Source organism: Amycolatopsis sp. Poz14 (assembly GCF_006704225.1).
Taxonomy (GTDB): Bacteria; Actinomycetota; Actinomycetes; order Mycobacteriales; family Pseudonocardiaceae; genus Amycolatopsis; species Amycolatopsis nivea.
On sequence record NZ_JACLHD010000001.1, the window covers coordinates 4241352 to 4298841 of the forward strand.

Below are 57490 nucleotides of genomic sequence, written 5' to 3' on the forward strand. Positions count from 1 at the left end.
CCTGACACGATGGAACCCAACGCCGGGGTCGGTACGTTGTGCGACTAGGGGAGCGACGCCCCGCCCCGAAGCAATCAGGGCCCGTGGGACGCAAGAAGGCAGGCGGAGGAGATGGCCAACCCGTTCGTGAAGTTCTGGAAGTACATGATGGCGGCGTTCTCGTCGAAGATCGACGAGCACGCCGACCCGAAGGTACAGATCCAGCAGGCCATCGAGGAGGCGCAGCGCAACCACCAGGCGCTGACGCAGCAGGCCGCCTCCGTGATCGGCAACCAGCGGCAGCTGGAGATGAAGCTCAACCGCCAGCTCGGCGAGGTCGAGAAGCTGCAGGCCTCGACGCGCCAGGCGCTGGTGCTGGCCGACGAGGCCCGCAGCAAGGGCGACGAGGCGAAGGCGACCCAGTTCGAGACCGCGGCGGAGAGCTTCGCCGCGCAGCTGGTCACCGCCGAGCAGAGCATCGAAGACCTCAAGACGCTGCACGACCAGTCGCTGCAGGCGGCGACGCAGGCCAAGCAGGCCGTCGAGCGCAACGCGACGATGCTGCAGCAGAAGCTGGCCGAGCGCACCAAGCTGCTCTCGCAGCTGGAGCAGGCGAAGATGCAGGAGCAGGTCTCCGCCTCGCTGAACCAGATGAGCCAGCTGGCCGCGCCGGGCAACACGCCGTCGCTGGAAGAGGTCCGGGACAAGATCGAGAAGCGCTACACCACCGCGCTGGGCTCGGCGGAGCTGGCGCAGAACTCGGTGCAGGGCCGCATGATGGAGGTCCAGGAGTCGGCCACCCAGATGGCGGGCCACTCGCGGCTCGAGCAGATCCGCGCGTCGATGCGCGGCGACTCGGTCGCCCAGGTCACCGACGGCGGCGCGTCCGCGGGCGCGGCCAAGCCGGCCGCCGCCTCCGGCGACATCCAGCGGGAGATCCAGGCCCGCGTGCAGGCGGAACAGGGCAAGAACCCGGCCTGACCGGCCGGGCACGAGCGGCGCGCAGGGGGTAGGGCCGGATGACCAAGCGACGGGACTTCAGCGAGTTCAACGCGAAGCTCGAGAAGCACATCGAGCGGTTGCCCGACTACGCCCAGCGCGCCCAGGAAAAGCTGCAGCGGTACTTCCCGCCCGCCGACGAGGCGGGCGGGAAGCCGCAGCAGAACGGCCGGACCCAGCGCGGTCCGGTCTCCCCGCAGCCGCCGGCTCCGCGCCGCCCGTCGGCCCCGGCCGCGTTTTCCGCGGTGGCCGGACAGGTGCCCGCGGTGGCCGAGGTCCGCGCGAAATGGCAGCGCTGGAACGAGCCGAGCGCGAAGCACCAGCGCCGGGTCCGCCGCACCTCGCGCGTGCTGACGCTGTGGGTGCTGGTCACGATCCTGTTCGGGGTCCTCACCGTGCTCACCGCCACCGGATTGCTCGGCGGGGCGGTGGCCGGTCCGGAGATCGGGCAGGCGGTGTTCTCCGGATTCGCGACGCTGGTGTTCGGCACGTTCAGCGTCCGCACCGGGATGCGGCTGCGAGAGCTCAAGAAGGTCGAACTGCCCGCCGCGCCCAGCGGCCCGCCGCCGCTGCCCGCCGCCGGTTCGGCCGCGCGCGAGCCGATGGAGCGGCTGGCCGAGTCGGAAGCTTCGCTGCGGGAACTCCTGAAGCAGCTTTCGGTCCCGACTTCGCTGGGCACCACGGCGGTTCCCGAGGTTTCCGTCGCCGACGCCCGCGCGACGGCCGACGAGGCAGCCCGTGCGCTGCGCGGCCTGGCCGACCGGATCCAGGCGATCGAACGGGGCCGCAATTCCGCGCCGGAGCGCGAACGTTCGGCGCTGCAGGCCGCGATCGCGAAACTGCGCGAACAACTCGACGACGGCATCGAGGGCTACGGCGGCTTGGTCGCCGCGGCCGGTCGTGCGGTGGCCGCGAGCAGTGACGGGATGGTCACGTCGCGGGAGGCGCTGACGGACGCGACGGACCGGCTCGCCGGGTTGGCGCTGGCGTTGAAGGATCTCGGCTGACCCTGGTTCCGTGGGGCGCCAGGGGGCTGACTTGCGACCGGGGAATCCGCTGCGAAACGCCCGATCCAGGGGTGAATGTGGTCCGGGCCTGCTGCTTCGCGACGACTCCGGGAATCGCAGCGATCGGGCGGAACCGCCGTCCTGATGGCCGAGTTTGGGATTCCGGTCGGCGCAACCGGACAGTCCGGCCGCGACGGTGCGTGAGTTTCCCCCGCACACCGCAACAATCGCGTAATCCGATCCTGCTGGTGACGGAAACGTCTGCGGTTTAACGTTTTTCTCATGAGGTCGGTGTTGGCACCCGCCAGGCCCGGCGTCGCGGGCTGAGGTTCGCGGCGCCGGACGTACACAGTGGACTCCTCCGATCCCGCCGAGGAAAGGACGCCCTCGTGACTACGCTCCCGCCGGAACCTGATCCTGTTCCCGTCCCTCCGCCCAGCTCGCACGAGCGGGTCCGCACCGCGTTCGAGCGGCTCGCGAAAGCCGACCGCCCCGGACTCTGGGCTTCGGTGCGGACCATGGAGGAAGTGCTCGTCGAGGCGAAAACCGTCGACGAACGCGTCCACGCCGGAGAAGACCTGCCGCTCGCCGGAATCGTCTGCGCGGCCGACGCCGACGGCCCGCCCGCGCTCGCGCGGCTGACCGACGCCGGCGCGGTGGTCCTCGGAACCACTGTCGCGGACCCGGAAAACGCGGTGGTGGGACTCGAGATCGTCGACCTGGCACTGAATTCCGCCGCCCGCGAGATCGCCGCCCCGCCCGGCGTGCTCACCCTCAAACCGACGCCCGGGCTCATTCCCGGCCCGACCGTTTCGGTGTCCGCGCACCGCCTCGCGTCCGCCCAGCGCGCGATCGCGGCGATGCTCGGCCCCGATGGTCTGGACCCGGCGGCCCGCGAATGGCCCGCCGACGTCCGGCTCGCCGCCGGGCAGCACCCGCGCCTCGGCATCCCCGCCGAAGCGAGCCTCCCGCTGCCCGCGAGGAGGGCGTTCGACGTCGCCGCGGCCTCTCTGGAGGCTTCGGGTGCGGTGCTGGTCCCCATGGACGTCAGCGCGCTTTACGGGGCCGGGAACGCCCCTGCGGCGCGTTCGCTGCTGGCGGAGCTGGACGCGGTTCTCCTGCCGACCGTCGGCGTCCTGGACGCGACGCTGAACGCCCTGGATCTCGCTGCGGCGACCGTGCCGGGGGACCGGCGGCCGTACGGGATCACAGTGGTGACGAGGGCGTTCGAGGACCAGATCGGGCTCGACCTGGCTTCGGTGCTGACCGGCGAGCAGTCGCCGGATCCGTATCCGTGCGAAAGCGTCGACGTCGTGGTGTTCGGCGCGCATCTGTGCGGCCAGCCGCTGCACGACGAACTGCACGGTGCCCGGTTCGGCGGTCTGGTCCGGACCGCCGAGCGCTACCGGATGGTGCTGCTCGACGGGGTCACGCCGCCGCAGCCCGGGGTGGTCTCCGGCTCGGCGGGCGTGGACGGCGAGCGCTGGCGGTTGTCTCCCGCGGCGTTCGGCCGGTTCGCGGCCGGCTTGGCCGCGCCGTTCGTGCTGGGCCGGGTCGAACTGGAAGACGGGAGCACGCCGCTGGCGGTGCTGTGCGAACCAGCGGCCGCGGCGGGCGGGGAAGGTCTGGACCGGTACGCGTCCTGGCGGGGGTACCTGCGGTTCGTCAGCACTGGCGGGCCGCGGTTCCCCGGCTGAGGCCGGGCGGTCGCTTTCGGCGCGGGGGCCCGAGTCTTCGTGGGCGGACTCGGGCTCGGCGCTGCGCTACCGGGCGGCGAGCCCCCGGCCGACGCGGCGGACGAGCCCTGGCCCGTGCAGGGCGAAGCCGGTGTAGAGCTGCACGAGGCTGGCCCCGGCGTCGAGCATGCGGCGGGCGTCGTCCGGGCCGAGGATGCCGCCGACGCCGATGATGGGCAGCTTGCCTTCGGTCTTCTCGTGGACGAAGCGGACGACCTCGGCCGAACGCCGGGTCAGCGGGCGGCCGGAGAGTCCGCCGGTTTCGGCGGCCAGCGCGGCTTCGGCGGGGTCGATGCCTTCGCGGGAGAGAGTCGTGTTGGTCGCGATGATTCCGGCGACGCCGTGCTCCAGGCAGACCTCGAGGAGTTCGGCGAGCGCGTCGTCGGTGAGGTCGGGGGCGACCTTGACCAGCAGCGGAGTGTTGCCGCCCAGTTCGGCGCCGGTCTTGCGGAGTTCGGCGAGCAGCTCGGCGAGCGCGGCTTTGTCTTGCAGCGCACGGAGACCCGGGGTGTTCGGGGAGCTGACGTTGATCGCGAAGTAGTCCGCGTAGGGGTGCAGGGCGCGCAGCGAGAAGCGGTAGTCCTCGACGGCCTCGTCCAGCGGCGTCACCTTGGACTTGCCGATGCTGATCCCCAGCGGGACGGCGGGTTTTCCGTCCGCGGCCAGGCGGTCGGCGAGGGCTTGGGCCCCGTCGTTGTTGAAGCCCATGCGGTTGATGACCGCGTCGGTGGCCGGGAGGCTGTAGAGGCGGGGTTTGGGGTTGCCCGGCTGGGGATGGCGGGTGACCGTGCCTACCTCGACGAACCCGAAGCCCAGGGCGGGCCAGGCGTGGAGGGCGCGGCCGTTTTTGTCCATGCCCGCGGCCAGGCCGATCTTGTTGGGGAAGGTCAGGCCGAGGACGGTGGTGGGGTCGGCGGTGCGGTACAGCTTCGAGATCGGGCGGAGGGATTTTCCGGCTCGGCTCAGCAAGGTGACGGTGCGTTCGTGGACTACCTCGGGGTCGTGGTAGGCGAGCCGGTACATCGCTGGGCGGACGATCCTGTCGAAGAGCACGTCGTCCATGCTGCCGTATGGGGGGTGGGCTGGTTGGGGTGGATCTCGGTTGGTGTGGTGGGGGTCGCGTTGCGGCTCGTCGCCTGGCGGCGACATCGCTTTGAGTGGTGGCGTGGGGCACCCCGAAGCTTGATTGTGCTGACGGTCTGGGGGTGCTTGTCAAGGCGGGAAAGATGCCTTGACAAGCACCCCCAGACCGCAGGGAGGCTTCGTATCGGGGTGCGGGGGAGGGGCTGGGTGCCTCGCTCGTTGGGTGCATCGGCTGCGGGTTGCTTCGTGGAATGGGGCTTCGCGGCTCGAGAGTTGGCGAATCTTCGGCGAGTTGCGGCTCAAACCGCGCCGCGTCGCCATCCGGCTCCGGGCGTTGCTCGTTCACCAGCCTGATCAGGGCAAACCAGGATGAAGGATCCCCAATGTGGCATTGGGTGCGTGCGATGCACCCAATGTGGCGTTCGGTGCGTCTGACGCACCCAATGCCGCATTGGGGGCGCGGGCGGGCGTGTGCGGCGGTGGTCCGTGAAGGAGCCCCTCACGACCAGAGCGGATCAGTTTCGCCTCGCGGCGCCGGCTTTCCACTCGTCTTCCAACATGGCGTAGACCAGTTCATCGGTCCATTCGCCCTTGACGATCTCGTTTTCCCGCAGGCGTGCTTCCTGGCGCATGCCCAGCCGTTCCATCAAGGTCGCCGACGCGGTGTTGCGGCCGTCGCAGCGGCCGATGATGCGGTGCAGGCCCAGGTCTTCGAAGCCGAGGCGCAGGACCTCGCGCGTTGCTTCCAGGGCCAGGCCTTTTCCGTGGTGGTCGGGGTGGAAGACGAAGCCGATCTCGCCCTGGCGGTGTTCGGCGCTGAGGTATTCGAGGTTGAGGTCGCCGATGAGCTGCCCGGTTTCGGCGAGTTCCACGGCGACGGCGAGGAACTGGCCTTCCTCCGACAGCGTCGCGCTGTGCACGCGCTTCGCCAGCGCGGCTGCGGATTCCGCGCGGCTGCGCGGTCCCCAGTACAGGTAGCGGACGACGTCCGCGCGGGACTGGAACGAGTTCAGGGCATCGAGATCGTCGTCCCGGAACGGGCGGAGGAGCAGGCGTTCGGTGCTGATCGGATAGTCCGGCCTGAGCATCCTCCCAGCCTAGCGACTTCCGCGTGCCCGCAGGAACCGCCGCGGTGATCGCCTGGCGCGGAAAAAACACGCGCGGCGCCGCGTGCGGACATGGAAATTCCCGGGGCGTCTCCTGGACGCCGTCAGCGTCCAGGCTCGAGCCGGACCGGTGCTCGAGAACCCCGGGAACCCGGTGACTGCCTGGTATTCGTCAGCAGGCAGCACGTGAAGCAGGCGATGAGCCGAAGGTGGCTCTTGTTGCATCGCTGCTCAAAGTCCCAACACGTGCCATCCGCTAGCGGACAGCCACCTCACGAGTCCTGTGTGAATACAACTTAGGACCACCTCCTCTCTCGTGTACTGCCACGCTAACCGCGAACCTCTCGGTACGGCAACATCATTTGCGCGGCGGTCCATCGGCCGGGACGGGGCCGGGCTGACAGCGCGGGCAGCACCAGGTCGGACGCTGGTACTGGCCGTCGCCCTGCTGGCGCACCAGCAGCGGCCCGCCGCAGCGGAAGCAGCCTTGGCGGGTGCGTTCGTAGACCCAGGTGCGGCGGCCGCGGCGGAGGTCGCCGGTGGTGGCCTGTTCGTGCCGCCAGGCGTTGGCGACCAGCAGCTTCCGGGCGAGCGCCACGGCCCGTGCGGGGTCCACTTCGGACACTGGGGTCCACGGGGAAACCCCTAGCAGGAAAGAGATCTCGCACTTGTAGAGATTGCCGACGCCGGCCATGATGCGCTGGTCGAGCAGTGCGTCGCCGAGTTCGCGGTCCGGTTTCGCGGCGAGGTTGGCGGCGGCCAGCGCGGCGTGCTCGTCCGTCCACTGTGGATCGAGCAGGTCCGGGCCGAGGTGGTCGACGAGAGTGTGTTCCTCGGCGGTGGGCAGCAGTTTCAGGTCGTGCAACCGGAAACCGATCGCCTGGACGTCGTCGGTCATCAGCACGGCACGCGCGTGATGGGCGGGCATCGGCCACTTCGCGCCCGCGGGCTGGATTTTCCACGAGCCGTCCATGCGCAGGTGGCTGTGCAGCGTCAGGTCGCCGGAGAAGCGCGTGAAGAGATGCTTCCCGACGGTGCCGACGCCGTGCACCTCCCGGCCCGCGAGGTCCACAGTGGCCAGTTCGGGATGCCGGAACTGACCGCGCACCAAGGTTTTCCCGGCGAGCGCGCGGTCGAGCAGTTTTCCGGCCAGGAATACGGTGTCGCCCTCGGGCACGGTTCAGCCCGCGGTTTCCGACACTTCCGCCTGCACCGCTTCCTCCTCGGCGCGCACGCGGTGCCGTCCGGCGCGGTTGGAGCGCAGGATCTTGGCGAGGACCATGTTGAAGGTCAGCGCGATCTCTTGTGCGCCAGGGGAATGCCATTCGTGGATCGGGCTGCACGCGCCCTGGGCCTGCTGCACCGCGAGCCGGTCCGGGATCGCGGTCGGCATCACCAGCGAACCGAAGTTCTCGCGCAGCTCCGAGACCCGGAACTGGTGCTCGTACGACCGCACGCGCAGCTTGTTCACGAGCACGCCGATCGGGCGCAGCGACGGATTGCTGTCCTCGCGGATCCGTTCGATCGCCTCGAGCGCGCGCTGCGCACCGGCGACGGCATACATTGTGGGTTCAGTCACAATGAGCGCGCTGTCGGCCGCGACGAGCGCCGATTTGGTGAGCCGGCCGAGCGACGGCGGGCAGTCGATGATCGCCAGCTCGTACGGATCCTCGCGCAGCGGGTGCTGGTGCAGCTCGTCGAGCGCGCGGGAGAGGTTTTCCAGGCGGCGGCCGTCGGAGTCGGGTTCGTTGAGCGACTCCAGCTCCTCGGCGCCGACCAGCACGTCGATGTCCTCGCTCCAGACGCTGGGCGCGATCGCGCGTTCGAGGACGGCCCGCGCGGGCGTCTCGAGCACGTCGGCGAGTGTCGCGTCGGTGAACGGCGGGTCGAGCGAGGTGGTGGCGTTGCCCTGCGGGTCGAGGTCGGCTACGAGCGTGCGGGTTCCCCTACGCAGCGCGGCCGACGCGATACCGAGCGCGACCGTCGTTTTGCCGACACCACCCTTGAGGCTGAGAACGGCGACCGTGTGCACTCGACACAGCCTACGGGCCGTGCGCCGGGGCGGTAGCCCGGAAGGTGGCGAACGCCGCTGCGGCGCCACGCGGGTCACGGCAAGTGACCGGCGGCCATTACCCTGTCGGCCATGAAGACCGACACCGTGGCCGCCCGGGGTTCGGGCGCTGTTCGCCGGGCGCTCGAGGCCGAACTGCGGGCCGCCCGCGCCCGCGGCGTGGAGCAGCCGGTCGTCGTCGACGTCGGCGGCGGGAGCGGCGGCTGGGCGGTGCCGTTCGCCTCGGCCGGATGCCTGGTCACCGTGGTCGAACCGAACCCGAACGCGCTCGCGACGCTGCGCCGCCGCGCCGAGGAGGAGGGCGTCTCCGGCCGGATCACGGTGATCGCGGACGACTCCGACGCACTCGCCGCGCACGTCGAGGCCGGATCGGCGGACCTGGTGCTGGCGCACGGCCTGCTGGAGGTCGTGGACGACCCGCGCGCCGTGCTCGACGCGCTCGCCGCGGCCGTGTCGCCGGGCGGCGCCGTGTCGGTGCTGGTGGCCAACCGCAACGCGGCCGTGCTGCATCGCGCGCTGGCCGGGCGGATCTCCGAGGCGCAGCAGCTGATGGAAGGCCCGGACGGCATCGTCGCGGGGGACACCGTACTGCGCAGGTACGACAGCGCCGGGCTGACCGATTCGCTCGTGGCGGCCGGCCTTGAGGTCACGCTGCTGCAGGGCGACCGGGTGATCTCGGACGTCGTGCCGGGCGGGGTCCGCGAGGACGAGCTGGCCGTATTCGAGCTGAGCGCCTCGGCGGTGCCCGCGCTGCGCGACGTCGCGGGCCGCTTGCACGCCATCGCCCGGCGGGGCTGATCCGCTCCGCTCTGCCGCGGCAGGCGTCCCGGACCACCCGTAAGCGTGGTCGCCGGTGCTCGCGCGCCGGGAATTGTCGGTGGCGGAAGGTAGCGTCCGGAGGCGTGGGGAGAAACGCCGAACTGCCGAGCGGGATGGCCCGCTACCGCGTCACCACGGGCGCGACCGAGCTGCCGGACGACACCGGCTGCTCGATTCTGCACGTGGACATGGACGCCTTCTTCGTGTCGTGCGAACTGCGCACCCGGCCGGAGCTGGCGGACCAGCCGGTCGTCGTGTCCGGCGGCGGCCCGCGCTCGGTCGTCGCCGCGGCGAGCTACCCGGCGCGGCGCTTCGGCGTGCGCTCGGCCATGCCGTTCGCCACCGCCAAACGGCTGTGCCCGCAGCTGGTCTGCATCCAGCCGACGCCCGGGCTGTACGGCGAGGTGTCGCGCGGCGTCATGGGGATTTTCCGGCAGCTGACGCCGCTGGTGGAGCCGCTGAGCCTGGACGAGGCGTTCCTGGACGTAGGAGGCGCATTGCGGCGGCTGGGGACCACTCCGGGTGCGCTGGGGGCGCGGATTCGGGAGCGGGTGGCGGCCGAGCACGGGATCACGTGCTCGGTCGGGGTCGCGAAGGTCAAATTCGTGGCGAAACTGGCGTCGGGGATGGCCAAACCGGACGGGATGGTGATCGTCCCCGCGGCCGAGACGCTGGAGTTCCTGCACCCGCTGCCGGTGTCGGCGCTGTGGGGCGTCGGCAAGCGGACGGAGGAACAACTGCGCCAGCACGGCTGGCACACGATCGCGGACATCGCCGCCACCCCGCCCGCCCGGCTGCGGCGCGCGGCGGGCCGAGCGGTCGGAGATCACCTGTGGGCGTTGGCGAACGGCCACGACGACCGGGCGGTGGAACCGGAGTCGGCGGAGAAGTCGATCGGAGCCGAGCACACCTTCGACGTCGACGTCCTGAACCGCGGCGAGCTGAGCCTGGAGCTGCTGCGCCTGTCCGAACGAGTCGGGGCGACGCTCCGATCGCGCGCGCTGCGCGGGAGGACGGTCTCGATCAAGGTGCGGTTCGCCGATTTCCGCACGATCACCCGAGCGCGCACCGTGCTCTCCCCGACGGACGTGGCCCGCGACATCCACCGCACGGCAGTCGAGCTGCTGACCGAACACGCACCGACGGGAGCGGTCCGGCTGATCGGAGTGCGAGTGGAAGGCCTGGACACCGGCGACGAGGGGGAGCAACTGTCGTTCGCGAACGACGAACCCCGATGGCGGGACGCGGAGGTGGCTGCGGACGTCGCAAGACTGAAGTTCGGCTCGGCGGCTATCCGGCCTGCTTCGCTGCTTTCTCCCCGGGAGGAGTGAGGGCGGCGAGTGCGGGAGTGAGGTCGGGGGAGGTGGTGGGCCCGGCTGGCCTGTTCGGATGGAAGCCCGAGGCTTGCTCCCTCGCCCGTGAACGCTCCGCAGTGGCGCTGCGGGGTGGAGAGCGGGGCTGGGGTTGGCCTGGTCGGTTGGGGAGGTCGAGCTTTGTTTCTTGTGTGGAGCCTTCGCTCGTGAGCGCTTTGCAGTGGCGTTGCCGGATGGAGAGCGGGGCTGGCCTGTCCTGCGGGACGCCGAGCTTTGCGTCCCGCAGGACAGCCGCTCCCATCAACGTCCCGCAGCGACGCTGCGAAACCTGTGTCCGCTCATCCGCGCGGCACCCGTCCTCGCCTTCCTCGAAATCCCGCCCTCCCGCTGCCTGGCATGGCGTCCCAGGCAAGACCGGCTTCGGGGCCGGGAGCTGAGCGCGCCGGGAGGTCTCGGCATCGCCGGGAAGCCCAGGCGACTGCTCGGCGTGGGGCCGACGCCGGTCTGGCACGGCGCACCTTCGGACGGCAGCGGCGGGACACGCCCGCACGCGTCCGGGCGCAGCCTTCTCTGTCCGGTCGTCCGCTGCTGGGTACAGAGTCCGGCCGGGCCGTCTAGCCGGATTCATCCGCCTCGACGGATTCGTGGGCGATTCACCGGAATGACCGCCCAATCGACAATCGATGCCCGGTTCGAGGCGACCGCGCAAGGCCCGGAACAGGGTTCCGTCGGTCGCGCTGAGTTAGCGGGAGCCGGGCTGTTCGAGCGGTGAGGAATTGCCGATCCCGGATACCTCCGGGTGAATGAATCGCGGACGGTATCGATCGGCGGAAGATCGGCCCGGCGGGGGCGTCGGCAGGGCGGGTGGTCGGCGCGGAGACGGTTTCTCTCCGTGACGAGGGACCCCGCCCGGGGGAGGCCGACGGGGCGGCGCAGGGCCCTGGACTGCGCCGATGGGGGTGACTTCCGTCGCGGTGACGCACTGTCAACCCGCATTGTGCGGGATTTCCCCCGATTCGATCATTTCCGGATCGGGGATCGGGTAGTCGGACGAGCGCGGGGCTCGTATCCTGGACAGTGCCACCCCGCCTGGGGTTGGCTGTTGGGTCCAGGACGTTGCGCGGCCCGGCGCCCGCGACAGCTGTGCCGGAGGAGGAAAGATGCCACTCTCCGAGCATGAGCAGCGGCTGCTCGACCAGATCGAGCGCGAGCTCTATGCCGAGGACCCCAAGTTCGCATCCACGGTGCGCGGCACCCGGTTGCGCCGACCCGCGCGCCGTCGGCGCATCCAGGGGATCGCCCTGTTCGTGGTGGGCGTTGCGCTGCTGGTGCTCGGTGTGGTGATCCCGGTATTGCGGGTCGCCGACGTGCCGGTGGTCAGCGTGCTCGGGTTCCTCGTGATGTTCTTCGGGGTCATGATGGCCGTGACGTCGCTGCGCCACAGCGACAGCGGCGGCAAGAACAGCCATGACGACGGAGGCGGCGGGGGGAAGCAATCCGGCCGCAAGAGCTCCTTCACGCAGCGCATGGAGGAACGTTTCCGCCAGCGCTTCGAAGGCCAATAGCACGACGGCGAATCCGCGCTTCTCCCCTCGGGGCGGAGCGCGGTTTCTCGTGCGCGGGCACGGATTGCACCGGCTAGCGGGACACCGGTTCTCGATCCCGCGTGGGGCGCGGCAAGTCTGACTCGCATGAGCCCGGTCGGGATGCGCGACGGGGAGCTGCGTCGAGCTCCTGGGCATGCGGTGCTGCCGGACGCGGCCGAATACGGCACCGGATTGGGGGAGGTGTCGCAGCGTGCCGCGGTGAGCGGATTCGCCGAGGTCGATCAGGGACAGCAGGCCGCGCGAAGTTCGGGGAAAACGGCCCCCGAGAGCGGCGAGGGCGCGGCAGTGCAAAGGCTGAGGCGGGACAGCGGTCTGGGATTTGCAGCGGCCGAACGCATCCGGATGGTTTGGCTCGTCCCACCGCACCCAACAAATGCACCCACCGCGATACACGCGCGCCGCTCAGGCAAGACCAGGCCGCGCTGGCTCAGGCTTCACACCCCGGCCAACGCGACCCCGTGAAGCTCACCGTCGTCGGCGAATGACCGATCGAGGGAACAACCGCCCCCGCATCGACAGCGGGGCAGTCCGGCGCAGGCTTTCCCGCAGCTGACCGAAAGCGGGCTCCAGCGTCGCATCCGGAGTCGCCTCGTCGCTGTACCAGCTGCGTTCCACCGCGCCCAGCACAGTGCGCAAAGCCTCCCGGCCTGAGTCGTCCAAACGGTGGCGTTCGGCGATCTTCCCGCCCGCCACGCGGACCGTGTCGCTGTCGGAGATCGGCAGGTCTCTGTCCGCGCACTCCGCCTTCAGCTCGCGCCAGGCCGCGTCGGCGGCGCCGGACGAGTGGGTTGCGATGGTCTGGAGGTGACGGCGGCGCGTCAGGTCGCGGAGCGCTGCTGGGCCGCCGGTCGCGGCGAGGATCAGGACCACCACCGCGGCGAACCACCACGACACCGTGCCCGCCAGCAGGCCGATCGCGGCGACTAGCAGGACCGCTCCGGTCAGCGGCAGCCACAACGCCGCCAGGTGCAACGGGGTCGGGGCGGCGACCGGGTTTCTGACCAGCACGTTCCCGTCCGGCGTGGCGCCCGGCGGGACACCGGACGGGGCCATGCCGGGACGCGGGCGGCGGCGCAGGAAGTACGACGTGGCCACGGCGGCGGCGCCCAAAACCGCGAGGGCGAGCGCCAGCCAGGTCATCCAGCTGTCGTCCGGGGTCGTGTCGGCGGGGGTGGCGGGCGCGGCCTGGTCGTGGGTCTTGTCGGCCGACGCGCCGGTCGACGGGGAGGCGGAGCGCGGGGCCGTCGGGAGGTCGTCGGTCGCGTTGGGCTGGTGCGGGTTCTGGGTGTTCTGCTGGAGATACGGCGGGACGATGCCGCGGCCGTCGGCGAGCGGCGTCGGGTCGAAGCTGACCCAGCCCTTGTCGCCGAAGTACGCCTCGACCCACGCGTGCGCGTCCTGCGAGCTGATCGACTGGTAGTCGCCCTTGGAAACGCCGGGAGTGAAGCCGATCGCGACGCGCGCGGGGATGTGCGCGACCCGCAGCATCACCGCCATCGCCGACGCGTATTGCTCGCAGTAGCCCCGTTTTCCCTTGAGGATGAAGTCGGCGAGCGCGTCGGCGTCGGTGGCGTCCGCGGTCTTCGTGTCGTACACGAAACCGTTCTGCGCGCTGAAGTACTGCCACAGCGCGGTCGCCCGGTCGAAGTTGTTCGACTTGCCCGCGGTGAGCTGGTCGGTCAGCGCCGTGACGCGCGGGTCGACCTGGCCGATCCGCGTGTACAGCGCGGGGACCTCGTCGGATTTCGGGGCGGCGTCGCGCAATTCGGCGGCGGTCGGCTCCTTCAGCGACGCGGTTTCCACGTACGCCGGGGCGGGTTCGCTCGTCGTGGTGAACACCGAGCCGCTGACCCGGTCGTACAGCCACTGCGGCGGCACGCCCCGGAGAGCGCGCGGGGCGCCGTAGACCGGCAGCCAGTTGTCGACCCAGCGCGTCGGCTGGATCTGGATCTGCCGCGACACGCCGGTGCCGTCGTCGCCGGGCGCGGCGGGCAGCGTGCTGTTCGCGAGCACGCCGGTCTGCGCCTGGCCGTCGGCGCGCAGGCCCCAGCCCTTGTTCGGGGTGTAGGTGTCCAGGGTGAACGCGCGCATCAGTCGCCGGTCCGGGCCGAGGCCGCGGACCTGGAACAGTTCGGTGTTCTGGCCCTGGTCGAGCAGCCCGCGCAGCTGCGTGAACGGCGCGATGCCGAAGCCGCCCGTCCCGTCGCCGTCGCCGCCCGGGCCGGAGCCGAACGGGATCTTGCCGACGGTCCCGACCATGGTGATCCCGCCGCCCAGCAGGCCGAGCACGATCGCCGAGCTGACCACGGCCACCGGGGCTTGCGCGAGCCGCAGCATGCCGCCGGAGCCGGGCGCGTCGCGGTTGCGCCAGCGGCGGTGCCGGTGGTTTCCGTCGAGCGCGAGCAGGCACGCGAAGGCGCCGGCGCCGAGCACGAACGTCCACCACGGCATCAGGTCGTCCGACAGCGCCGCGGGCACCGCGTACACGCAGAGCAGCACGAGCCCGGTCGCCGCGGGTGCCGCGGCGGCGACGGCGAGCGTGTCGACCAGCACCGCGACCAGGCCGATCGCGATCGTGACCAGGCACAGGATCGGCTGGGTGCTGTCGACCGGCGGGAGGCCGGTCCGGATCTGCTCGGCCGCCGCGGTGAGCGTGGCCTGCAGTTCGCCGAACGCGGTGGGGCCGGGGAAAATCGTGAGCACGCCTTGGGTCGTGAACGCCCCGGTGATGAGGAACAGCAGCACGAACAGCTGCGCGAACCCGGCGACGACGGTCGGCGCGCGCAGCGACCGCAGCGCCAGCCCGGTCCCCGCGACCAGCACGACGGCGACGAAGATGTACCCGAACCACGCCCAACCGGAGACGACGCTGGTCAGCGACGTGGACGCGCACAGCGTCGCGAGCCCGGCCGCGATCGGCGGCAGCACGCTGCTCCGCCACGCGGGCGGCGGATCGGTGGGTTGCGGGGTGGGGGTGTGCGGGATCGGCGGCGCGCTGGACGGGCGGGGAGCGGTGGTGGTCATCGGATCCCCCTGAGTGCTCGTGCGCGGCGACGCCGGTGAGAACCGGCATCACCGCGCACGACGGTCTTCGTCAGTTTCATCGCGTCCCGCCGATCACCGTCGACCGGTGGGTCCCCGCGCGGCACAACAGCCCCCACACCTCGGGCATCGGCGTCCGCGGACCAGCCACCACGACGCCCCAGCCAGCTCCGCGCAGCAGCTCCGCCGATTCCTCGGTCGCCGCGGCGAGGTGGTCCGGCGAAGCCGAACCCGCCCACGCCGGAGTGTCCAGAAGGACGGCGAGACTGCGGACTCCGCGCGCCCGGTACCGCGTCAGCTCGTGCACCGATTCCGCGCTCACTGTGCCCAGGATCGCGATCAGTTCCTGTCCTTCGGCCGGGTCGTGGCCGAGCGTCACGTCTCGCTGGTGCGCGGGCTGGAGCGCGGCCAGCGCGTCGAGCACCAGGTTGTCGTACCCCTCGCCGCCGTCGGCGGGAGAGTCGGCCAGCGAGATGCCGTGTTCGGTCACCAGCCGGACCCGGTGGCCGGTCCGCCGCAGATGCAGCGACACCGAAGCGGCGAACGACACCGCCCACTCCAGGCTCGCCGCCGGCCCGCTCCCGTGGTGCGCCGCGGCGCGGTGGTCCAGCAATACTGTCGTGCCGCCACGCCAAGGGCGTTCCTCGATGCGGACCATGATCTCGTCGCGCCGCGCGGTCGACCGCCAGTGGACCTTCCGCATGTCGTCGCCGGTGCGGTAATGCCGCACGATCACGTCCGGCTCGCCCTGCCCGGAATGCAGCCGGACGCTTCCGTCGTCGCCCGCGCCGGCCCCGGCGCCGCCGGGCAGCCCCCACAGCGGCACCGCGCGCGGCACGACGACCAGCCGCGAATGGCCGATCAGCTCGCGTTCGAATTCGCACAGCCCGAACGGGTCGGTGATCGTCGCGCGCAACGGGCCCACCTGCTGGATCCCGCGCATGGCCGGGCGCAGCGGATACCGCAGCAGCACGCGCCGGTCGTGCGGCAGCCGTTCGACCACGAACCGCGGGCGGGCGCCCAGCGCGTACGGCACGCCGTCCTCCAGCAGCACCTCGCCGCCGGGCAGCCGTCCGCTGCGCCACAGTTCCAGGTCGACCTCGCCGGTCGCGCCCGCCGCGACCCGGTCCGGGCGCAAAGAGCGCGCGGCGCCGAGCCGCAGCCGGGTCGCCGAAATATAGGCGGCGACCAGCAGCGGCAGGGCGACGACGAACACCGCGACCCGCAGCAGGTCGCGTTCGTTGAGCACCAGCGAGCACACCGCGGCCGCGATCCCGGCGGCGAGGAGGCAGCGGCCTCGGGTGGTGAGGCCGGAAAGCGCGCGCAGCATGCGGATTCCCTACTCGGGTAGCGGGACGCGCCTCAGCGGGCCGAGCCCTGGGGGACGGGGACGCGGTGCAGCACCGCGCGGACCACGTCGGTCGCCGAACGGCGGGCGGCGTGCGCCTCGGTGGTGAGCACCAGCCGGTGCGCCAGCACGGGCACGGCGACCGTGTGCAGGTCGTCGGGCACCACGTAGTCGCGCCCGGACAGCGCGGCCTGCGCGCGTGCGGCCCGGACCAGGTGCAGCGTCGCCCGCGGCGAGGCGCCGAGCCGGATCTCCGGCACCTGCCGGGTCGCCGACACGACGTCGACGGCGTACCGGCGGACCTCCGGCGCGATGTGCACGCCGCGGACGGTCTCGATCAGCCGCAGCATCGTCTCGCCGTCGGACACCGGCTCCAGGTCCGCGAGCGGGTTGTGTCCGGAGTGCTCGTCGACCATGGCCAGTTCGGCCTGCTGGTCGGGGTAGCCGATGGACACCCGCGCGGTGAACCGGTCGCGCTGGGCCTCGGGCAGCGCGTAGGTGCCCTCCATCTCGATCGGGTTCTGCGTCGCGATGACCATGAACGGCGCGCCGAGCCGGTAGGTGCTCGTGTCGACCGTGACCTGGTGCTCCTCCATGCACTCCAGCAGCGCGGACTGCGTCTTCGGCGAGGCCCGGTTGATCTCGTCGCCGACCACGATGTTCGCGAACACCGGACCGGGCCGGAACTCGAACTCGCCGGTCTGCCGGTTGTAGATGGAGACGCCGGTGACGTCGCTGGGCAGCAGGTCGGGCGTGAACTGCACGCGGCTGACGGTGCAGTCGATCGAGCGCGCGAGCGCCTTCGCGAGCGAGGTCTTGCCGACGCCCGGCACGTCCTCGACGAGCAGGTGACCCTCGGCCAGGAGGGTCACCAGCGCGATCCGGATGACGTCCGGCTTGCCGACGAGGACGCGTTCCACGTTCGCGGCGATCCGGCGCGCGGCGTCGTGCAGTTCGCCGAGCCCGGCCGCCGGGACCGCTGCCAGCCCGTCCGGGGACTCGACCGCCGGGTACGGCGGCTGCCCGGACCCGTTGCCGTGACCTCCGGCGGGGGAAGCGGACTGGATTCTCGACGTCACTCGACCTCCTGGTGGCGCAATGGCTGGGCGGGAACCGGCGGGGATGCGCGCCTGCCCAGCGTGCTCCCCAGTGTGTCAAACCCGGGAGAACCGGGCGGCGGAACCCCGAGATCGTTTCATGGTGACGCCCAGCCACCTCAGCACTCCTTCTTACGGGTGATTATGAGGCATTTTCAGGTGATCCCGCTGACCGTATGCACTGTCGTATGCTCCGAAACGAAGTCGCCCGACCACGGTTCGACGTCGGAAGAGGTGCATCCGCGCATGAGCGAGGCCGAGGCGGAACGGAAAGCCGGGCTCCCGGGACTGTCCGGCGGCCGGTTCGCGGTCACGCCCGAACTGGCGACCGCGACGTACGCGAAGCTCGGCGAGCTGCAGGACGTCGTCGGCGAGATGGTCCGCGAGGCCGCGGTGCTCGGCCGGTCGGTGCCGCTGGGCGGCGGGTACGCCGGCGAGGTCGGCGCTTTCATGGCGAAGTACGGCCTCGGCCGCGACGGTTCGGCGGTCGACAGCCTCACCGCGTTCGGGAAGGAAATCGCCGGGCTGAAGAAACGCATCGGCGGCGCGCTCGAGAAATACCGCGACCAGGACAGCGAAGCCGCCGAAGGCGTGGACTGCACCGGTGGCTGACCGTTCCGCGGCGCGCGCCGCGCTCCTTTTTCTCCCGCTCGCCGGGCTGACGATGCTCGTTTCCTGCGGCCGGATGCCCGGCCTCTCGCACGCCGCGCCCGCCGACGGAGGCCCGCCCGCTCCGCCGCCGTCCTCCTCCGCTCCTTCGCTGGCCAAGCTCGACCCCTGCACGCTGCTCTCGCCGCAGGACCGGTCGTCGGCCGGGCTCACCGGGCAGGGCAAGCCGAAGACGATCGGCGAGGCGCGCGCCTGCGACTGGACGGTGCCCTCGACCTTCGGCGTCACCGTCACCCTCGACGAAACCAACGGGCTGGCCAACCTCGACCTCTCCGACGGCAAGCGCACCAAGAAGGAGGTCGGCTCGCACCAGGCGGTGCAGGTGTCCGGCCGCCGCGGCACGTGCGCGGTGCTGCTCGACGTCGGCGGCGCGCAGAGCGTGCAGGTCGACGTGAACAACGCGAACTTCGCCGACTCGGACCTCGCCTGCTCGCGGGCGGGCGACGTGGCCGGGCTGGTCGAGCCGAAGCTGCCGTGAACCCCGTGCGAGGAGGAAAGTCGTGACCGACACCCCGGCCCCCGAGCCGACGGCCCGGTACGAAGCGTTCAGCCACGCGGCGCTGGCCGCGCAGGCGGTCGACGGCAACGACCCGGCCGCGGCCGGCGAGTCGGGCACGCGGTGGGCCGGGCTGTCGCAGCGGCTCGAGGACTCGCTCGGCGGGCTGATCGCGCTGTCCGCGGGCAGCGAGGAAGCCTGGCAGGGCGACGCCGGCGACGCGATGCGGAAAGTGCTCGGCAAGGCGTCCGGCTGGCTGGCCGAAACCTCCGTGGTGTCGGCGAAGGTCGGGGAGGCCGTGCAGGGACAGGCCGAGGTCGCCGCCCGGGCGCGCGCGGACATGCCCGCGCCGGTGGACTTCGACCCGGCGGCGATGATCCGGTCCGCCGCGGCGAGCGGGGACCTGGTGCGGCTGGCCGGGCTGTCGTCCGCGATGGACGAGCGGCGCGCCGAAGCCGAAGCTGCCCGGCAGAAGGCGATCGACGTCCTGCGCACCCGTGACACGGCGTTGCGCGGACTCCTGCCCGAAGGCGAGTTCCCCGCGGTCCCGCCGCTCGGCGCGGGGCCGGCTTGATCAGCCTGTCGGCGTCCGCGTTCGACATCGTCTGGGCCGACCTCGGCCTCGACGCCCCGCCCGCGCCGCTGGCGGTGCGCAGCGTGGGGGAGACCGACGCCGACCGCTCCGCGATCCGCGCGGAGGTCTACCGGAACCTCGGCGACCGCGGCCTCTTCGACGGCCGTCTCGACGCCGCGCTGGAGAACAGCCTCCGCGTGCTGGCGTCCGCGGAACGGTATGTGGAGTGCGAGGCGCTCGCCGACATGACCGCCGACGAACCGTTCCGCGCGGTCGCCGCTCTTCGCGGACGGAACGCGGTGCTGGCGGTGCAGCCGGCGCGGACGATCGGCGTGCGCGGCATCGGGGAGAGCGAACTGGCCTCGGCGATCGTCGACGTGCTGCCCGAACTCTCGGCCGGACCCGGTTACGGCGTCCGGCTGCCCGCGGCGGGGGAGCCGCCGGGCGGCGCGCAGGGGGAGGAGCTGCGGGCGATCCAGTCCCGGCCGGTGTACGCGGCGGGCCAGTTCACCGTCCACGTCCGCGACCGGGCGGGCAAACTCGCCAGGACCGGCGGGCTGACGTGGTTCGACACGGACGCCGGGGCGTATTCGGCGGTGAGCTCGCCCGGACGCGGCGGGCAGGAGTGGGTGACGGTGTCCCCGGTCGACAGCGCGCGGCTGGCCGAGCGGGTCATGGAGCTGGTGCCGCGCTGACCCGGCGCGTCTGAAGTGGACGGTGGCGGCCGCGCCGGTGTCGCGAGTGGACGGTCGACCGGCTGGCGGCGGACTCGTGCGCGACGATGCCGGTTCTCAGCGGCATCGCCACGCACGACCGCGGTTGGCCGCCGCTTGCGCCGGACTCCCCGCTGAGCCCCACCCGGCTGGCCCCACCGCCAGGCCTCGCCGCGGCTCCCCACCCGCCCCCACGGCGGCCCCCACCAAGCCCCGCTCGCCGTGCGCCGCGCACTTGCCGGACCTCGCGCCGACTCCCCACGACGCCCCCCACCAGGCCCCACCGCGGCTCCCCACCCCGCTCCACCCGCGTCCCCACCAGCCCCCACCGGTTCCCCCACCCGTCCCCACCACGGGTCCCCACGCTGCCGAAACGCGGACGTTTCAGACCTTCCGAGGTTGCGGGAGACCCCGGTGCGGGGGATCTTCGCCACGGTCCCCCCACCGCGCCCCCACCTGGACCCACCTCCGTGACCTGCGCAAACGCGCCACCCGACGGAGTGGCACGCGCGCAAGACTCGTTGACTGTGGTGAAAAGTGGGGTACGGTGGTGGCCAGTGGGGCGGAAGGGAGCCCCCGAGCCGGGACCGGGTGGGGAGCCAACCGGATCCGGTAGGGAGGTGGAGGCCGGTGTTTCTCGGCACCCACACCCCGAAGCTGGACGACAAAGGGCGGCTCACGCTGCCCGCGAAGTTCCGCGAAGCCTTGGCAGGCGGGCTGATGGTCACCAAGGGGCAGGACCACTGTCTCTTCGTCTTCCCCCGAGCCGAGTTCGAGCAGATGGCCAGGAAGGTCGCCGAAGCCCCGTTCACCAACGAGGCGGTGCGGGCCTACCAGCGCTACCTGTTCGCCGGGACGGACGAGCAACGTCCGGACGGGCAAGGGCGCGTCGCCATCGCGCCGGAGCTGCGCCGGTATGCGGGGCTCAACAAGGAGTGCGTGGTGATCGGCGCGATCACCCGGCTCGAGATCTGGGACGCCCAGGCGTGGCAGGGCTACCTGGACGAACACGAGGACAGCTACGCACAGGCTCGGGAGGAAGTTCTGCCGGGCGTCTTCTAGGAGGCGCCCCGGGCGGACCTGCGTCGTCGGGGGACGCGGGTACGCCGTTCGACGCGGATGCCGTGAGGCCTCTGTCCGCTCTTTGACCCTGGCGCACCTTCCCCGGTGCCAGGTCAGCAAGCGGGCGGGCAGGGACCTGACGGCATCCGCCGCATCTTCCCCGGAAACACTCGCGGCAGAAAGGGGGAAGACATGGCGGACGAAGCCGAGCACGTGCCGGTGCTGCTGGACCGCATCGTCGAGCTGTTCGCCCCCGCGCTGGCGGATCGCGACGCCGTTCTCGTCGACGCGACCGTCGGCCTCGGCGGCCATTCCGACGCGCTGCTCGCCGCGTTCCCCCGGCTCCGGCTGATCGGTCTCGACCGCGATCCGGCCGCGCTCGAGCGCTCCGCGGAGCGGCTCGCGCGGCACGGCGACCGCGTCGACCTGGTCCACACCGTCTACGACGGACTGCCCGAAGCGGTGTCCGGACTCGGACTGTCCCAAGTGGACGGAATCCTGTTCGACCTCGGCGTCTCGTCGATGCAGCTCGACCGCACCGAACGCGGGTTCGCCTACTCGCAGGACGCGCCGCTCGACATGCGGATGGACCCGACCACCGGGTTCACCGCGGCCGACGTGCTCAACACCTACGCGCCCGGCGAGCTGATCCGGATCCTGCGCGACTACGGCGAGGAACGGTTCGCGCAGCGGATCGTCCGCGCCGTGGTGGCGGAACGGGAGAAGGAACCGTTCACCCGCAGCGGAAGGCTGGTCGAACTGCTCTACTCCGCGGTGCCCGCGGCGAGCAGGCGCACCGGCGGGCATCCGGCGAAGCGCACGTTCCAGGCGCTGCGGATCGAGGTCAACGGCGAGCTGGAAGTGCTGCGCCGGGCGATGCCCGCGGCGCTGGGCACGCTGGCGATGGACGGCCGGATCGTCGTCGAGTCCTATCAGTCCCTCGAGGACCGGCTGGTCAAGCAGGCGCTCGCGGAACTGGCGAAATCCCGGACGCCGGAAGGGCTTCCGGTCGAACTGCCCGGGCACGGGCCGGAACTGAAGCTCCTCACGCGGGGAGCGGAGAAGGCCGGCGAGCGCGAGATCGAGCACAACCCGCGGGCCGCCTCGGTACGGCTGCGTGCAGCACAACGGATCGGAGAGCCGCGATGACCGCACCTACGAAGTCCCGCCGCTCGTCGTCGACCGCTGCGGAGCGGGCACCGCGGAACACCGTCGCCGAGACCGACGCTCCGGCGCGGCGGCGCACGACGGCGGCCGAGCGCGCGTACGCCCGGCGGGCGCAGCGGGCCGACCTGCTGCGCCAGCGTGCGCCGAAAAAGCCCGTCGCGGAACCGGAACGGGTCGAAACGAAGACCGTGCGCACGCGGTTCCAGCTGCGCTGGCCGCGTTCGCGCGCGTCGTTCGTGCTCGTGATGATGGGGCTGCTGGCGGTCGGGGTCGCCGCGACGCTGTGGTTCACCACGCAGGCGATCGCCGATTCGTACCGGCTCGAAAAGCTGCGCACGGACAGCGCTTCGCTGATGGAGACGAAGGACCGGCTGGAGCGCGAGGTCGCGAAGGCCCAGTCCCCGGCGTCTCTCGCGCCCGCGGCCAAGCAGTTGGGCATGGTGCCCGGCGGCGACCCGGCGCGCATCGTCGTCGGCAAGGACGGCAAGACGACCGTCGTCGGCGAACCGAAGAAGGCCCAGCCGGACGAGCAGGACACGGCCGCGCCCCCGGCGCAGCCGGTCGCTCCGCCGGAGGGCGGCATCGAAGGCGACCTGTCGGGCACGCCCGCGGGGACCGCAGGAGGGCAGTGATGGCGGCAGGCGGCAACAGCCGTTCCCGGGCGGCGGGCAGCGCGCGGCGGACCTACGCCGCGGGCACCCGCCGCGCGGTCGCGAAACGGGGCAACGGCGGACAGCGCAGCCGGTTTTCCGCGGTGCGCATCATGCTCGTCGTGCTGATGGTGGTGGCGGGCGCGAAACTGGTGCAGGTGCAGTGGTTCGAGGCCCCCGCGCTGTCCGCGGCGGCCGAACGGCAGCGCACGCTCACCATCGACATCCCGGCGCAGCGCGGGTCCATTGTGGACCGCAACGGGGCGAAACTGGCGTTCAGCGTGGAAACCCGCACGCTGTCGGTGAACCTGCGCGCGCTGCACAAGACGATGGACGAGTACGCGAAGAAGTACCCGGACAAGGGCCGCACCTTCGAAACCGAGGTGGCCGGCGCGGCGAAGCTGATCGCGCAGAAAGTCCCGCACCTGACGACGGAGGCCGAACAGCTGGCACTGCTGCACAAACAGCAGTCCTTCACCTACCTCGTCGACAACGTCGAGCCTTCGGTGGCCGACCAGATCGTCAAGAAGTACGCGTGGATCAGCGTGGAGAAGCGCGCCAAACGCGAATACCCGGGCGACAACCTCGCGTCGAACATCGTCGGCCTGGCGAACTGGCGGATGGACGACCCCGACGTGTCGAAGCACAACCTGCACGGCGTGATCGGGCTGGAGAAATCGCGCGACGCGGACCTGGCGGGCACGCCCGGCCGCGAGATCGTGAACACCCAGAACGGCAACGACAACCTGTACCTGCCGGGCACCGAGCACGTGCTCACCGCCGCCGTCCCGGGCTCCGATCTGGAGCTGACCATAGATTCCGACCTGCAGTTCGAACTGCAGCGCCAGCTGGCCGACTACGTCGCGAAGGCGAACGCCAAGGGCGGCCAGGCGGTCATCATGGACGCGAAGACGTCCGAGGTGTACGCGCTGGCCGACGCGAGCACGTTCAACCCGAACGACCCGTCCACGATCAAGGACGACCTGCTCAACAACCGCCCGGTCACCACGCCGTACGAGCCCGGTTCGGTGAACAAGGTGGTCACCGCGACCGCGGCGATCGACGACAAGATCGCCACGCCCACCTCGACGCTGGAGGTGCCGGGCTCGATCAAGGTCGCCGACCGGACCGTCCACGACGCGTGGGTGCACGGCACGCAGACGTTCACCACCACCGGCGTGTTCGCGAAATCCTCCAACGTCGGCACGCTGGAACTCGCGCAGCAGGTCGGCCCGGACCGGTACCTCGCGCTGCTGAAGAAGTTCGGCATCGGGCAGAAGACCGGCATCGGCCTTCCCGGCGAGAGCTCCGGTTACGTGCCGCCGCGCAAGGACTGGTCGGCGTCCACGTTCGGCAACCTGCCGATCGGGCAGGGCCTTTCGATGACCGTCGTGCAGATGGCCGGGATGTACCAGGCGATCGCGAACGACGGCCTGCGCGTCGAGCCGCGGATCGTGAAGGCGAAGAAGAACCCGGACGGCACGGTCACGCCGGAAGCGCCGCCGAAGACCGAGCGCGTGGTCAGCCCGGAGACCGCGAAAACGGTGCGGGACATGCTGCGCGCGGTGGTGCAGAACGCGAAGAGCCCGAACGCGGGCACCGCGCCCTCGGCCGGGCTGGAGGGCTACCAGATCTCCGGCAAGACCGGCACCGGCCAGCAGATCGACCCGCGCACCAAGGCGTACAGCTCGAGCCTGGCGAACATCACCTTCGCCGGGATCCTGCCCGCCGACCACCCGCGGTTCGTCGTCGGCATCCGGCTCGACGCGCCGGACACCACGTTGCCCGCCGGGCATTCCGCGGGCCCGCTGTTCCACTCGATCGCGTCGTACCTGTCGCAGCGGTACCAGATTCCGCTGTCCGACGGCCCGTCGCCGGTGGTGCCGCTCGTCGTCGGCTGACCGCCCCGGCCGCTTCGGTTGTCCGTGAAGGGCTCCTTGAGGGAATCCGATTCCCACAAGGAGCCCTTCACGCATTTCCGCGGGGGCCGGGCGGTCGCGGCTGGTGTGCACCGCACGGCGCGTCGGGTGCGTTCACTGCGGCCGACATAGCGGCCAGGCGGCGAATGCGGACGCACCGCAGGCGGCGGATCCGGGCCGGAACGCGCGCCGATCGTCCACACGGGCCGGTGCGGCGCCGGGGAAAGGGTTGCGCCGCAACGATCTTGACCGCCCCGCCTACCACACCCGGGGCGGGGGCGCGCGTTCGCCGTACCGCGTTGGGTCACCCGGATCCGGCCTCGGTAACCTCTCCGGCGTGTCCGTGTCCTCGTCCCAGCCCCGAAGCGGGCCCGCTGCCGCGTCGCTGCCGGACAGCCCGGCCAAGGCGGCCGCCGCGCCGCCCCGCCCGGCCCGGATCGACCCGGTCCCGCTGGCCACTCTGCTCGCCCGTGCGGGAGCCCGGCTGATCGCCGACCGTCCCGAGGCCGCCGACCTCACCGTCACCGGCACCACGCTGCGTGCGCAGCACGTGCTCCCCGGTGACCTGTTCGCCGGCCTCCCCGGAGCCCGCGCGCACGGCGCCGACTTCAGCGACCAGGCCCTCGCCGCCGGAGCCGCGGCCGTCCTGACCGACCCGAGCGGAGCCGACCGGCCCGCGCTGCGCGACGCGCCGGTGCCGGTCCTCGTGCACCCGGACCCGCGCGCCGCGCTCGGCGAGATCGCCGCGTGGATCTACGGCGAGCCGTCGCTGAGCCTGTCCGTGCTCGGCGTCACCGGCACCTCCGGCAAGACCACCACCTCCTACCTGGTCGACTCGGGCCTGCGCGCCGCCGGGCGCACCACCGGCCTGATCGGCACGGTCGAGACCCGGATCGCGGGCGAGCGCCTCGCCAGCGGGTTCACCACGCCGGAGGCCCCGGACCTGCAGGCGCTGCTCGCGGTGATGCTGGAGCGCGGCGTCACGCACGTGCCGATGGAGGTGTCCAGCCACGCGCTGGCGCTCGGCCGGGTCAACGGCACCCGGTTCGCGGTGGGCGCGTTCACCAACCTGTCGCAGGACCACCTCGACTTCCACAAGGACATGGAGGAGTACTTCGCCGCCAAGTCCCTGCTGTTCGACGGCCGGTCGACCACCGAGGTCGTCGTGGTCGACAGCGCGTGGGGGCAGGCGCTGCTCACGCCGCAGACGGTGACCGTCTCGATCGAGGCCGGGACCGACGCCCTGTGGCGGGCCGCCGACATCGCGGCGACCCCGGCGGGGGAGCAGACCTTCACCCTGCTCGGGCCGGACGGGATCGGCCGCGCGGCGAAGATCCCGCTGCCGGGCACGTTCAACGTCGCCAACGCGGTGCTCGCCGCGGCGATCCTGGACAGCGCGGGCATCGACGCCGACGACATCGTCGCCGGGCTCGCCGCGGTGGAGGTGCCCGGCCGGATGGAGCGGGTGTACCTCGGCCAGGAGTTCACCGCGGTGGTCGACTACGCGCACAAACCGGCCGCCGTGGCGCAGGGCCTCGACGCCCTGCGCGCCCGCACCGACGGCCGGATCATCACCGTGCTCGGCTGCGGCGGCGACCGCGACACCGCGAAGCGCCCGATGATGGGCGAGGCCGCGGTGCGCCGCAGCGATCTGCTGATCGTCACCGACGACAACCCGCGTTCGGAGGACCCGGCCGCGATCCGCGCCGCGATGATGGCCGGCGCCCGCGCCGTCGGGCCCGCGGCCGGCGGCGAGGTCGTGGAGATCGGCGACCGGCGCGAGGCGATCGCGTCCGCGGTGTCGCTCGCCCGGCCGGGGGACATCGTCCTGATCGCAGGCAAGGGCCACGAGACCGGCCAGGAGATCCAGGGTGTGGTGCACCCGTTCTCCGACCGGGACGAACTGGAGGCCGCCATCCGCAAGCGTCTCGAGGTGACCGCGTGATCGAGCTGAGCCTGGCCGAGATCGCCGACGTCGTCGGCGGCAGGCTGCACCGCACCGACGGATCCGCTGTCGTGACCGGCAGCGTCGAATTCGACACCCGCGAGCTCGGCCCCGGCGGGCTGTTCCTCGCCCTGCCCGGCGAACGCGTCGACGGGCACGATTTCGCCGCGAAGGCGGTCCAGGCCGGCGCGGCCGGCGTGCTGGCCGCGCGCGAGGTCGACGCGCCCGCGATCGTCGTGCCGCCGCTGCCGCCGGGACAGGGCAACGCCGGGTCGGTCGCGCTGACCGGCGACAAAGACGGCTCCGGCGCCGCGGTGCTGGCCGCGCTGGCCAAGCTGGCCCGGCACGTCGTCGACCGGCTGGCGGCGGGCGGGCTGACCGTCATCGGCGTCACCGGCTCGTCCGGCAAGACCTCGACCAAGGACGTCATCGCGCAGCTGATCGAGCCGATGGGCCCGACGGTCGCGCCGCCCGGGTCGTTCAACAGCGAGCTGGGCCATCCGTGGACCGCGCTGCGCGCCGACGCGTCGACCAGGTTCCTCGTGCTGGAGATGTCCGCGCGCGGCGTCGGGCACATCGCCGCGGCCGCCGAGACGACGCCGCCGCGGATCGGCGCGGTGCTCAACGTCGGCAGCGCGCACGTCGGCGAGTTCGGCTCGCGCGAGGGCATCGCGAAGGCCAAGGGAGAGCTGGTCGAGGCGCTGCCGGAAGACGGCCTGGCGGTGCTGAACCTGGACGACCCGCTCGTCTCGGCCATGGCGAGCCGCACGAAGGCCCGCGTCGTCGGCGTGGGGGAGTCGGCCGGGGCGCAGGTCCGGGCCGCCGACATCACCGTCGACGACGAGGCCCGCCCGTCCTTCCGGTTGATCACGCCCGAGGGCGAGGCCCAGGTGACGCTGCCACTGCACGGCGAGCACCACGTCGGCAACGCGCTGTCGGCCGCCGCCATCGCGCGCGAGCTGGGCGCGACCACCGAGGAGATCGCGCAGCGGCTGTCGTCGCTGCAGCGGCGCTCGGAGCGCCGGATGGACGTCACCACCCGCGCGGACGGCGTCACCATCCTCAACGACTCGTACAACGCCAACCCGGAATCGGTCCGGGCCGGCCTGAAGGCGCTCGCCTCGATGAGCCGCTCCGGCCGCCGCGCGTGGGCGGTGCTCGGCGTGATGGGCGAGCTGGGCGAGGACTCGGTGACCGCGCACGACTCGATCGGGCGGCTCGTGGTCCGGCTCAACATCGAGAAGCTCGTCGTGGTCGGCCAGGACGCGGCCGCCATGCACCAGGGCGCGTTCCAGGAGGGTTCCTGGGGCGAGGAGTCGGTGCTGGTACCCGATGTCGAGGCCGCCGTCGCCGTGCTGCATGATCAGCTCCGTCCCGGGGACGTGGTGCTGGTCAAGGCGTCCAAGGCCGCCGGTCTGTGGCGGGTGGCCGAGGCGCTGCTGGCCGAACCCGGGAACCTCTCTTCCTCGTCTTCCGAACGCTCGAACGGTGGTCACGCGTGATCAACATCATGATCGCGGCCGCGGCGGGTCTGCTGGTCTCGATCCTGCTCACGCCTTACCTCATCCGGGTCTTCTCGCGGCAGGGCTTCGGCCAGGAGATCCGCGAGGAAGGCCCGCAGGGGCACAAGTCGAAGCGCGGCACGCCGACCATGGGCGGCGTCGCGATCATCATCGCGATGGTCGTCGGCTACTTCGTCGCGCACCTGATCACCTGGATCGGCAACTCGCGCTCGGCCGCGCCCTCGGCGTCCGGCCTGCTCGTGCTGATGCTCGCGGTCGGGCTCGGCGTGGTCGGTTTCCTCGACGACTTCATCAAGATCCGCAAGCAGCGCAACCTCGGGCTGAACAAGACCGCGAAGCTGGTCGGCCAGCTGGTGGTCACCATCCTGTTCGCGGTGCTGTCGCTGCAGTTCAAGGACGCGCAGGGGCTCACCCCGGCGTCGCAGAGCCTGTCCTACGTCCGCGACCTGGCGCTGATCACGTTCCCGTCGGTCGTGTTCGTGATCTTCTGCTACATCGTCATCTCCGGCTGGTCGAACGCGGTGAACTTCACCGACGGCCTCGACGGCCTGGCGGGCGGCGCGGCGGCGATGGTGCTCGCGACGTACGTGGTCATCTCGTTCTGGCAGGCCCGGCTCTCCTGCTCGACCCAGCCGCTCCCGGCCTGCTACGACGTGCGCGACCCGCTCGACCTCGCGGTCGTCGCGGCCGCCGCCACCGGGGCCTGCATCGGGTTCCTGTGGTGGAACGCGGCTCCGGCGAAGATCTTCATGGGCGACACCGGGTCGCTCGCCCTCGGCGGCCTGGTCGCCGGGCTGTCCATGACCACCCGCACCGAACTGCTCGCCATCGTCATCGGCGGCCTGTTCATGGTCGAGATGATCTCGGTGGTCACGCAGATCGCGGTCTTCCGCACGACGCGGCGGCGGCTGTTCCGGATGGCGCCCTTCCACCACCACTTCGAGCTCGCCGGGTGGGCGGAAACCACGGTGATCATCCGGTTCTGGCTGCTCTCGGCGATCTGCTGCATGTTCGGGCTCGGGCTGTTCTACAGCGAGCAGCTCAACTTCGGAGGCTGAGCCTTGCAGCTTGAGGGCAAACACGTTCTCGTCGCGGGCGCGGGCGTCACCGGGAAATCGGTCGTCCCCGTGCTGCGCGAACTGGGCGCGCGGGTCACGGTCACCGACGGCAACGCCGAGCGGCTCGCCGAACTGGAGGACCTGGACGCCGAGCTGGTCCCCGGCCTCACTGAACCGCCGGCGGACACCGCGCTCGTCGTGACCAGCCCCGGCTGGCGGCCGACGTCCCCGCTGCTGGTCGCGGCGGCCGAGGCGGGCGTCGAGGTGATCGGCGACGTCGAGCTGGCGTGGCGGATCGGGCAGCTGCGCGAGCATCCGCCCGCGTGGCTGGTCATCACCGGCACGAACGGCAAGACGACCACGGTCGGGATGCTGGAGTCGATCCTGCGCGCGGCCGGCGCGGACGCGGTGGCCTGCGGGAACGTCGGCTATCCGGTGCTGGACGCGGTCCGCGGCGGGCACCAGGTGCTGGCCGTCGAGCTGTCGAGCTTCCAGCTGCACTGGTCGTCCACGATCGCGCCGGACGCGTCGGTGGTGCTGAACCTCGCCGAGGACCACCTCGACTGGCACGGCTCGATGGAGGAGTACGCCGCCGCGAAGGGCCGCGCGCACGAGCGTTCGCGCGCCGTCGTGCACAACGTGGACGACCCGTGGTCCGCGCGGATCGCCGAGGAGCACGCGCCGGACGGCGCCCGGCGGATCGGGTTCGTGCTCGACACCCCGCGCGCCGGCGAACTGGGCCTGGTCGAAGACCTGCTGGTGGACCGTGCTTTCGGGGCCGACCCGGAGACGAGCGCGGAGGAACTGGCCGAGATCGCCGACGTCCGCCCGGCCGGACCGCACAACCTCGCGAACGCGCTCGCCGCGGCCGCGCTCGCCCGCGCGCACGGCGTGACTCCGGAGGCGGTGCGCGCGGGGCTTCGCGCTTACGAGCCCGCGCCGCACCGCGCGGTGGAGGTCGCCGAGGTCGGCGGAGTCCGCTACGTCAACGACTCGAAGGCCACCAACCCGCACGCCGCGCTCGGCTCGCTGCTCGCGCACGAAAGCGTGGTCTGGATCGCCGGCGGGCAGCTCAAGGGCGCGTCGGTGGACGAGCTGGTCGCCGCGGTCGGCGGACGGCTGCGCGCCGCCGTGCTGCTGGGCGCCGATTCACCCGTGATCGAGGCCGCTCTCGCGCGACACGCGCCGGATGTCCCGGTCAACCGCCTCCTTCCGGGTGACGATGAGCCCATGACTGCGGCGGTGAATGCGGCCAGCGCCCTGGCTCGTCCTGGTGACGTGGTGCTCCTCGCGCCCGCCGCCGCCTCGCTGGACATGTTCTCCGGCTACGGAGCGCGCGGCGACGCGTTCGAAGCCGCGGTGCGTGCTCTGGACGACGGCGCGGCGGGGGCGGCGGATGACGGTCGTTGACGGAGACAAGCCCCGGCCGCGGCGCGTCCGCAAGGAAAGCCCGTTCGTCGCGCTCCGGACCGCGCTGACCGCCTGGCTGTCGCGGCCGCTGGCGTCGTTCCACCTGGTCCTCGCGCTGACCGGCATCCTCACCGTGATCGGCGCGGTGATGGTGCTGTCCGCGTCGTCGGTGGCCTCCTACAACCCGAAGACCGGCAGCGGCGTGTACGCGCTGTTCTTCCGGCACCTGATGTTCGTCGCGATCGGCGGGATCGTGTTCTGGGTGGGCCTGCGGGTCCGGCTCGAGCGGGTCCGCCGGATGTCGGCGACGATGACGGTCGCCTGCCTCGGCCTGCTGCTGCTGGTGCTGACGCCGCTCGGGTCGACGGTGAACGGCTCGCAGGGCTGGTTCAAGCTCGGCGTGTTCACCTTCCAGCCGGTCGAGGCGGCGAAGGTGGCGCTGGCCTTCTGGGGCGCGCACATCCTGGTGATCAAGTACAACGTGCTGCACCAGTGGCGGCATCTGCTCGTCCCGGTCGTCCCGGTGGCGCTGCTGATGTTCGCGCTGGTGATGCTGCAGCCCGACCTCGGCGGCACGATCACCCTCGCGGTGGTGCTGCTGGGCCTGCTGTGGTTCGCCGGCGCGCCGAAACGGCTCTTCGGGGTGATCCTCGCCGGCGGCCTGAGCGGCGTGCTGGTGCTGGCGATCATCGCGCCCTACCGGCTCGCGCGGGTGATGTCGTTCCTGTCGCCGGACGCGGACACCTCGGCCGAGGGGTTCCAGGCGAACCAGGCCAAGCTGGCGCTCGCCGACGGCGGGCTGTTCGGCAAGGGTCTCGGGCAGGGCGCGTCGAACTGGGGCTACCTGCCGAACGTGCAGAACGACTTCATCTTCGCGCTGATCGGCGAGGAACTGGGCTTCGTGGGCTGCGCGGTCGTGCTGGCGCTGTTCGCCGGCGTGGCCGTCGTCGGCCTGCGCATCGCCACCCGCAACATCGACCCGTGGATCCGGATCGTCGCGGGCACCCTGACGGTGTTCCTCGTCGCGCAGGCGGCCATCAACATCGGCTACGTGGTCGGGCTGCTGCCGGTCACCGGCGTCACGCTGCCGCTGATCTCCTACGGCGGCACGTCGCTCGTGATCACCATGCTCATCATGGGCGTGCTGGCCAACGCCGCGCGGCACGAACCCGAGGCGGTGGCCGCACTGCGCTCGCACGGGCCGGGTAAATTCGGACGCCTGCTGCGGCTGCCCGCGCCCGATCCGTACCGCCCGCCGTCCACCCGCAAGGGAACGCGCGGAGCGGGGACCGGGACGAGGGCGGCCCGGCCGGCGCCGCGTGCGGCCCGGCCCGCACCGGCACAGGAACGCCGCCGGTCGGCGCGGCGGACTACAGCGAACCGCGGTGCCCGGAGCACCGCGAACCGGAGAGGTCATCGGTGAGCAAGCCCGTCAAGGGAACGCAGCGGTCGGCAGCGGGCCGGGCGCCGGTCGTCGTGGTCGCGGGCGGGGGCACCGCCGGGCACATCGAGCCCGCGCTCGCGCTGGCGGACGCAGTGAAGCGGCTGCGCCCGGACGCCGAGGTGATCGCCCTCGGCACGGAACGCGGACTGGAGAACAAGCTCGTGCCCGCGCGCGGGTACCCGCTGGAGCTGATCCCGCCGGTGCCGATGCCGCGCAAGCCGACGCCGGAGCTGCTCCGGCTGCCGCTGAAGGTGCGCGATTCGGTCCGCCGCACCCGCGAGGTGCTCGACCGGGTGCACGCGGACGTCGTGGTCGGCTTCGGCGGCTACGTCGCGCTGCCGGCGTACCTCGCCGCGCGCGGCCGCACGCCGATCGTGGTGCACGAGGCGAACAAGTCGGCCGGGCTGGCCAACAAGGTCGGCGCTCGGTTCGCGTCCCGCGTCGCGGTCGCGGTGCCGGGCACGCCGCTGCCGAAGGCCGAGGTGGTCGGCATTCCGCTGCGCCGCTCGATCACGTCGCTGGACCGGGCCGCGCTGCGCGCCGAGGCCCGCGCATTCTTCGGGCTGGACCCGGACGCGCCGACGCTGCTGGTGTTCGGCGGTTCGCAGGGCGCGGCGTCGATCAACTCGGCGGTTTCCGGTGCGGCGAAGGACTTCGCCGAGGCGGGCGTCGGCGTGCTGCACGCGCACGGGCCGAAGAATTCCCTTGTGGTGCAAGAGTTTCCCGGCCGCCCGCCGTACGTGCCGGTGCCGTACCTGGAGCGGATGGACCTGGCCTACGCCGCGGCGGACGCGGTGGTGTGCCGTTCCGGCGCGATGACCGCGGCCGAGGTGTCCGCGGTCGGGCTGCCCGCGGTGTTCGTCCCGCTGCCGCACGGCAACGGCGAACAGGCGGTCAACGCCCAGCCCGCGGTCGACGCCGGCGCCGCGCTGATGGTCGCCGACGCCGACCTCACCGCGGAGAAGGTCGCCGAACTGGTGATCCCGCTGGTGACCGACGCCGACCGGGTCGCCGCGATGAGCGCGGCCGCCGTCGGGCTCGGCCACCGCGAGGCCGACGAGACCCTCGCCCGCATCGTTTTGGAGGCCGCCGGTGCCTGACACGCCCGAACTGCCCGCGCAGCTGCGCCGGGCGCACCTGATCGGGATCGGCGGGGCCGGGATGTCCGGCATCGCGCGGATCCTGCTCGCCCGCGGCGCCGCCGTGTCCGGGTCGGACGCCAAGGAATCGCGCGCGCTGCTTTCGCTGCGCGCGCAGGGCGCGACGCTGTTCGTCGGCCAGACCGCGGAGAACCTCGCCGAGCTGGCCGAACCGCCGTCGGCCGTCGTGGTGTCGACCGCGATCAAGGAGACCAACCCGGAACTCGCCGCGGCCCGCGAGCAGGGCATCCCGGTGCTGCACCGCGCGCAGGCGCTGGCCGGGCTGATGGCCGGGCACCGCGTCGCGTGCATCGCGGGAACGCACGGCAAGACGTCGACCACGTCGATGCTCACCGTGGCGCTGCAGAACTGCCGGATGGACCCGTCGTTCGCGATCGGCGGCGACCTCAACGAATCCGGGGCCAACGCGCACCACGGCGAGGGCGGCGTGTTCGTCGCGGAAGCCGACGAGAGCGACGGTTCCTTCCTCACCTACACGCCGTCGGTGGCGGTGGTGACGAACGTCGAGCCCGATCACCTCGACCACCACGGCACCGCCGAGGCGTACGTGAAGGTGTTCAGCGACTTCGTCGGCCAGATCGAGCCGGGCGGGCTGCTGATCGTGTGCGCGGACGACGAGGGCGCGGCCCGGCTCGGCGACGAGGCTGCCGCCGCCGGGGTACGGGTGCGTCGCTACGGCCGTGCCGCTTCCGGTGAAGGCGACGTGCGCGTGCTCGACTACACGCCCGCGCCGGACGGCGGCGTCGTGCGGATCGCGCTGGACGGCGAAGAACACGACCTGCGGGTCGCGGTGCCGGGCGAGCACATGGCGCTCAACGCGGTCGCCGCGCTGCTCGCCGGGCTCGAACTCGGCGCGCCGCTGGACGGCATGGCCGCCGGGCTCGCCGCGTTCGGCGGGGTGCGCCGCCGGTTCGAGTTCAAGGGCCGCGCGGGCGACGTCCGGGTGTACGACGACTACGCGCACCACCCGACCGAGGTGGCCGCGCAGCTGCGCGCGGTGCGCACGGCGGCGGGCAGCGGACGGGTCGTCGTGGTGTTCCAGCCGCACCTGTACTCGCGCACGCAGACTTTCGCCGCCGAGTTCGCCGAAGCGTTGTCGCTGGCCGACGAGGTCGTGGTGCTCGACGTGTTCGGCGCGCGCGAGGAGCCGGTGCCGGGCGTGACCGGTGCGCTGATCGCCGACCGGGTGACCGTGCCGGTGCACTACCAGCCCGCCTTCGACGTGGCCGCCGGCTTGGTCGCGGACCTCGTCCGGCCGGGCGACCTCGCGATCACCATGGGCGCGGGCGACGTGACGCAGCTCGGCCCGGAGATCCTGGCCGAGCTGGACCGGAGGGCCTCGGGAGCATGACCGGGACCCGGCAGCGCCGTCGCTCGCCCGCGCCTCGTGCGGGCGAGGAGCAGCGTGCCGCCCTGGCCCGGGAACGCCGCGGGCGGCGGACTGAGGAGGAACGCCAGCGCACCCGCGCCCGCACCTCCGCGCGTTCGAGCCGCTCGACGCGGGCTTCCGCGCGGAAGTCCCGGCCCTCGCGCGGCAAGGAGATCCGCCGTCGCTGGGTCGCGCTGCTGACCGTGGTCACCCTGGTCGCGCTGGGGTACCTGCTGTTCTTCAGCTCGCTGCTCGCGGTGAAGACGATCGAGGTGCAGGGCGCGAAAACCGTGTCGGCGGACCAGATCCGCGCGACCGCCGCGGTGCCTCCCGGGCAGCCGATGCTGCGCGCGGACGTCGACGGGATCCGCGACCGGGTGGCGCAGATGCCGGGCATCGCGACGGTCGACGTGTCCCGGTCGTGGCCGACGACGCTGGAGATCGCGGTGACCGAACGGACCGCGATCGCGTTCTTCGACAGCGGACCCGGCGGCGACGGGGTGCACCTCGTCGACGGCGGCGGGGTCGTGTTCAAGACGGTGAAGACCCGGCCGGTCGGCTTGCCCGAGCTGAAACTGCCGAAGGTGTCGGTGGACGACCCGGTCACCCGCGCGGTGACCGCGGTGCTCGGGGTCCTGCCGGAGCAGCTGCTGAAGCAGACGAAGACGGTCACCGCGCAGACGCCGGCGAGTGTCGAGTTCACGCTCTCCACCGGCAAGACGGTGCGGTGGGGGAACGCGGAGAACACCGACCGCAAGGCGAAGGTGCTGGCCGCGCTGCTGACGCAGCAGGGGAAGATCTACGACGTTTCCGCGCCGGAGTTGCCGACTATCACCTCGTGAGTGCCGGGTTCTCACCGGCATGAACACGCACGAGGCCTGGGATTTGGTGACGTAGCCGCCTGCGCGCGGCGGGAGCGACTCGTGCGGGCGCGGGTGTGCGTCGAGGCAGACGTCGTTCTCATTGGCATTGCCATGCGCGAGGTTTTCGTGGCGCGGACTTCTCGTATGGCGTACGCTTGTCGGGTTCGTACGCCATACGAGAAGGTGGGGGCATGACGGTTCTGGTGACGGGTGCGACGGGCAACGTCGGGCGGCTGGTGGTCGACGAGCTGGTGGCTCGCGGGGTGCCGGTGCGGGCGTTGACGGTGGATCCGGAGCGGGCGGCGTTGCCTGGCGGGGTTGAGGTGGTGGTCGGGTCGTTGGCCAAGCCGTCGACGTTGCCTGCTGCGTTGGAGGGGGTCGAGGCGGTTTATCTGGCGCCTTATGCGCGGACTGTTTCGCGGTTTTGCGAAATGGCTGCGGGGGCTGGGGTTCGGCGGGTGGTCGCGTTGTCCGGGTCCAGCGTGGGGGATACGCATCCGGCTTCCAGCGGGCATGGGTTTGCCGCGGTTGAGGATGCGGTTCGGGCTGGCGGGTTTGCGTGGACGTTTTTGCGGCCTGGGGCGTTCATGATGAATTCTCTGGGGTGGGCGTCTTCGATTCGGGAGCGTGGGGAGGTTCGGTCGGTTTATCCTCGGGCTACTCAGACGCCTATTGATTTGGGGGATATCGCTGCGGTTGCCGCTCAGGTGTTGGGTAGCGAGGGGCATGTGGGGCGGGTTTATGAGTTGAGTGGGCCGGAGGGGATTTCTCTTGAGGCGATGGCTGCGGCTATCGGGGGTGCGTTGGGGAAGACGCTGCCGTTTGTGGAGTTGACTCCGGAGGAGCAGGTTGCCGAGTGGGTGGGGGCTGGGTATCCGGAAGGGGTTGCTTCGTGGTTGCTGGAGAATTTCGCGGTTACTGATCGGGAGCCGCAGGTGCCTACTGGGGTGGTTGAGGAATTGCTGGGGCGGTCGGGGGTTTCTTTTGCTGAGTGGGCGAAGGGTAATGTGGCTGCGTTTTCCTGAGGCGGCTCGTCGCCTGGCGGCGACATTGCGCCGTGAGTGGTGAGATGGGGCACCCCGATTTTTGAGTGTGACTACGGCGAGGGGGTGCTTGTCAAGGCGGGAAAGATGCCTTGACAAGCACCCCCTCGCCGTGTTTTGGGCCTTCGTATCGGGGGTGGGGGAGGTGTGGCTGCCTTGATGGGTTGGGTGCGCTGGCTGCGGTTTGTTTGGCTTTTTAGTTGGCTTGGTCGATGAGGTCTAGGTCTCGGACGCAGAAGCCGTGGTGTTCGAAGGTTTCGTTGAGCACTGTGCGTAGGCATTGGCGTACTGTGCGGCCTCTTGCGTAGGGCGGCCAGACGTCGTCGTCGGGTACTGGGGCGGGGGCTGCCAGTTCGGCGGCGGTGATCTCGTTCAGCCAGGTCTCTAGTTCGGCGGTTTGTGCGTCGCGCACGGTCGCGATTTCGTCCAGGGACGGAGTTGCCGAGAGGTTCAGGCCGTGTGCTTCGCGGTAGGGCTCGACGGTCGGGCCGATGCCCATGGGGGTGAAGAGTGCCGTCGAGCCTCGGCAGCAGCGGCGGAACCAGGAGTCGTGGACGAAGACCAGGTGGCGCATCGTTTGGGCGGCCGACCATTCGTCGTTCACGCTGCGGTGTTCGATGCCTGGGGTGCGGCGGATGCGCTCGATCGTCGTGGTCCAGCCGGCGCGGAGTTGGCGTGCTGCTTCGCGCAGGTCGGCAAGGTCGTCGGAGCGGATCAGTACTCGCACCGGGTGGCGGCGGTCCAGTTCTGCTTCGACGTAGCCGCTGACTTCGACGCCGTTCACCACGAGGTTGGAGACGAGTCCGTCGATCACGGCGTCCTGCATGACCACGCCGATCAGGCGCGCGCCGGTCAGGTCGCATTCGCGGAACTCCGCGTCGTGCAGGTCTTCGTCGACATGCTTTTTCATGATCCGCATCGTAGGAGCGACCACCGACAAAACCGGGTGCCGCGAGTCGTGCGGGGGAACGTCGTGAGGGGAACCCTGACGGAATCGGATTCCGTCAGGGTTCCCCTCGCGAACTACGGTCAGGCCAGTGCGGCGTCCAGGGTGATGGTGGTGCCGGAGAGGGCCTTGGAGACCGGGCAGGTCTGTTCGGCGGTCTTGGCCAGCTCGGCGAACTGGTCCGCGGTGACGCCGTCCAGTTTCGCGCGCAGGGTGATGGCGATGCCGCTGATTTCGAAACCGCCGCCGTCGGCCGGGCCGAGGGTCACTTCGGCGGAGACGTCGATGTACTCGGCTTCCAGTTTCTGGGACTCCAGCACGCCGGAGAGGTTCATCGCCAGGCAGCTCGAGTGGGCCGCGGCGATGAGTTCCTCGGGGCTGGTCTGTCCGTCCGGGTCGCCCGCCCGGGTCGGGAAGGACACCTCGTAGGTGCCGAGGTTCGACGAGTCGAACGTGACCTCGCCCTTGCCTTTCTGCAGTCCGCCGGTCCAGTGGGTGGTCGCGTCGCGGCTGGGCATCGCTGTCTCCTTCGAAACGGTTGGGGGTGCTGCTCCCATGAAGGTAGTGCGCAATTACATTGCGTGCAAGTTAAATCGCGAAAACGGGTGGCCGGGTGCGGCAGACTGCGAACTGTGACCGATGCTCCTGAACGTCCCGACCCGCCGATGGCGGGGGACGAGCGCACCCAGCTCACCGGCTTCCTCGACTTCCTGCGCGCCAGCGTGGTGTGGAAATGCTCCGGCCTCACCGACGAGCAAGCCCGCCGGACGCACGTGCCCAGCGAGCTGACCACGATCGCCGGGCTGTTGTGCCATCTCACGCTCGTGGAGAACTACTGGTTCCGCGTCGTGCTCGACGGGCAGCCGGACGAGTGGGCGGACCGGCTCGAGATCGACCGGGACGCTGAGTTCCGGCTCGCGCTGGAGCTGCCGATGACGCAGCTGATCGCCGACTACGAGGCGGAGACCGAGAAATGCCGCGCGGTCGTGGCGGCGCGAGGGTTCGACGACACAGTGCTGTTCAAGGGAGACAAACCGCTCACGGTGCGCTGGGTCGTCACGCACATGATCGAGGAGACCGCGCGCCATCTCGGGCATCTTGACCTGCTGCGCGAGCTGACCGACGGTCTCACCGGGGAATGAGCCTCGAACTGCTGCGCGCGACCGTGGCGTGGACGTGCTCCGAGCGGTCTTTGGACGATCCGGTGGGGTTCGCGGGCGACCGGCTCGTGACGGTGGGGACCTAGCGGCGTCTCGTGTTGCTGCGCGGGCTCACCGGGGAGTGAGCTTTTTCGGGGGAAGCGGGACGAAACCGCTGGTGCGGGCGATGTAGTCGGCGTAGCCGGGGCGAGTCTGCCGCATGCCTTTTTCCAGCATGGGCTTGCCGGTGCCGCGGGCGAGGGTGAAGGTCATCGCGACCGGGGACAGGATCGTCGCCGCGCCGGGCCAGGTCGAGCAGGCCAGCAGGTAGAGGCCCCACCAGACGCAGGCGTCGCCGAAGTAGTTCGGGTGCCGGGAGTAGCGCCAGAGGCCGGTGTCGAGAACTTCGCCGCGGTTGGCCGGGTTCGCGCGGAAGCGGCGGAGTTGCTCGTCGCCGACGGTTTCGAAGGCGAAGCCGACCAGCCAGACCGCCACGCCCAGCCAGGCGGTGACGCCGAAACCCGTGCCGGACATGGCGAATTGCACGGGCAGCGAGACGAACCACAGGACCACCGCCTGCATCAGGTAGGTCCGCACGAAGATCCGGACGCCGGGGTTGGGCCCGGCGCGTTCGGCTATCTGCTGGTAGCGCGGGTCTTCCGGCTTGCCGCGGTTGCGCAGGTGCAGGTGGACGGCCAGCCGGACGCCCCAGACGACGGTGAGCGCGGCGGCCGTCAGGCGCAGGGCGAGCGGGCCGGTGCCGAACGGGAACGAGACCACGGCGACGAGGGCGAAACCTAAGCCCCAGAACGTGTCGATGGTGTCGTAGCGGCGGCGCAGGCGCGCGATGCCGAAGGTCACGGTGACCGCGACCAGGGTGACTCCGCCGGTGAGGGCGAGCAGCGCGATCATGCCCACTCCCTCGTCCACGGCAGGGCGGAGCGGCCGGTCGCGTCCGGGCGCACCGCGAGGATCTGGTCCACGCCCATGCGGTTCTCCTCGAAGGCGAGCGCGCCGCCGACCAGGTACAGCCGCCAGACCCGGGCGCCTGCCTCGCCGATCAGCGCGACAGCCTCGTCCCAGTGCCGCTCCAGGGTGTCTGCCCACGCTCGCACGGTCGGGACGTAGTGCTCGCGCAACGCGTGCACGTCGCGGATTTCGAAGCCGGCGGTTTCGAGGTGGCCGAGCGTGCGGCTGAGCGGGCGCATGGTCATGTCGGGGGCGATGTAGCGCTCGATGAACGCGCCGCCGCCGGGTGCGACCGCTCCGCGCGACATTTGCTGCAGCAGCAGGCGTCCGGTCGGCTTGAGCATCCGGTACAGCGTGCTGGCGTACGTCGGGTAGTTCTCTTCGCCGACGTGTTCGCCCATCTCGACGGACGCTACGGCGTCGAAGAACTCCCCGGCCAGCTCCCGGTAGTCCTGCCGCCGCACCTCGACGCGGTCGTCCAGATCGTGCTGCGCCAGCCGCGTTTTGACGTGTTGCACCTGCTCGGCGGAGATGGTCACGCCGACCGCTTCGACGCCGTGGTGCTTCGCCGCGTGCACGAGCAGCGAACCCCAGCCGCAGCCGACGTCGAGCAGGCGCATGCCCGGCCGCAGACCGAGTTTGCGGCAGATCAGCTCGAGTTTGTCGTGCTGGGCGCGGGCGAGATCGGCGGTTTCGGACCAGTAGCCCGAGGAATACGCCATCGAATCGTCCATCAGCAGCTGGTAGAAGGCGTTCGACAGGTCGTAGTGGTGCGAGATCGCGGAGCGATCCCGGCCGAGGGTGTGCAGCTTCCCGCGCAGCCGCGCCTCTTCGGCGGGCGGTTTCGGCGGCAGGCCGAACACCCCGAGCCGGGCAGCCAGGCGGACCGCCTCGCCGAAGTCCCGTGCGGACAGGTGCGGCCGGTAAGCCCAGGCCCGGCGGAAGCCCTCAGTGAGATCGCCTTCGACGTCCAGGTCGCCCGAGACGTAGGCGCGGGCCAGGCCCAGTTCACCAGGGGAGTACAGCAGCCAGCGCAGGGCGCGGCGGTTTTTCAGGACGACGGTCGGCCCGGCCGGCCCCGCCTGGCGCCCGTCCCAGGTGCGGACGGCGACCGGCAGCGGGCCGCCGAGGACGCGTTCGGCGAAGTCGGCGAGTCGATGGGCTGCGGATTTCGGCATGCGGGGGATTCGGAGCCGAGGTTCGCGCGGATTGGCACCAATCCGGCCGGGTCGCCGCGCCGAATGCCTTCCGTGCACCACACCACGGGACAACGCATCGCTGTCATCGGCAGCGGGGTCGCCGGCCTCACCGCCGCGTACCTGCTGCAGCGCCGCTACGAGGTTCTGCTGTTCGAGGCCGACGACCGGCTCGGCGGCCACGCCCACACGCACGACGTGCCGAGCGCGCACGGCGGGACGGTCGCCGTCGACTCCGGGTTCCTCGTCCACAACGAGCGCACCTACCCGACGCTGCTGCGGCTGTTCGGCGAACTCGGCGTCCGCACCCGCGAGACCGAGATGTCGATGAGCATCCGCTGCGACGGCTGCGGTCTGCAGTACGCCGGGGCGAAAGGCGTGCGCGGGTTGTTCGCGCAACGGAGCAACGCCGCGTCCACGCGCTACCTGCTCATGCTGGCCGAAGTGAAGCGGTTCCACCGGCACGCCGCACGACTGCTGGCGCGCCCCGAGGCCGGCGACGTGCCGCTCGGCGCGTTCCTGGCGATCGGCGGGTATTCACGGTATTTCGTGGACCATTTCGTGCTGCCGCTCGTGTCGACCGTGTGGTCCGCCGATCGCACCGACACCATGCAGTATCCGGCGCGGTACCTGTTCGAATTCCTGCGCAACCACGGAATGCTCAGCGTGCGGAATTCGCCGACGTGGCGGACGGTTGTCGGCGGTTCGCGGGAGTACGTCGAGCGGGCGGCCAAGCAGTTGACCGCGGTGCATTTGTCCACTCCGGTTCGCGCGGTGCGGCGGACCGCGCGCGGCGTCGAGGTGCGCGACGATGCCGACACGGCGCACCGGGTCGACCGAGTCGTGGTCGCGACGCACGCGGACCAAGCGTTGCGACTGTTGCCGGATCCCACTGCGGCCGAACAGAAGCTGCTCGGTGCTTTCCGCTACTCGCGCAACGAGGCTTGGCTGCACACCGATCCCGCCGTGCTGCCGACCGTGCCGGGTGCCCGGTCCTCCTGGAATTACCGGACCCCCGGCTGCGGGGCGGATCTGCGCGCTGTCCAAGTCACGTACGACCTGAATCGCTTGATGGGCCTCGACGAAGCGACGACGTACGCCGTCACCCTCAATCCAAGCGTCGGCCTCGATCCGGACGCGGTGGTCGCGAAAATGTCCTACGAGCATCCGGTTTACACGCCGGAATCCGTTGCCGCGCAGCGGAACCTGGCGGAGTTGAACGACGGCGTCCTCGCCTACGCCGGTGCTTATCAAGGCTGGGGATTCCACGAGGACGGCTGTTCCTCCGGCGTCCGCGCCGCGGCCAGTTTCGGGGTGACCTGGTGACCGCTCTCTACGACGCCACCGTCGCGCACGTCCGGCGGGCCGACCCGCCGTACTCCTTCGCGCACCGGATGTACCTGTGGCGGACCGAGCTCGACGACCTGCCGCGGCTGCCGTGGTGGCTCCGGCCGTTCGCGCGCTTCGACGGCCGCGACCACTTCGGCCGGGACGAACCCGGCGACATCCGGTCCAAACTGGACGCTTGGCTCGCGCACCGAGGGGTGGACTTGCGCGGCGGGCCGGTGACGATGCTCGCGTCGGCGCGCGTTCTCGGGTACGTGTTCAATCCGATCACGGTCTACTGGTGCCACACGCCGGACGGCGCGCTCGCCTGCGTGGTCGCCGAGGTGCACAACACCTACGGCGGCCGGCACGCCTACCTGCTCCGGCCCGGTGACGAGCTCCGGACGGAGAAGGAGTTCTACGTGTCGCCGTTCCAGGAGATGGCGGGGGAGTACCGGATGCACCTGCCGCGGCCGGACGCGCTGCTGGCGTTGACCGTCGTCCTGCAGCACGACGGAGACGCCGCCCTGACCGCTACGCTGCGAGGAGTCCGCCGTCCGGTCGGGATCCGCACGCTCGCGCGCTTCCTGCTGGGCAGGCCGCTGCAGCCGCAGCGCGTCGCCGCGCTGATCCGCCGCCACGGACTCGCGCTGTGGCGGCGCAAGGCCCCGCTCGCCGCCCGGACCGGACAGAACACGGCAGGAGCCCTCCATGGATGAGAGCGCACGCCCGGCGGACCGGCTCTCGGCGGTGCCGCCGACGAGTGCCGAGGATTTGATGGCGCTGGTCGCGAAGGGAGACGAACGCGCCTTCGAACGGCTCTACGATCAGCTCGCCGGTCCCGTCTACGGGCTCGTCCGCCGTATCGTGCGGGACCCCGCGCAGTCCGAGGAGGTCGCGCAGGAGGTGCTCGTGGAGCTGTGGAAGACCGCGACGCGCTATTCGCCGGGGAAAGGCAGCGTCTTGAACTGGGCGATGACTCTCGCGCACCGCCGCGCGGTCGACCGGGTCCGGTCGGCGCGGGCGAGCACCGAACGCGAGCGGAAAGCGACTTTCGAGGCCGCGCGCGGGCGGCCGTTCGACGAGGTCGCCGAATCCGTCGCGACCCGGCTGGAACGCTCGCAGGTGCGGCGCTGCCTGAAGACGCTGACCGAATTGCAGCGGGAATCCGTCCTCCTGGCCTACTACCAGGGCTACACCTATCGCGAGGTCGCCGACGTGCTGGACACGCCGCAGGGGACGGTCAAGACCAGACTGCGCGACGGGTTGATCCGGTTGCGCGACTGCCTGGGGGTGACGGCGTGAGCAGTCCGGAAATGCACACGTTGGCCGGCGCGTACGCGCTCGACGCGCTGTCGGAGGTCGAGCGGGCCCAGTTCCGCCGTCACCTCGACCAGTGCGAAGCCTGCGCGCAGGAAGTACGGGAACTGAGCGAGACCGCGGCCCGGCTCGGCGCGGCGATGGACGAGCAGCCGCCGTCCGGTCTCAAGGACCGGGTGCTGGCGGAGATGCGCACGACGCGCCAGTTGCCGCCGCGGACCGGCGCCGCGGAACCGCGTCCGCGCGGACCGCGTCGCTGGCCGATGCTGATCGCCGCCGCGGCGGCCGTCATCGGGCTCGCCCTGGCCGGCGTGTTCGGCGGGATCGCGCTGCACACCAGCAGCCAGCTGAACAGCGCACAGTCCGAATTGGACGCCGCGCGCGACCGCTACGCGCCGGTGGCCGAGCTGCTCGCCGCGCCGGACAGCCAGACGTCGCACGTCGCGTCGCCGCGCGGAGGCGGCGGGACCGTGGTGGTTTCGCGGAAGCTGGACCGCGTGATGTTCATGCAGTCCGGGCTGCCGCCGGTGCCGTCCGGGCAGGTGTACGAGGCGTGGCTGATGGGCCCGGAGCTCGCGCCGCGTCCGGCCGGTCTGCTGCCGGGCGGACCGTCGGGTTCGCTGGTGGTGGCGGACGGATTGGCCGGTGCGCAGCAGTTCGCGGTGAGCGTGGAGCAGGCGGGCGGGTCGCCGTCGGGGAAGCCGTCGAAGGACGTGGTCCTGGTCGCTTCGGTGCCCGCATAGCAGACCGCGCGCCGGGCCTCGCGGCGGGTTCCGGCCTTGCGCGCGGCTTCGCGTTGTGGCAAAACACCTTTGCCGCTCACGGCGTGGCTACTGGATTAGAGCTTGCGCGGCGCCTACCGTCCTGCCTTGACGCCGGTGGTTGACATAACTCTCACTCTCGGGTTGAGGTTGAGGGTTTCCGGCCCCGGCGGGCGGCATGTGCACATCACGATCAGGAAGGCGGACCCGATGACGCCCCCGCACAACTACCTTGCGGTGATCAAGGTCGTCGGCATCGGCGGCGGCGGCGTGAACGCCGTGAACCGGATGATCGAGGTCGGCCTCAAGGGTGTCGAGTTCATCGCGGTGAACACCGACGCGCAGGCACTGCTCATGTCCGACGCCGACGTCAAGCTCGACATCGGCCGGGAACTCACCCGCGGACTCGGCGCCGGAGCCGCCCCCGAGGTGGGGCAGAAGGCGGCCGAGGACCACCGCGAGGAAATCGAAGAGGTCATCAAGGGCGCCGACATGGTGTTCGTGACCGCGGGCGAGGGCGGCGGCACCGGCACCGGCGGCGCGCCGGTCGTCGCGCAGATCGCCCGCAAGCTCGGCGCGCTCACGATCGGCGTGGTGACCCGCCCGTTCACCTTCGAGGGCAAACGCCGCGGCAAGCAGGCCGAGGACGGCATCCAGCAGCTGCGCAACGAGTGCGACACGCTGATCGTGATCCCGAACGACCGGCTGCTGCAGCTCGGCGACATCGGCGTGTCCTTGATGGACGCGTTCCGCTCCGCCGACGAGGTGCTGCTCTCCGGTGTCCAGGGCATCACCGACCTGATCACCACGCCGGGTCTGATCAACCTGGACTTCGCCGACGTCAAGAGCGTCATGTCCGGCGCGGGCTCCGCGCTGATGGGCATCGGCTCCGCGCGCGGGGAGGGACGGGCGATACAGGCGGCGGAGAAGGCGATCAACTCGCCGCTGCTGGAAGCGTCGATGGACGGGGCGCACGGCGCGCTGCTGTCCATCGCGGGCGGATCGGACCTCGGGCTGTTCGAGATCAACGAGGCCGCGTCGCTCGTGCAGGAATCGGCGCACCCGGACGCGAACATCATCTTCGGCACGATCATCGACGACTCCCTCGGCGACGAGGTCCGCGTCACGGTGATCGCGGCCGGCTTCGACGCGGGCGCGCCCACCCACAAGAAGCTCGACCCGCCCGCGTTCGGCGGCAAACAGGGCAACGGCACCGCGTCCGCCGCGGCGGGCCAGGTCGGCGGCGGTTCGGCCGCGCAGACCCCGCCGCAGACCGGGGCCACTCCGGTGCCGCCCGCGGGCAGCTCCGGCTACCCGGTCGCTCCGCCGCGGACCCCGCCCTCAGGCCTGCCGCAGCCGGGCACCGGCACCCCGCCGGGCGGCCTTCCCCAGCCGGGCGGCGGCTCGCGGGGGTATTCGCCGATCGGTTCCGGTTCCGCGACGGGCGGTCTGCCGAGCCGCCCGACCACGGTGCACGACGACCCGACCGACGACGACGTCGACGTGCCCCCGTTCATGCGGCGGTAAGCAAGGACTCGCGAGCAGCGGCCGCCCCGATCTGGTCGGGGCGGCCGTTGCCGTTTCCGGACCTTCGTGGGTGTTCGGCGCCGGTTCTCGCCGGGACCGCCGCTCGCGAGGGCCCGCACCATGCGCAGCGGCAGAGGCGTGCGGCCGGGCTGGCGTGGTGAGTGGCGATGCCGGTTCTCACCGGGACCGCCGCTCGCGAGGGCCCGCACCATGCGCAGCGGCAGAGGCGTGCGGCCGGGCTGGCGTGGTGAGTGGCGATGCCGGTTCTCACCGGGACCGCCGCTCGCGACGCCGTCTGGCGGTGCGGAACCTCGGGACTTCCAGGGGTCTCGTGCGCAATGGCTCCGGCGAGAACCGGCATCGCCGCTCGCGAGACTCGCCTCAGCGGCCGCCGCGGTTTTTGGCAGGATGGCGGGGTGCGAGTACGACGAGTGGTCACGACCAGGGCGGGCGGGGCTTCCCGGCCGCCGTACGAGAGTTTCAACCTCGGCGACCACGTCGGCGACGACGCGGGCGACGTCTACGCCAACCGCAAGCGGCTGGCGTCCGAACTCGGTCTCGCCGAGGACAAGCTGGCCTGGATGGAGCAGGTGCACGGCCGCACCGCGACCGTCGTGGACGGCACCGAGACCGCCGCGGCCGAAGCGACCGACGCGCTGGTGACCGACCGTCCGGGCGTCGCGCTCGTGGTGCTGGTGGCGGACTGCGTCCCGGTGCTCATGGCGGATCCGGAAGCGGGCGTCGTCGCCGCGGTGCACGCGGGCCGGGTCGGCGCGCGCGTCGGCGTGGTGCCCGCCGCGCTGGAGGCGATGCGCGATCTCGGCGCCGAACCGGGCCGCGTCGAGGCGTTGCTGGGCCCGGCCATTTGCGGCGACTGCTACGAGGTCCCGGCCGCGATGGCCGCGGACGTCGAGAAGCATCTGCCCGGCAGCGCGTGCAAAACGCGCAAGGGCACGACCGGTCTGGACCTGCGCGCCGGGCTCTGGCAGCAGCTGGCCGACCTCGGCGTTGGACGCGTCGGCGCGGATCCGCGCTGCACGGCGGAGGACCAGACGTTGTTCAGCTTCCGCCGCGACGGCACCACCGGCCGCATCGCCGGCATCACCTGGCTTGAAGAGGAGAAAGCGTGACCGAGGACCCGGCAGAGAAGCGGCGGGCGGAGCTGGCGGCGGCGCTGGCCGCGGTCGAGGAACGCATCGCGAACGCCTGCGCCGAGGCCGGCCGTTCCCGCGACGAGGTGCGGTTGCTGGGCGTCACCAAGACCTTCCCGGCGAGCGACGCCGCGCTGCTGACCGACCTCGGGCTGCTGCACCTCGCCGAGAACCGCGACCAGGAAGCCGGTCCGAAGGCCGCCGAGGTCGCGCAGCTGCGCCCGGACGCCGCGCCGCGCTGGCACATGGTCGGGCGGCTGCAGCGGAACAAGGCGCGTTCGGTCGTGCGCTGGGCGGCCGAGGTCCAGTCGGTCGATTCGGCGCGGCTCGCCGACGCGCTCGCCCGCGCGGTCGCCGCCGCGCAGGAGGCGGGGGAGCGGACCGGACCGCTCGACGTCCTGGTCCAGGTGAGCCTCGACGGCGACGTCGCGCGCGGCGGGACCCCGCTCGAGGAGCTCGACGCCCTCGCCGACCGCATCGCCCACACGGGGGAGCTGCGACTGCGAGGCGTGATGGCGGTGGCCCCGTTAGGGGAGGACCCGGGCACTGCTTTTGCCCGCCTGTCCCACGCAGCGGAAAGAGTCCGCGCCCGGCATCCCGAAGCGGCTGACGTGTCCGCCGGAATGAGCCATGATCTGGACCAGGCGATCCGGCACGGCTCGACGTGTGTGCGTGTCGGAACCGCGTTGCTCGGCGGGCGCGGTTTAGCCTCGCCGTAGGGAGTCCGCCCGGTGGTCACGTTTCGTGTCCGGCCGGGCGGGGCACAACGGTGCGGGAGCGGCAAGGGCTAGGGAGAGGCTATGAGCGCGCTGCAGAAGCTGAAGGCCTACTTCGGGATGGTGCCCGCGGACGAAGACGGCTACGACGACGGTTACGACGACTACGACGACGGCTACGACCAGCCGCCGGCGCGGTCCCGGGCGCGCTACCGCGACGTCGAAGAGGCTTACGACGAACCGGCCGCGCGCGTGCGGTCCCGGTCGATGGCGGCCGAGCCGGCGACGCACGGCGCGCTCGCCGTGGACCGCCAGCCGGAGCCGGTCGCCCGGCTGCGCCCGGTCGCCGAACCGGTCGCCGCGCCGGCGAGGGACCCGCTCAGCCGGATCACCACGCTGCACCCGACGAGCTACATCGAGGCGCGGGCGATCGGCGAGCACTACCGCGAGGGCATCCCGGTGATCATCAACCTCACCGAGATGGACAACGCGGACGCCAAGCGGATCGTGGACTTCGCGGCGGGCCTGGCGTTCGCCGTGCGGGGGTCGATGGACAAGGTCACCAACAAGGTGTTCCTTCTCTCACCGCCCGACGTGGACGTGACCGCCGAGGACCGCAGGCGGATCGCCGAGGGCGGATTGTTCCTGCGCGGGTGAACGGGCACGGACCGCTGGGCGCAGCCAGACGTGATTTTGTCGACTATGTCGCCCTCAGGGCGACTGGTCGCGCCCAATCCGGCCGTCCCCCGCTAGAGTGGTCGCCGTGAATGCTGTGTGGCTTGCGATCTGGTACGTGCTGTTTGCCTTCTGGCTGCTGCTCACGGCCCGGATCGTGGTCGAGCTCGTGCGGACTTTCGCACGGGAATGGCGTCCCGCCGGAGGGGTTGCGGTGACGCTCGAGACCATCTACACAGTGACCGACCCGCCGGTGCGGTTGTTCCGCAGGATCATTCCGATGGTCCGGATCGGCGGCGTAGGACTGGACTTGTCGATTATGGTGCTGCTGTTGGTTGTGTTCTTCGCGATGCAACTGACACCCAGGTGATCGGGGAAAACCCGGGTGTGTCCTGCAGGCCATGGAGTGCGTGAGGTGATCTGATGTCGTTGACCCCCGCTGACGTGCATAACGTCGCGTTCAGCAAGCCGCCCATCGGCAAGAGGGGCTACAACGAGGACGAGGTGGACGCGTTCCTCGACCTGGTGGAGACCGAGCTTGCCCGGTTGATCGAGGACAACAACGAGCTGCGCCAGCAGGTCGAGCAGCTCGACTCCGAGCTCGAGTCGACCCGCTCGGAGCTCGAGAACGCGAAGGTCGCCGGCCCGCCGCCGGGCCGCGACCCCGAGCCGTCGCGGCGGCTCGCCCCGGTGCCGCCTCCCGCTTCGGCGATGGAGCAGACCCAGGCGCACTCGATGGTCCCCGACAGCGGCGAGCCGAACGTCCAGGCCGCCAAGGTGCTCGGCCTGGCGCAGGAGATGGCCGACCGGCTCACCGCCGAGGCGAAGACCGAGTCCGACGGGATGCTGGCGGAGGCGCGGACCAAGTCCGAGCAGCTGCTGTCCGACGCCCGGGCGAAGTCCGACTCGATGGTGAACGAGGCGCGCACCCGCGCCGAGACGATGCTGAACGACGCGCGCACGCGCGCCGAGACGCTGGAGCGCCAGGCGCGCGACAAGGCGACCACCATGGAACGCGAGTCGCAGCGCAAGTACACCGAGACGATGAACAACCTGAACGCCGAAAAGGGCGCTCTGGGCAAGAAGATCGAAGAACTCCGCACGATCGAGCGCGAATACCGCACCCGGCTGCGCGGATTCCTCGAGTCTCAGCTGCGCGAGCTCGACGACCGCGGCTCCGCGGCCCCGGCGTCGGCCTCTTCCGGTTCGAGCCAGTCCTCGACCGGCAGCAGCGGTCAGGGCTACTCGTTCGGCCCGCGCGCCGAGGCCGGCTGACCCACCGCCGTACGCACCCCGCCGGAAGACCTTCCGACCCGGCGGGGTTTCGGCGTGTCCGGGTCCGGTTCCCGCCACGGTGGGGCATCGGCGGAGCACGCCGCGTGGGCGGGTCGCGCCCGGTTGGCGGGCCGCGCGTGTTGTAATTCAGCGTGCTCTACATCGTCCTCCTTCTGGTGCTGGCGGCTCTCGGGCTGCTCGTCACGGCGCTCATCACGGGCACCTCGCTGTGGGCCTGGGTTTCCATCGGCCTTTCCGTGCTCGCCGGGCTCCTTCTGCTCGCCGACTGGCTGCGCCGGCGCAAGCGCGCGGACCGCGGCCCGGACGCCGAGGAGTCCGAGGACTCCGAAGCCGCCGATTCGGATGCGGCGGAGGAGAAGGACGAAGCGGTCCCGGCCGAGGAGGACGCCGAGCAGACCGCGCTGATCCCGGCGACGGGCGAGCTGGGCGATCCGGCGGACGTGCCGGAACCGGAGCTCGAGAAGCCCGCCGCGGAGGCCGAGCCCCAGTCCGAGGCGAAGGCGGTGCGCGACACGCCGCCCGGCGTCGAGGAGACTGCGCCGGAGGACCTCGAGGTGGTCAAGGAGCTCGAGGACGAGGTCGTGGTCGTCGACGAGTACCCGCGCTACCACCTGGTGGACTGCGGCTGGCTGTCCGGCCGCGACACCATCCCGATCGGTGTCGGCGAGGCACGCCAGCTCGGCTTCACGCCGTGCGCGCGGTGCGGTCCGGACGCTGTGCTGGCCGCGGCGCATCGCTGACGCCGAGCACCTCTTCAAGTACCTTCGCGCCGCTTTCGGTGAGCTGAACGGCTCGGTGCGCCTTCGCGCGTGACCGCAGCCAGCCCGCGTCCATGAACCGTCGCGTCACCGCCGCGCCCAAGGCTCCGGCCAGGTGATGGCGCTGCTCTGTCCAATCCAGACAGAACCGCAGCAGCGGGCGACGGCTCTCCGCAGCCGCTTCGACATCCACGCCTAACGCGGCGAACACATCGTCGGCAGCGGGCCCCAGCACGTACGGATGTTCTTGCAGCTGCGAGGAAATCCGGTCTCCGGGTCGCCGCTGCGTCGTCGGGTCACCGTCCACAGTGGCCAGCGCGCCGCGGTCGAGCAAGGCGGCCGTGACGGTGACGCCGAGTCGTCCGGCGACGTGGTCGTAGCACAATCTCGCGGTGCGCAAGGCTTCCGCGCGCGTGCCTTCCCGCAGCGAGCGAACCGGGCGCGCGGGGGAGTGCCGGGCGAGTGCTTCCAGCAGTTCCGGGGCGGCGCCGGCGATGCGGTAGAACCGGTGCCGGCCGGACTTTTCCGCCGTCACCAGCCCAGCCGCCAGCAGTTTCGACAGGTGCGCGCTCACGCCCTGCGCGGTCAGACCCGCTTCGCCGGCCAGCACGGACGCGGCCAGCGACCGGCCGTCCGCGAGGGCCATCAGCACGCGGACCCGCGCCGGATCGGCGAACAGGGCGGCGGTGCGCGCGATGTCGGCGTCTCCTTCCATGCCTCCAGCATGCCCCCGGCACACTTCCACCGCGACGGAAGCGTTCCCGGTGTCTGCTGGACCCATGCGCACCGCGATCTTGTTCACCATGTGCGCCGGGATGTTCCTGGTGCAGCTCGACGTCACTGTCGTCAACGTCGCCCTCCCCACCCTCGGCAGCGAACTGCACGCGGACGTCCCGCAGTTGCAGTGGGTGGTGGTCGGCTATTCGGTCGTGCTCGCCGCGTTGCTGCTGACCGGGGGAGCGCTCGGCGACGTCCTCGGGCACCGCGGCGTGGTGCTGACCGGGCTGGGCGTTTTCGGGGCCGCGTCGGCGGCGTGCGGGCTCGCGCAGTCGGCGGGTTGGCTGGTCGCGGCCCGGGCGGTGCAAGGGGTCGGAGCGGCGTTGTTGCTGCCGGGCACGATGGCCGTGATCTCCGGGGCGTTCCCCGGCCGTACCGAACGCGCCCGGGCGCTGGGGATCTGGGCCGGGATTTCGGCGCTCGCCCTGCCAGCCGGACCGTTGCTGGGCGGGATTCTCGTGCAGACGGCCGGATGGCGGCCGGTGTTCTGGCTGAACGTCCCGATAGTCGCCGCGGCGGCCGTCGCGACCCGGCGGCTGGTGCCGCGAGACGTGCGGAAACCGGGCCGCGTGGACGTTCCCGGCGCGGCGACCGCGGCGTTGGCGCTCGGCTCCGCGGTGTACGCGGTGATCGCGGGGACGCCATGGGTCGGTTTGCTCGCGGTGGCGGCGGCCGTGGCGTTCGTGGTGGTGGAACGGCGTTCTGTGGCCCCGATGCTGCCGTTGCCGCTGCTGCGGTCCCGGCAGGCGGCGGGCGCGAACCTGGTGTCCGCCGCGATGAACTTCGTCGGCCTGGGTTCAGTGCTGGTGTTCACGCTGTACTTGCAGGATGTGCTCCACGCGGACCCGATCGCCGCGGCCGCGGCGCTGCTGCCGATGTTCGTCCCGATGGTGCTGCTCGGCCCGGTCTCCGGACGGCTCACCGCGAGGTTCGGCCCGCGCCCGCAGATCGTGACCGGGCTCCTCCTCGGCGCGGCGGCGATGCTGAACCTGCTGCGCATCGGCCCCGGCACCGGGTACTGGACGCTGCTGCCGACGTTGTTCGTGCTCAGCATCGGAATGGGACTGCTGACCGCCGCCGTGGTGACCGCCGCGGTCGCCGACGCGCCGGACGAGCGGGCAGGCATCGCGGGCGGAATCAACAACGCGGCGCGGCAGGCAGGTGGTGCGCTTGGTGTGGCGGTTTTCGGTGCGGTGGCAGGGGAACCGGGGGCGCGGGGGTCGTTTGTGCATGGCTTGCACTTGCTGGGGTTTGTTTCGGGCGGGTTGTGGGTTGTGGCTGCGGTGTTGGCGGTGGTGACGGTGCAGCGGCGGGTTCGCGGGAAGCGGCTTGAGCCGACGAGGTGAGTCGTGGCGGGGAGAGGAGTCCGGCGAGAGAGCACCTTCCGTCGGGCTTGCGAGAAAACCCGTGGGCTCGGTGGCTGTGGGGTTCACGGCAGCGGCCGGGAGAGAAGTCCGGCGAGAGCACCTTCCGCCGGGGCTGCGAGAAAACCCGTGGGCTCGGTGGCTGCGGGGCTCACGGCAACGGCCGGGAGAGGAGTCCGGCGAGAGTGCACCCTCCGCCGGGCTCACGGGAGAACCCGTGGGCCCGGCGAAAGCGCTTACTCCGAGTCGAGATTCGCCAGGATGTATTCGAGCCGCTCGATCTGTTCCGTCGCTTCCGGCGGCAGGCCTTCGATCGCGGCATGCGTCGCGGCGCGGGCTTCGGCGGGGCGGCCCAGGTCGACCAGCAGCCGGGCGCGCAGTCCCGCGGCGATCGCGGCTTCGGTGGTCGCGTCGAGGGCCAGGAACAGTTCGACGGCCGCGGTCGCCCGGGGCAGCGCTTGCTCGGGCCGCTCTGCGGCACCCAGCAGTTTGCCGCCGTTCAAGGCGACCATGGCTCGTTCCCAGCGGATCGGCGGCTCGTCGCCGTCGAGGTCCGCGGCGCTCTTTTCCGCTTCTGCCAGCACCGAAAGCGCCTGATCCGTTTCTGTCGCCCACTGCCACGACAGCGCTGCCTGACGGAGGTTGCGCACGGCGTCGACCGGGAGTTCCGCTGCCGTGTAGCACTCCGCTGCGCGCCCGTAGGACGAGGCGGCCTCGGCGTCGCGGTCGAGTTCGTCGAGGAGGTCGCCGATGGTCTCGGCCGCTTGCCCGGCGGCGGGCTGGTTGCCCGCGGCGGCGAAGTGCCCGAGCACCTGCTCCAGCAAAGTCAGCGCCGGATCCGGCTGGTTGAGAGCGCGGTGCGCTCCGGCGAGCAGGTAGCGCGCCCGGGCCAGTTCGTCCTCGTCGTCGCCCTGCTCCAGGACCTCGATCGCGGCCTCAGCGGCGTCGGCTGCGGTCAGCGCGTCTCCGGCGCGTTCGGCCGCGGACGCCAGTCCGAGCTGGGCGAGCGCGGCGCCGGACAGATCCCCGGCTTCGACCAGGTCGGCGACCTCGCCGCGGTAGTGGGCCACCGCCTCCTCCCGCAGGTCGAGGTCGGACGCGAGCAAGCCGAGCGTGTGCCGCACCTGGGCGCGCAGGCCAGGGGAGGCGGCGGACTCGGCGGGCCGCACCGTGGCGTAGGCCGTCTCGAGTTCGCCGCTCGCGGCGGCCATCCGCCCGGCGATGAGCCGCGCCCACGCCTCCTGCTCGGCCAACCCGGCTTCGGCGAACAGGTCCACCGCGCGTCCGGCCGGTTCCCGCGCCTCGTCCAGCCGGCCGCTGCGTGCGGTGAGTTCGCCGCGCAGCAGCAAAAGCCGGGCGGCCAGCTCAGCGGGAACCTCGGTGGCGGCGGCTTCGGCACGGTCGAGAATCTCGAACGCGGCGTCGAGGTCGTCGTTCCCGGAAAGCGCCAGGGACCACCGCAGCAGCGCGCGGACGTGCTGTTCCACGTCGCCGAGCCCGGCGAGCGCCTCGGCCGCGCCGGCGAGGACGGCGAGAGCGGATTCGGGCTCGCCCAGCTGGTAACGGGCGAGCCCGGCCTTGCTCGCCGCGGTGTGCCGGGCGACCTCGTCGCCTTCGGCCGCGAACAGTTCGGCCGCGCGCAGCCAATCCCGCACGGCGGCCTCGGGGTCGGTGTCCACGACCGCGGTCGCGGATCCGGACAGCCGCCGGGCGAGCAGCGACCCCGCCGGTTCCGGGCACAGTTCGTCGAACTTCGCCCACGCGGCTTCGGCGGCCTCGTAAGCGCTGAGCCGGGAGTGCTGGTCGGCGAGATCGGCCAGCTCTTCGGGAGTGTCCGGAAGGGACGGTGCGACGGGCGTCCGCGGCGGGGAAACCGGACGCGGACTGGTCAAGGACAGCGGGAGGTGGTCCACGATCGGCTCGGCGGCGAGGACGTCGCGGATCAGGTCGCTCTGCTCGCTGGTGCCGTTCCGGGCGTCGAAGCGGGCCGCGATGCCCAGTGCGCGCCCGGAAAGCTCGTCGTGCAGTGCCTGGACGGAAATCTCGCCGTCGGTACGGCGCACCGTCGTGCCGCCGTGCCCGGAATCGGCGACCAGGCGCAGGTTGAGCGCGGCGGCGGCGCAGAACTCCATCTCGACGTCCGGAGAGGGCGCGTCGGCGAGCCAGCCGAGATGCCGTTCGAGGATTTCAAGCCCGCGCACGTGGTTGCCAGTGAGCGCGCAGAACCGGAGGTGGCGGGGGAGGAGATCCAGGTCCAGCCGGTTGTGCCGGATCGTGCGGTACACCTGCCGGTGGGCTCGCGCGGCCTCCTCCAGCCGTCCGGTGCGGACAAACGGGAGCAGCAGCGAGGAGAGGATCCCGTTCGGCTGCTCGCTGCAGGTGAACGTGCCGCCGAGGACCGGTTCGGCGACCTCGATCGCCTCCTCGAACCGGCCGTAGCGGCTCAGGTGGGCGACCTTGCCGGACGGTTCGCAGCCGACGCAGTCCGACATCTCGCCGCGCGGGGCCGCGGCCCAGAGCCGGTACTGCTCGACAGCCGTTTCGTGGTCGCCGACGTGCCGCGCCACGATCTGCCGGTGCTGGTGCACCGGGTTCATCGCGTACCCGGCCGCCCGGTACCGGCGCTCCATGTCGTCGAGCACGGCGTAGGTGCGGTCCAGCGGCACCTCGGGAAAGTCGGTCAGCGACGTGACGATGGACTTGAACGACCAGAAGAGGATGTAGTCCCACCGCTCGTTGCCCTCGCCCTGGTCGTGCTTGGCGAGGCACCAGGCGAACGGCACGAACGACTTCGCCGGCTCGCCGCCGTGCGTGTACGCGCGGACGAGCGAGAGCCGGGCGGCGTACTGCAGGTCCGGCAGGCGCTCGGCGTCGGCGGTGCGGACCAGGCTCTCCGTCGCGGCGATCTGGCCCTTGCCGAACGGAAGGGCCCGGGCCGACCCCAGCCGGTTCCACAGGTTCTCTTCGGTCGGTGCGGTCATCAGTTCTCCCGGTTCGGGACGGCGTGGTCGAGAAGGCTGAGGAAGGCCCGGTTGAGCAGCGCGGAGTCGGCGGGCCGGATCGGGTGCTTGCCGAGCAGCAGCGCCTGGCCGTAGAGGGATTCGACGGCCAGCGCGGTCAGTTCCGCGTTCTCGAGCCGGGAAACGCGCCGCACCAACGGGTTCCGGTAGTTGAGCACGAGCTGCGGGCGATCCCGTTCCGGCTTCTCGAAGGCCGAGAGCACCCCGGCCCACAGCTCGTCGACGGCCTCCTTGGTCGCGCGCAGTTCGCCGGCGAACGAGGCGGCGCGGTCGACGAGATAGAGCACCGGGAGCGACGCGGGCTCGAATTCGCGCAGCACGACCTCGCAGCCGAGCCGGTCGACGCAGCGTTGCGCGGCCGCGACGAACGGCCGGACCGCCAGCGCGGTGTCCGGGGCGAGATCGGCGAAGGCGGTGGTGAGGTCGCTCGGGTCGAGCCGGTCGACGCGCACCCCCGGTTCGAGCGCGCCGACGCGTTCGACGAGTTCGCTGTCGTAGGTGTAGCCGCCGTTGATCACCGGCAGGTTCTGCGCGGCGGCGACCCCGGCCAGCTGGTCGAATTCGTCGGCGGTCGCGCAGTAGCGGAGCACGCCGTGGCGCGAGCGGAACTCGGCGAGCGTCATCCGGCCGACGTTCGTTTCCAGCGGCCACCACTCGTCGACCAGCCGCAGCATGTCGTCGTCGTGCAGCGCGAGCGCTTTGACGCCGAGGTGGTGGATCTTCAGGAACTGGTTCAGCCGCCGCGGACTGGTCGCCGAGAGCCCGACGAGCCAGCCGCGCAGCTGCTCGCCGAGCGCTTCGCGGGTCGCGGCGAGCTGGTCGTCGTCGTAGAGCGCCTCGCGGCTCGCGGTGGGCCGCAGCTCGCCGGTGTCCACGACGCAGCGGGCGAAGAACGCCCAGTCCGGCAGCAGCCCGGGCGCGTTCTCCGCGAGCAGCATCCGCTTGAGGTACACGCGATGCCCGGCGCGCTCGGCCGGGTTCGCCGGGAACGGCAGCACGTAGGCGACGCCGGTGAGCCCGGCCTCCGGCACGTCGAGGTCGACAATGTCGAACGGGGTGAAGCCGAGGACCTCCTGCGCGTAGCCGACGAGGTCCGCGGAGCGGTGCCCGGGGGAGCGCTCGTCGGCCTGCCACGGGATGCCGGCGCCGCTGATCGCCTTGCCGTTGACGGTGATTTCGAACGGCAGCATCGAGCCGTACAGCGTCGCGAGATCGGCGACCGTCTCCGGCACGAACCACTGCTCGGCGCCGCGGCGCGCGGTGAGGGTGACGGTGGTGCCGATCGTGTCCCGTTCGCCGGGCCCGACGGCGTAGGTGCCGTCCGCGCGGCCGGTCCACGAGACCGCGGGAGCGCCGCTCGCGGAACGCGTGACGACGCGGGTCTCGTCGGCGACCAGGAAGGCCGACAGCAGCCCGATCCCGAACTGGCCGAGGAAATCCCGCCGTCCGTAGCCGAGTTCGTCCCGTTTGGAGCTGCGGCCGATCGTCGCGAGCAGTTCGTGCACCTGCGCCTCGGACAGGCCGATGCCGGTGTCGGTGATCCGCAGCGTCCCGTCGCCGGCTTCGATCGCGATCTCCGCGGGCGCCGAAGCGTCGGCCGCCCGGCGCGCGGTGACCGCGTCGACGGCGTTCTGGAGCAGTTCGCGCACGTAGACGCGGGGACTGGAATAGAGGTGCTGGCTCAGCAGGTCGACGACCCCGCGAAGATCCACCTGAAAACTACGGTTCACCCGTGCTCGACTCCTGTGCTGTGGCCGGAAGGAAGATCTGCCCGGCACATCCGCCGCGCACGCCCGGTCGTTACCGTATCGGCGGAACCCGGTGCCGGACATCGGTTTTCGCCTTTTCCCCCGGCGACGGCGCGAGCCCGGCCGGGGCAGGGCGAAAGCGGGTTGCGGCGACGGGTTAACCTGGAGTCAGCAAGGCGTCGATCCGGCCATCACCGGGGAGCCTCCGGAAGAACCGGGCGGTCGCCGCCCGCAGTAGAACCGGACGGGTGCGGCCCGTGACAGCCGCGCAACGAGTGGCCCGGGAGCAGTGCGCCGGGCAAGCGGGGTGGTACCGCGTGACGCGCCAGCGTCTCGTCCCCGTGTGGGTGGCCGCCGGTCGCCCGTACGAGCGACGAACGCAAGGAGCACCCGGATGTACCCCCAGGCTTCGCCGGGCGGAGAGACCACGGTCCCGTCCCAGCCGTCGTTCCCCGCGCTGGAGGAGAGCGTCCTCGCGTACTGGGAGAGCGACCGGACCTTCCAGGCGACGATCGACGCCCGTCCCGAG

Annotated in this window: 51 protein-coding genes (1 of these 51 running past the window's edge); 37 read left to right on the forward strand and 14 right to left on the reverse strand. The window is 71.5% G+C overall.

The window, feature by feature from the left end; genetic code table 11:
* Positions 1-111: 111 nt before the first annotated feature.
* The 3 genes from FKO37_RS20275 to FKO37_RS20285 all read left to right on the forward strand — a co-directional run bounded on the left by FKO37_RS20275 (position 112) and on the right by FKO37_RS20285 (position 3682).
* Complete coding sequence (locus FKO37_RS20275; RefSeq protein ID WP_037812477.1) at positions 112-960, forward strand: PspA/IM30 family protein; 849 nt, start codon at positions 112-114, stop codon at positions 958-960.
* 38 nt (positions 961-998) lie between these two features.
* Complete coding sequence (locus tag FKO37_RS20280; protein ID WP_134728563.1) at positions 999-1985, forward strand: hypothetical protein; 987 nt, start codon at positions 999-1001, stop codon at positions 1983-1985.
* A 389-nt stretch (positions 1986-2374) separates the two neighbouring features.
* Entirely contained in the window at positions 2375-3682 is a 1308-nt protein-coding gene (locus tag FKO37_RS20285) for a hypothetical protein (protein WP_238605447.1), read from the forward strand.
* A gap of 66 nt (positions 3683-3748) precedes the next feature.
* Here FKO37_RS20285 and FKO37_RS20290 read toward each other — a convergent pair whose 3' ends face one another.
* The 4 genes from FKO37_RS20290 to FKO37_RS20305 form a co-directional block, all read right to left on the reverse strand.
* Positions 3749-4774 carry a quinone-dependent dihydroorotate dehydrogenase gene (locus tag FKO37_RS20290; protein ID WP_238605448.1) on the reverse strand — a complete coding sequence of 342 codons (1026 nt, stop codon included), beginning with the start codon at positions 4772-4774 and terminating at the stop codon, positions 3749-3751.
* 545 nt (positions 4775-5319) lie between these two features.
* Positions 5320-5892, reverse strand: a complete 573-nt coding sequence (locus tag FKO37_RS20295) for a GNAT family N-acetyltransferase (protein WP_134728567.1) — start codon at positions 5890-5892, stop codon at positions 5320-5322.
* Between the two features lie 376 nt (positions 5893-6268).
* Positions 6269-7087: a DNA-formamidopyrimidine glycosylase family protein gene (locus FKO37_RS20300; RefSeq protein ID WP_037812469.1), complete on the reverse strand. Its 819-nt coding sequence runs from the start codon at positions 7085-7087 to the stop codon at positions 6269-6271.
* 3 nt (positions 7088-7090) lie between these two features.
* Complete coding sequence (locus FKO37_RS20305) at positions 7091-7942, reverse strand: ParA family protein (RefSeq protein WP_037812467.1); 852 nt, start codon at positions 7940-7942, stop codon at positions 7091-7093.
* A 111-nt stretch (positions 7943-8053) separates the two neighbouring features.
* On the opposite strand from FKO37_RS20305, the gene FKO37_RS20310 reads away from it, so the two are divergent.
* From FKO37_RS20310 to FKO37_RS20320, 3 genes are all read left to right on the forward strand, one after another.
* Entirely contained in the window at positions 8054-8779 is a 726-nt protein-coding gene (locus FKO37_RS20310; RefSeq protein ID WP_238605449.1) for a methyltransferase domain-containing protein, read from the forward strand.
* Positions 8780-8913: 134 nt separating this feature from the next.
* Positions 8914-10131 carry a DNA polymerase IV gene (gene dinB / locus FKO37_RS20315; RefSeq protein WP_238608299.1) on the forward strand — a complete coding sequence of 406 codons (1218 nt, stop codon included), beginning with the start codon at positions 8914-8916 and terminating at the stop codon, positions 10129-10131.
* Between the two features lie 1142 nt (positions 10132-11273).
* Positions 11274-11678 carry a DUF3040 domain-containing protein gene (locus tag FKO37_RS20320; RefSeq protein WP_043827044.1) on the forward strand — a complete coding sequence of 135 codons (405 nt, stop codon included), beginning with the start codon at positions 11274-11276 and terminating at the stop codon, positions 11676-11678.
* Positions 11679-12185: 507 nt separating this feature from the next.
* Here FKO37_RS20320 and FKO37_RS20325 read toward each other — a convergent pair.
* The 3 genes from FKO37_RS20325 to FKO37_RS20335 all read right to left on the reverse strand — a co-directional run bounded on the left by FKO37_RS20325 (position 12186) and on the right by FKO37_RS20335 (position 17189).
* Complete coding sequence (locus FKO37_RS20325; RefSeq protein WP_238605450.1) at positions 12186-14744, reverse strand: DUF3488 and transglutaminase-like domain-containing protein; 2559 nt, start codon at positions 14742-14744, stop codon at positions 12186-12188.
* A 76-nt stretch (positions 14745-14820) separates the two neighbouring features.
* Complete coding sequence (locus tag FKO37_RS20330) at positions 14821-16092, reverse strand: DUF58 domain-containing protein (RefSeq protein WP_134669150.1); 1272 nt, start codon at positions 16090-16092, stop codon at positions 14821-14823.
* Between the two features lie 32 nt (positions 16093-16124).
* Positions 16125-17189, reverse strand: coding sequence for a MoxR family ATPase (locus FKO37_RS20335; protein ID WP_037812456.1), 1065 nt, complete (start codon positions 17187-17189; stop codon positions 16125-16127).
* 264 nt (positions 17190-17453) lie between these two features.
* Here FKO37_RS20335 and FKO37_RS20340 point away from each other — a divergent pair, with 264 nt between their 5' ends.
* The 17 genes from FKO37_RS20340 (at position 17454) to FKO37_RS20420 (ending at position 36254) form a co-directional block, all read left to right on the forward strand.
* Positions 17454-17819 carry a hypothetical protein gene (locus FKO37_RS20340; RefSeq protein WP_037812795.1) on the forward strand — a complete coding sequence of 122 codons (366 nt, stop codon included), beginning with the start codon at positions 17454-17456 and terminating at the stop codon, positions 17817-17819.
* A complete protein-coding gene (locus tag FKO37_RS20345; protein ID WP_199817620.1) occupies positions 17812-18354 on the forward strand; it encodes a DUF3558 domain-containing protein in 543 nt (180 codons plus the stop codon). Before FKO37_RS20340 ends, FKO37_RS20345 begins: the two co-directional genes overlap by 8 nt.
* Before the next feature lie 22 nt (positions 18355-18376).
* Entirely contained in the window at positions 18377-18946 is a 570-nt protein-coding gene (locus FKO37_RS20350) for a PPE domain-containing protein (protein ID WP_037812454.1), read from the forward strand.
* The gene (locus FKO37_RS20355; protein ID WP_037812452.1) at positions 18943-19641 is read left to right on the forward strand and encodes an ESX secretion-associated protein EspG; all 699 of its coding nucleotides are present in this window, start codon (positions 18943-18945) and stop codon (positions 19639-19641) included. Before FKO37_RS20350 ends, FKO37_RS20355 begins: the two co-directional genes overlap by 4 nt.
* Positions 19642-20289: 648 nt before the next feature.
* Positions 20290-20721, forward strand: coding sequence for a division/cell wall cluster transcriptional repressor MraZ (gene mraZ / locus FKO37_RS20360; protein ID WP_009080393.1), 432 nt, complete (start codon positions 20290-20292; stop codon positions 20719-20721).
* Positions 20722-20913: 192 nt separating this feature from the next.
* Positions 20914-21870: a 16S rRNA (cytosine(1402)-N(4))-methyltransferase RsmH gene (gene rsmH / locus FKO37_RS20365; protein ID WP_043838460.1), complete on the forward strand. Its 957-nt coding sequence runs from the start codon at positions 20914-20916 to the stop codon at positions 21868-21870.
* Positions 21867-22520, forward strand: a complete 654-nt coding sequence (locus tag FKO37_RS20370; protein WP_238605451.1) for a hypothetical protein — start codon at positions 21867-21869, stop codon at positions 22518-22520. The genes rsmH and FKO37_RS20370 overlap by 4 nt, the downstream gene beginning before the upstream one ends.
* Complete coding sequence (locus tag FKO37_RS20375) at positions 22520-24439, forward strand: penicillin-binding protein 2 (protein WP_134728571.1); 1920 nt, start codon at positions 22520-22522, stop codon at positions 24437-24439. Before FKO37_RS20370 ends, FKO37_RS20375 begins: the two co-directional genes overlap by 1 nt.
* A gap of 403 nt (positions 24440-24842) precedes the next feature.
* A complete protein-coding gene (locus FKO37_RS20380) occupies positions 24843-26402 on the forward strand; it encodes a UDP-N-acetylmuramoyl-L-alanyl-D-glutamate--2,6-diaminopimelate ligase (RefSeq protein ID WP_238608300.1) in 1560 nt (519 codons plus the stop codon).
* Positions 26399-27904, forward strand: a complete 1506-nt coding sequence (gene murF / locus FKO37_RS20385) for a UDP-N-acetylmuramoyl-tripeptide--D-alanyl-D-alanine ligase (protein ID WP_037812446.1) — start codon at positions 26399-26401, stop codon at positions 27902-27904. The genes FKO37_RS20380 and murF overlap by 4 nt, the downstream gene beginning before the upstream one ends.
* Positions 27901-28983, forward strand: coding sequence for a phospho-N-acetylmuramoyl-pentapeptide-transferase (gene mraY, locus FKO37_RS20390; RefSeq protein ID WP_037812444.1), 1083 nt, complete (start codon positions 27901-27903; stop codon positions 28981-28983). Before murF ends, mraY begins: the two co-directional genes overlap by 4 nt.
* Before the next feature lie 3 nt (positions 28984-28986).
* Positions 28987-30393: a UDP-N-acetylmuramoyl-L-alanine--D-glutamate ligase gene (gene murD / locus FKO37_RS20395; RefSeq protein ID WP_037812443.1), complete on the forward strand. Its 1407-nt coding sequence runs from the start codon at positions 28987-28989 to the stop codon at positions 30391-30393.
* The gene (ftsW, locus tag FKO37_RS20400) at positions 30380-31816 is read left to right on the forward strand and encodes a putative lipid II flippase FtsW (RefSeq protein WP_037812789.1); all 1437 of its coding nucleotides are present in this window, start codon (positions 30380-30382) and stop codon (positions 31814-31816) included. The genes murD and ftsW overlap by 14 nt, the downstream gene beginning before the upstream one ends.
* The gene (gene murG / locus FKO37_RS20405; protein WP_238605452.1) at positions 31813-32937 is read left to right on the forward strand and encodes an undecaprenyldiphospho-muramoylpentapeptide beta-N-acetylglucosaminyltransferase; all 1125 of its coding nucleotides are present in this window, start codon (positions 31813-31815) and stop codon (positions 32935-32937) included. Before ftsW ends, murG begins: the two co-directional genes overlap by 4 nt.
* On the forward strand, positions 32930-34348 hold the full coding sequence (gene murC / locus FKO37_RS20410) for a UDP-N-acetylmuramate--L-alanine ligase (RefSeq protein ID WP_238605453.1): 1419 nt from the start codon (positions 32930-32932) through the stop codon (positions 34346-34348). Before murG ends, murC begins: the two co-directional genes overlap by 8 nt.
* Positions 34345-35208 carry a cell division protein FtsQ/DivIB gene (locus FKO37_RS20415; protein ID WP_134669164.1) on the forward strand — a complete coding sequence of 288 codons (864 nt, stop codon included), beginning with the start codon at positions 34345-34347 and terminating at the stop codon, positions 35206-35208. Before murC ends, FKO37_RS20415 begins: the two co-directional genes overlap by 4 nt.
* Before the next feature lie 212 nt (positions 35209-35420).
* Positions 35421-36254: an NAD(P)H-binding protein gene (locus tag FKO37_RS20420; RefSeq protein ID WP_238605454.1), complete on the forward strand. Its 834-nt coding sequence runs from the start codon at positions 35421-35423 to the stop codon at positions 36252-36254.
* 214 nt (positions 36255-36468) lie between these two features.
* Here FKO37_RS20420 and FKO37_RS20425 read toward each other — a convergent pair whose 3' ends face one another.
* Positions 36469-37182, reverse strand: a complete 714-nt coding sequence (locus FKO37_RS20425; protein ID WP_238605455.1) for a DinB family protein — start codon at positions 37180-37182, stop codon at positions 36469-36471.
* Positions 37183-37301: 119 nt separating this feature from the next.
* Positions 37302-37736 carry an OsmC family peroxiredoxin gene (locus tag FKO37_RS20430; protein WP_037812437.1) on the reverse strand — a complete coding sequence of 145 codons (435 nt, stop codon included), beginning with the start codon at positions 37734-37736 and terminating at the stop codon, positions 37302-37304.
* A gap of 114 nt (positions 37737-37850) precedes the next feature.
* Here FKO37_RS20430 and FKO37_RS20435 point away from each other — a divergent pair, with 114 nt between their 5' ends.
* A complete protein-coding gene (locus FKO37_RS20435; RefSeq protein WP_134669168.1) occupies positions 37851-38360 on the forward strand; it encodes a DinB family protein in 510 nt (169 codons plus the stop codon).
* A gap of 129 nt (positions 38361-38489) precedes the next feature.
* On the opposite strand, the gene FKO37_RS20440 is transcribed toward FKO37_RS20435, so the two are convergent.
* Positions 38490-39269 carry a DUF1295 domain-containing protein gene (locus FKO37_RS20440; protein WP_134728579.1) on the reverse strand — a complete coding sequence of 260 codons (780 nt, stop codon included), beginning with the start codon at positions 39267-39269 and terminating at the stop codon, positions 38490-38492.
* Entirely contained in the window at positions 39266-40504 is a 1239-nt protein-coding gene (locus FKO37_RS20445) for a cyclopropane-fatty-acyl-phospholipid synthase family protein (protein ID WP_238605456.1), read from the reverse strand. The genes FKO37_RS20440 and FKO37_RS20445 overlap by 4 nt, the downstream gene beginning before the upstream one ends.
* 63 nt (positions 40505-40567) lie before the next feature.
* On the opposite strand from FKO37_RS20445, the gene FKO37_RS20450 reads away from it, so the two are divergent.
* From FKO37_RS20450 to FKO37_RS20500, 11 genes are all read left to right on the forward strand, one after another.
* Positions 40568-41848, forward strand: coding sequence for an NAD(P)/FAD-dependent oxidoreductase (locus tag FKO37_RS20450; RefSeq protein ID WP_037812429.1), 1281 nt, complete (start codon positions 40568-40570; stop codon positions 41846-41848).
* Entirely contained in the window at positions 41842-42567 is a 726-nt protein-coding gene (locus FKO37_RS20455; RefSeq protein ID WP_238608301.1) for a DUF1365 domain-containing protein, read from the forward strand. The genes FKO37_RS20450 and FKO37_RS20455 overlap by 7 nt, the downstream gene beginning before the upstream one ends.
* Positions 42560-43153, forward strand: coding sequence for an ECF RNA polymerase sigma factor SigK (sigK, locus tag FKO37_RS20460; protein WP_037812427.1), 594 nt, complete (start codon positions 42560-42562; stop codon positions 43151-43153). The genes FKO37_RS20455 and sigK overlap by 8 nt, the downstream gene beginning before the upstream one ends.
* Positions 43150-43911, forward strand: coding sequence for an anti-sigma factor domain-containing protein (locus tag FKO37_RS20465; RefSeq protein ID WP_238605457.1), 762 nt, complete (start codon positions 43150-43152; stop codon positions 43909-43911). Before sigK ends, FKO37_RS20465 begins: the two co-directional genes overlap by 4 nt.
* 228 nt (positions 43912-44139) lie before the next feature.
* Positions 44140-45456, forward strand: a complete 1317-nt coding sequence (gene ftsZ / locus FKO37_RS20470) for a cell division protein FtsZ (protein ID WP_043838482.1) — start codon at positions 44140-44142, stop codon at positions 45454-45456.
* A 416-nt stretch (positions 45457-45872) separates the two neighbouring features.
* Entirely contained in the window at positions 45873-46586 is a 714-nt protein-coding gene (gene pgeF / locus FKO37_RS20475; RefSeq protein WP_037812423.1) for a peptidoglycan editing factor PgeF, read from the forward strand.
* A complete protein-coding gene (locus tag FKO37_RS20480) occupies positions 46583-47326 on the forward strand; it encodes a YggS family pyridoxal phosphate-dependent enzyme (RefSeq protein ID WP_037812421.1) in 744 nt (247 codons plus the stop codon). The genes pgeF and FKO37_RS20480 overlap by 4 nt, the downstream gene beginning before the upstream one ends.
* A gap of 81 nt (positions 47327-47407) precedes the next feature.
* Complete coding sequence (locus FKO37_RS20485; protein WP_037812419.1) at positions 47408-47980, forward strand: cell division protein SepF; 573 nt, start codon at positions 47408-47410, stop codon at positions 47978-47980.
* A gap of 115 nt (positions 47981-48095) precedes the next feature.
* Positions 48096-48368 (forward strand): YggT family protein, encoded by a 273-nt coding sequence (locus FKO37_RS20490; RefSeq protein WP_037367937.1) that lies wholly within the window; start codon positions 48096-48098, stop codon positions 48366-48368.
* A 53-nt stretch (positions 48369-48421) separates the two neighbouring features.
* Complete coding sequence (locus FKO37_RS20495) at positions 48422-49273, forward strand: DivIVA domain-containing protein (RefSeq protein WP_037812417.1); 852 nt, start codon at positions 48422-48424, stop codon at positions 49271-49273.
* Positions 49274-49425: 152 nt separating this feature from the next.
* Complete coding sequence (locus FKO37_RS20500; RefSeq protein WP_134670218.1) at positions 49426-50034, forward strand: hypothetical protein; 609 nt, start codon at positions 49426-49428, stop codon at positions 50032-50034.
* Here FKO37_RS20500 and FKO37_RS20505 read toward each other — a convergent pair.
* A complete protein-coding gene (locus FKO37_RS20505) occupies positions 49979-50767 on the reverse strand; it encodes a helix-turn-helix transcriptional regulator (RefSeq protein ID WP_134728585.1) in 789 nt (262 codons plus the stop codon). The two genes, FKO37_RS20500 and FKO37_RS20505, sit on opposite strands and share 56 nt — an antisense overlap.
* Positions 50768-50831: 64 nt before the next feature.
* On the opposite strand from FKO37_RS20505, the gene FKO37_RS20510 reads away from it, so the two are divergent.
* On the forward strand, positions 50832-52175 hold the full coding sequence (locus tag FKO37_RS20510; protein WP_037812414.1) for an MFS transporter: 1344 nt from the start codon (positions 50832-50834) through the stop codon (positions 52173-52175).
* A gap of 254 nt (positions 52176-52429) precedes the next feature.
* Here FKO37_RS20510 and FKO37_RS20515 read toward each other — a convergent pair whose 3' ends face one another.
* Complete coding sequence (locus FKO37_RS20515; protein ID WP_238605458.1) at positions 52430-55174, reverse strand: hypothetical protein; 2745 nt, start codon at positions 55172-55174, stop codon at positions 52430-52432.
* The gene (locus FKO37_RS20520) at positions 55174-56943 is read right to left on the reverse strand and encodes an HSP90 family protein (protein ID WP_037812413.1); all 1770 of its coding nucleotides are present in this window, start codon (positions 56941-56943) and stop codon (positions 55174-55176) included. Before FKO37_RS20520 ends, FKO37_RS20515 begins: the two co-directional genes overlap by 1 nt.
* 412 nt (positions 56944-57355) lie before the next feature.
* Between FKO37_RS20520 and ileS the strand changes: the two genes are divergently transcribed.
* Positions 57356-57490, forward strand: the start of a protein-coding gene (gene ileS, locus FKO37_RS20525; protein ID WP_238605459.1) for an isoleucine--tRNA ligase. 3027 nt of this gene lie beyond the right edge of the window; the window shows 135 of its 3162 coding nt (coding positions 1-135); its start codon is at positions 57356-57358; its stop codon lies beyond the right edge, outside the window.

What these genes read in the sequence shown, in the direction of transcription:
- FKO37_RS20330 (WP_134669150.1), bottom strand. Translation starts at nt 16,092, where the DNA reads ATGCTGCGCGCGCTTTCCGGCCTCACCACCCGAGGCCGCTGCCTCCTC.
- dinB (WP_238608299.1), top strand. Translation starts at nt 8,914, where the DNA reads ATGGCCCGCTACCGCGTCACCACGGGCGCGACCGAGCTGCCGGACGAC.
- FKO37_RS20505 (WP_134728585.1), bottom strand. Translation starts at nt 50,767, where the DNA reads ATGGAAGGAGACGCCGACATCGCGCGCACCGCCGCCCTGTTCGCCGAT.
- FKO37_RS20370 (WP_238605451.1), top strand. Translation starts at nt 21,867, where the DNA reads ATGACCGCACCTACGAAGTCCCGCCGCTCGTCGTCGACCGCTGCGGAG.
- FKO37_RS20325 (WP_238605450.1), bottom strand. Translation starts at nt 14,744, where the DNA reads ATGACCACCACCGCTCCCCGCCCGTCCAGCGCGCCGCCGATCCCGCAC.
- FKO37_RS20485 (WP_037812419.1), top strand. Translation starts at nt 47,408, where the DNA reads ATGAGCGCGCTGCAGAAGCTGAAGGCCTACTTCGGGATGGTGCCCGCG.
- rsmH (WP_043838460.1), top strand. Translation starts at nt 20,914, where the DNA reads ATGGCGGACGAAGCCGAGCACGTGCCGGTGCTGCTGGACCGCATCGTC.
- FKO37_RS20310 (WP_238605449.1), top strand. Translation starts at nt 8,054, where the DNA reads ATGAAGACCGACACCGTGGCCGCCCGGGGTTCGGGCGCTGTTCGCCGG.
- FKO37_RS20280 (WP_134728563.1), top strand. Translation starts at nt 999, where the DNA reads ATGACCAAGCGACGGGACTTCAGCGAGTTCAACGCGAAGCTCGAGAAG.
- FKO37_RS20415 (WP_134669164.1), top strand. Translation starts at nt 34,345, where the DNA reads ATGACCGGGACCCGGCAGCGCCGTCGCTCGCCCGCGCCTCGTGCGGGC.
- FKO37_RS20340 (WP_037812795.1), top strand. Translation starts at nt 17,454, where the DNA reads ATGAGCGAGGCCGAGGCGGAACGGAAAGCCGGGCTCCCGGGACTGTCC.
- FKO37_RS20320 (WP_043827044.1), top strand. Translation starts at nt 11,274, where the DNA reads ATGCCACTCTCCGAGCATGAGCAGCGGCTGCTCGACCAGATCGAGCGC.
- ftsW (WP_037812789.1), top strand. Translation starts at nt 30,380, where the DNA reads ATGACGGTCGTTGACGGAGACAAGCCCCGGCCGCGGCGCGTCCGCAAG.
- FKO37_RS20295 (WP_134728567.1), bottom strand. Translation starts at nt 5,892, where the DNA reads ATGCTCAGGCCGGACTATCCGATCAGCACCGAACGCCTGCTCCTCCGC.
- FKO37_RS20375 (WP_134728571.1), top strand. Translation starts at nt 22,520, where the DNA reads ATGGCGGCAGGCGGCAACAGCCGTTCCCGGGCGGCGGGCAGCGCGCGG.
- FKO37_RS20440 (WP_134728579.1), bottom strand. Translation starts at nt 39,269, where the DNA reads ATGATCGCGCTGCTCGCCCTCACCGGCGGAGTCACCCTGGTCGCGGTC.
- FKO37_RS20510 (WP_037812414.1), top strand. Translation starts at nt 50,832, where the DNA reads ATGCGCACCGCGATCTTGTTCACCATGTGCGCCGGGATGTTCCTGGTG.
- FKO37_RS20450 (WP_037812429.1), top strand. Translation starts at nt 40,568, where the DNA reads ATGCCTTCCGTGCACCACACCACGGGACAACGCATCGCTGTCATCGGC.
- FKO37_RS20515 (WP_238605458.1), bottom strand. Translation starts at nt 55,174, where the DNA reads ATGACCGCACCGACCGAAGAGAACCTGTGGAACCGGCTGGGGTCGGCC.
- FKO37_RS20275 (WP_037812477.1), top strand. Translation starts at nt 112, where the DNA reads ATGGCCAACCCGTTCGTGAAGTTCTGGAAGTACATGATGGCGGCGTTC.
- FKO37_RS20445 (WP_238605456.1), bottom strand. Translation starts at nt 40,504, where the DNA reads ATGCCGAAATCCGCAGCCCATCGACTCGCCGACTTCGCCGAACGCGTC.
- ftsZ (WP_043838482.1), top strand. Translation starts at nt 44,140, where the DNA reads ATGACGCCCCCGCACAACTACCTTGCGGTGATCAAGGTCGTCGGCATC.
- FKO37_RS20425 (WP_238605455.1), bottom strand. Translation starts at nt 37,182, where the DNA reads ATGAAAAAGCATGTCGACGAAGACCTGCACGACGCGGAGTTCCGCGAA.
- FKO37_RS20495 (WP_037812417.1), top strand. Translation starts at nt 48,422, where the DNA reads ATGTCGTTGACCCCCGCTGACGTGCATAACGTCGCGTTCAGCAAGCCG.
- FKO37_RS20430 (WP_037812437.1), bottom strand. Translation starts at nt 37,736, where the DNA reads ATGCCCAGCCGCGACGCGACCACCCACTGGACCGGCGGACTGCAGAAA.
- sigK (WP_037812427.1), top strand. Translation starts at nt 42,560, where the DNA reads ATGGATGAGAGCGCACGCCCGGCGGACCGGCTCTCGGCGGTGCCGCCG.
- FKO37_RS20420 (WP_238605454.1), top strand. Translation starts at nt 35,421, where the DNA reads ATGACGGTTCTGGTGACGGGTGCGACGGGCAACGTCGGGCGGCTGGTG.